The 57671-nt window shown below is 62.3% G+C and carries 47 protein-coding genes; 25 read left to right on the forward strand and 22 right to left on the reverse strand.

Annotation, left to right across the window (positions count from 1 at the left end; all coding sequences use genetic code 11):
- From R3F00_RS03430 to map, 6 genes are all read right to left on the reverse strand, one after another.
- Positions 1-1183 (reverse strand): hypothetical protein (locus R3F00_RS03430; RefSeq protein WP_371280310.1); only part of this gene is annotated, 1183 nt, incomplete at its 3' end.
- 284 nt (positions 1184-1467) lie between these two features.
- The gene (gene dapE / locus R3F00_RS03435; protein ID WP_371280311.1) at positions 1468-2652 is read right to left on the reverse strand and encodes a succinyl-diaminopimelate desuccinylase; all 1185 of its coding nucleotides are present in this window, start codon (positions 2650-2652) and stop codon (positions 1468-1470) included.
- Positions 2653-2656: 4 nt separating this feature from the next.
- Complete coding sequence (locus tag R3F00_RS03440; RefSeq protein WP_371280312.1) at positions 2657-3019, reverse strand: arsenate reductase; 363 nt, start codon at positions 3017-3019, stop codon at positions 2657-2659.
- A gap of 2 nt (positions 3020-3021) precedes the next feature.
- Positions 3022-3843, reverse strand: coding sequence for a 2,3,4,5-tetrahydropyridine-2,6-dicarboxylate N-succinyltransferase (dapD, locus tag R3F00_RS03445; RefSeq protein WP_371280313.1), 822 nt, complete (start codon positions 3841-3843; stop codon positions 3022-3024).
- The gene (glnD, locus tag R3F00_RS03450; RefSeq protein WP_371280314.1) at positions 3830-6511 is read right to left on the reverse strand and encodes a [protein-PII] uridylyltransferase; all 2682 of its coding nucleotides are present in this window, start codon (positions 6509-6511) and stop codon (positions 3830-3832) included. Before glnD ends, dapD begins: the two co-directional genes overlap by 14 nt.
- A 202-nt stretch (positions 6512-6713) precedes the next feature.
- Complete coding sequence (gene map / locus R3F00_RS03455; RefSeq protein WP_371280315.1) at positions 6714-7484, reverse strand: type I methionyl aminopeptidase; 771 nt, start codon at positions 7482-7484, stop codon at positions 6714-6716.
- A gap of 311 nt (positions 7485-7795) precedes the next feature.
- Here map and rpsB point away from each other — a divergent pair, with 311 nt between their 5' ends.
- From rpsB to pyrH, 3 genes are all read left to right on the forward strand, one after another.
- On the forward strand, positions 7796-8728 hold the full coding sequence (gene rpsB / locus R3F00_RS03460) for a 30S ribosomal protein S2 (protein ID WP_371280316.1): 933 nt from the start codon (positions 7796-7798) through the stop codon (positions 8726-8728).
- 212 nt (positions 8729-8940) lie between these two features.
- Positions 8941-9813: a translation elongation factor Ts gene (tsf, locus tag R3F00_RS03465; protein ID WP_371280317.1), complete on the forward strand. Its 873-nt coding sequence runs from the start codon at positions 8941-8943 to the stop codon at positions 9811-9813.
- Between the two features lie 136 nt (positions 9814-9949).
- Positions 9950-10675, forward strand: coding sequence for a UMP kinase (pyrH, locus tag R3F00_RS03470; RefSeq protein ID WP_371280318.1), 726 nt, complete (start codon positions 9950-9952; stop codon positions 10673-10675).
- A gap of 38 nt (positions 10676-10713) precedes the next feature.
- Here pyrH and R3F00_RS03475 read toward each other — a convergent pair whose 3' ends face one another.
- Complete coding sequence (locus R3F00_RS03475; RefSeq protein ID WP_371280319.1) at positions 10714-11061, reverse strand: hypothetical protein; 348 nt, start codon at positions 11059-11061, stop codon at positions 10714-10716.
- Between the two features lie 336 nt (positions 11062-11397).
- On the opposite strand from R3F00_RS03475, the gene frr reads away from it, so the two are divergent.
- The 14 genes from frr to R3F00_RS03545 all read left to right on the forward strand — a co-directional run bounded on the left by frr (position 11398) and on the right by R3F00_RS03545 (position 28213).
- Entirely contained in the window at positions 11398-11955 is a 558-nt protein-coding gene (gene frr, locus R3F00_RS03480; protein ID WP_371280320.1) for a ribosome recycling factor, read from the forward strand.
- 26 nt (positions 11956-11981) lie between these two features.
- Positions 11982-12749, forward strand: a complete 768-nt coding sequence (gene uppS / locus R3F00_RS03485) for a polyprenyl diphosphate synthase (RefSeq protein WP_371280321.1) — start codon at positions 11982-11984, stop codon at positions 12747-12749.
- Positions 12746-13573, forward strand: coding sequence for a phosphatidate cytidylyltransferase (locus tag R3F00_RS03490; protein WP_371280322.1), 828 nt, complete (start codon positions 12746-12748; stop codon positions 13571-13573). Before uppS ends, R3F00_RS03490 begins: the two co-directional genes overlap by 4 nt.
- Positions 13570-14748, forward strand: coding sequence for a 1-deoxy-D-xylulose-5-phosphate reductoisomerase (locus R3F00_RS03495; protein ID WP_371280323.1), 1179 nt, complete (start codon positions 13570-13572; stop codon positions 14746-14748). Before R3F00_RS03490 ends, R3F00_RS03495 begins: the two co-directional genes overlap by 4 nt.
- A 16-nt stretch (positions 14749-14764) precedes the next feature.
- Positions 14765-16111, forward strand: a complete 1347-nt coding sequence (gene rseP / locus R3F00_RS03500) for an RIP metalloprotease RseP (protein ID WP_371280325.1) — start codon at positions 14765-14767, stop codon at positions 16109-16111.
- 73 nt (positions 16112-16184) lie between these two features.
- Positions 16185-18533: an outer membrane protein assembly factor BamA gene (gene bamA / locus R3F00_RS03505; protein ID WP_371280326.1), complete on the forward strand. Its 2349-nt coding sequence runs from the start codon at positions 16185-16187 to the stop codon at positions 18531-18533.
- A gap of 177 nt (positions 18534-18710) precedes the next feature.
- Positions 18711-19217, forward strand: a complete 507-nt coding sequence (locus tag R3F00_RS03510; protein WP_371280327.1) for an OmpH family outer membrane protein — start codon at positions 18711-18713, stop codon at positions 19215-19217.
- Positions 19214-20257 (forward strand): UDP-3-O-(3-hydroxymyristoyl)glucosamine N-acyltransferase, encoded by a 1044-nt coding sequence (gene lpxD / locus R3F00_RS03515; RefSeq protein ID WP_371280328.1) that lies wholly within the window; start codon positions 19214-19216, stop codon positions 20255-20257. The genes R3F00_RS03510 and lpxD overlap by 4 nt, the downstream gene beginning before the upstream one ends.
- Positions 20250-20723, forward strand: a complete 474-nt coding sequence (gene fabZ, locus R3F00_RS03520) for a 3-hydroxyacyl-ACP dehydratase FabZ (protein WP_371280329.1) — start codon at positions 20250-20252, stop codon at positions 20721-20723. Before lpxD ends, fabZ begins: the two co-directional genes overlap by 8 nt.
- Positions 20720-21490 carry an acyl-ACP--UDP-N-acetylglucosamine O-acyltransferase gene (gene lpxA / locus R3F00_RS03525; protein ID WP_371280330.1) on the forward strand — a complete coding sequence of 257 codons (771 nt, stop codon included), beginning with the start codon at positions 20720-20722 and terminating at the stop codon, positions 21488-21490. The genes fabZ and lpxA overlap by 4 nt, the downstream gene beginning before the upstream one ends.
- A 156-nt stretch (positions 21491-21646) precedes the next feature.
- Positions 21647-22897 carry a lipid-A-disaccharide synthase gene (gene lpxB / locus R3F00_RS03530; RefSeq protein ID WP_371280331.1) on the forward strand — a complete coding sequence of 417 codons (1251 nt, stop codon included), beginning with the start codon at positions 21647-21649 and terminating at the stop codon, positions 22895-22897.
- Entirely contained in the window at positions 22894-23568 is a 675-nt protein-coding gene (locus R3F00_RS03535; protein ID WP_371280540.1) for a ribonuclease HII, read from the forward strand. Before lpxB ends, R3F00_RS03535 begins: the two co-directional genes overlap by 4 nt.
- 92 nt (positions 23569-23660) lie before the next feature.
- Complete coding sequence (gene dnaE / locus R3F00_RS03540) at positions 23661-27182, forward strand: DNA polymerase III subunit alpha (protein WP_371280332.1); 3522 nt, start codon at positions 23661-23663, stop codon at positions 27180-27182.
- Positions 27183-27253: 71 nt separating this feature from the next.
- A complete protein-coding gene (locus tag R3F00_RS03545; RefSeq protein ID WP_371280333.1) occupies positions 27254-28213 on the forward strand; it encodes an acetyl-CoA carboxylase carboxyltransferase subunit alpha in 960 nt (319 codons plus the stop codon).
- 490 nt (positions 28214-28703) lie between these two features.
- On the opposite strand, the gene R3F00_RS03550 is transcribed toward R3F00_RS03545, so the two are convergent.
- Positions 28704-29528, reverse strand: a complete 825-nt coding sequence (locus R3F00_RS03550; RefSeq protein WP_371280334.1) for a DUF4097 family beta strand repeat-containing protein — start codon at positions 29526-29528, stop codon at positions 28704-28706.
- A gap of 438 nt (positions 29529-29966) precedes the next feature.
- On the opposite strand from R3F00_RS03550, the gene R3F00_RS03555 reads away from it, so the two are divergent.
- Complete coding sequence (locus tag R3F00_RS03555; RefSeq protein WP_371280335.1) at positions 29967-32387, forward strand: ABC transporter permease; 2421 nt, start codon at positions 29967-29969, stop codon at positions 32385-32387.
- On the opposite strand, the gene mazG is transcribed toward R3F00_RS03555, so the two are convergent.
- The gene (mazG, locus tag R3F00_RS03560; RefSeq protein ID WP_371280338.1) at positions 32384-33211 is read right to left on the reverse strand and encodes a nucleoside triphosphate pyrophosphohydrolase; all 828 of its coding nucleotides are present in this window, start codon (positions 33209-33211) and stop codon (positions 32384-32386) included. The genes R3F00_RS03555 and mazG overlap by 4 nt on opposite strands.
- Before the next feature lie 108 nt (positions 33212-33319).
- Here mazG and R3F00_RS03565 point away from each other — a divergent pair, with 108 nt between their 5' ends.
- Positions 33320-34663 (forward strand): hypothetical protein, encoded by a 1344-nt coding sequence (locus R3F00_RS03565; protein ID WP_371280339.1) that lies wholly within the window; start codon positions 33320-33322, stop codon positions 34661-34663.
- Between the two features lie 167 nt (positions 34664-34830).
- Here the strand turns inward: R3F00_RS03565 and R3F00_RS03570 are convergent, their stop codons facing one another.
- The 4 genes from R3F00_RS03570 to nudE form a co-directional block, all read right to left on the reverse strand.
- The gene (locus tag R3F00_RS03570) at positions 34831-37275 is read right to left on the reverse strand and encodes an arylsulfatase (protein ID WP_371280340.1); all 2445 of its coding nucleotides are present in this window, start codon (positions 37273-37275) and stop codon (positions 34831-34833) included.
- 824 nt (positions 37276-38099) lie between these two features.
- On the reverse strand, positions 38100-40442 hold the full coding sequence (locus R3F00_RS03575) for a tetratricopeptide repeat protein (protein WP_371280341.1): 2343 nt from the start codon (positions 40440-40442) through the stop codon (positions 38100-38102).
- 104 nt (positions 40443-40546) lie between these two features.
- A complete protein-coding gene (cysQ, locus tag R3F00_RS03580) occupies positions 40547-41347 on the reverse strand; it encodes a 3'(2'),5'-bisphosphate nucleotidase CysQ (protein WP_371280342.1) in 801 nt (266 codons plus the stop codon).
- Positions 41344-41901, reverse strand: a complete 558-nt coding sequence (nudE, locus tag R3F00_RS03585; protein WP_371280343.1) for an ADP compounds hydrolase NudE — start codon at positions 41899-41901, stop codon at positions 41344-41346. Before nudE ends, cysQ begins: the two co-directional genes overlap by 4 nt.
- Positions 41902-42363: 462 nt before the next feature.
- Here nudE and R3F00_RS03590 point away from each other — a divergent pair, with 462 nt between their 5' ends.
- From R3F00_RS03590 to uraH, 3 genes are all read left to right on the forward strand, one after another.
- Positions 42364-43818: an ATP-binding protein gene (locus tag R3F00_RS03590; RefSeq protein WP_371280344.1), complete on the forward strand. Its 1455-nt coding sequence runs from the start codon at positions 42364-42366 to the stop codon at positions 43816-43818.
- Positions 43815-44471: a response regulator gene (locus R3F00_RS03595; RefSeq protein WP_371280345.1), complete on the forward strand. Its 657-nt coding sequence runs from the start codon at positions 43815-43817 to the stop codon at positions 44469-44471. Before R3F00_RS03590 ends, R3F00_RS03595 begins: the two co-directional genes overlap by 4 nt.
- Before the next feature lie 66 nt (positions 44472-44537).
- Entirely contained in the window at positions 44538-44891 is a 354-nt protein-coding gene (gene uraH, locus R3F00_RS03600) for a hydroxyisourate hydrolase (protein ID WP_371280346.1), read from the forward strand.
- Positions 44892-44952: 61 nt separating this feature from the next.
- Here the strand turns inward: uraH and R3F00_RS03605 are convergent, their stop codons facing one another.
- The 4 genes from R3F00_RS03605 to gspL all read right to left on the reverse strand — a co-directional run bounded on the left by R3F00_RS03605 (position 44953) and on the right by gspL (position 48276).
- On the reverse strand, positions 44953-45756 hold the full coding sequence (locus tag R3F00_RS03605) for an inositol monophosphatase (protein WP_371280347.1): 804 nt from the start codon (positions 45754-45756) through the stop codon (positions 44953-44955).
- A 3-nt stretch (positions 45757-45759) separates the two neighbouring features.
- A complete protein-coding gene (locus R3F00_RS03610) occupies positions 45760-46527 on the reverse strand; it encodes a type II secretion system protein N (RefSeq protein WP_371280348.1) in 768 nt (255 codons plus the stop codon).
- A 61-nt stretch (positions 46528-46588) separates the two neighbouring features.
- Positions 46589-47077 (reverse strand): type II secretion system protein GspM, encoded by a 489-nt coding sequence (gspM, locus tag R3F00_RS03615; protein ID WP_371280349.1) that lies wholly within the window; start codon positions 47075-47077, stop codon positions 46589-46591.
- Positions 47077-48276, reverse strand: a complete 1200-nt coding sequence (gene gspL, locus R3F00_RS03620; RefSeq protein WP_371280350.1) for a type II secretion system protein GspL — start codon at positions 48274-48276, stop codon at positions 47077-47079. Before gspL ends, gspM begins: the two co-directional genes overlap by 1 nt.
- 192 nt (positions 48277-48468) lie before the next feature.
- Here gspL and R3F00_RS03625 point away from each other — a divergent pair, with 192 nt between their 5' ends.
- The 3 genes from R3F00_RS03625 to R3F00_RS03635 are packed head-to-tail and all read left to right on the forward strand — an operon-like array spanning position 48469 to position 51820.
- Positions 48469-49662: a substrate-binding domain-containing protein gene (locus R3F00_RS03625; RefSeq protein WP_371280351.1), complete on the forward strand. Its 1194-nt coding sequence runs from the start codon at positions 48469-48471 to the stop codon at positions 49660-49662.
- A gap of 56 nt (positions 49663-49718) precedes the next feature.
- Positions 49719-50429, forward strand: coding sequence for an HAD family hydrolase (locus R3F00_RS03630; RefSeq protein WP_371280352.1), 711 nt, complete (start codon positions 49719-49721; stop codon positions 50427-50429).
- Positions 50426-51820, forward strand: coding sequence for a M17 family metallopeptidase (locus R3F00_RS03635; protein ID WP_371280353.1), 1395 nt, complete (start codon positions 50426-50428; stop codon positions 51818-51820). The genes R3F00_RS03630 and R3F00_RS03635 overlap by 4 nt, the downstream gene beginning before the upstream one ends.
- Positions 51821-52038: 218 nt before the next feature.
- On the opposite strand, the gene R3F00_RS03640 is transcribed toward R3F00_RS03635, so the two are convergent.
- From R3F00_RS03640 to R3F00_RS03660, 5 genes are all read right to left on the reverse strand, one after another.
- Positions 52039-54306, reverse strand: a complete 2268-nt coding sequence (locus R3F00_RS03640) for a carboxy terminal-processing peptidase (RefSeq protein ID WP_371280354.1) — start codon at positions 54304-54306, stop codon at positions 52039-52041.
- A gap of 38 nt (positions 54307-54344) precedes the next feature.
- Positions 54345-55325: a lipoyl synthase gene (lipA, locus tag R3F00_RS03645; protein WP_371280355.1), complete on the reverse strand. Its 981-nt coding sequence runs from the start codon at positions 55323-55325 to the stop codon at positions 54345-54347.
- The gene (gene lipB / locus R3F00_RS03650; protein WP_371280356.1) at positions 55322-56002 is read right to left on the reverse strand and encodes a lipoyl(octanoyl) transferase LipB; all 681 of its coding nucleotides are present in this window, start codon (positions 56000-56002) and stop codon (positions 55322-55324) included. The genes lipA and lipB overlap by 4 nt, the downstream gene beginning before the upstream one ends.
- Before the next feature lie 118 nt (positions 56003-56120).
- Positions 56121-56411: a DUF493 family protein gene (locus tag R3F00_RS03655; RefSeq protein ID WP_371280357.1), complete on the reverse strand. Its 291-nt coding sequence runs from the start codon at positions 56409-56411 to the stop codon at positions 56121-56123.
- A gap of 2 nt (positions 56412-56413) precedes the next feature.
- The gene (locus R3F00_RS03660) at positions 56414-57652 is read right to left on the reverse strand and encodes a D-alanyl-D-alanine carboxypeptidase family protein (protein ID WP_371280358.1); all 1239 of its coding nucleotides are present in this window, start codon (positions 57650-57652) and stop codon (positions 56414-56416) included.
- Positions 57653-57671 lie beyond the last annotated feature (19 nt).

Here is a 57671-nt window from a genome sequence, read left to right on the forward strand (position 1 = left end):
CTGGCGTCATGGCAGTTGGCGCCGCATAGGCGAGGATGCTGGTCTCCACCTGGGCGCTGGATTCCAGCATGGCGATGGCGCTTGCCGTTGTGCGGTCGTAGTCGTCCTCACGATCGATACTCGCGTATTCGGCCTTGATGATGCCGGGCACCCAGGTATTGGCTCCAACGAATTCGTGCACGGGCAGATTGCCGGTCCTGGATCCCGCCGGATTCTGGTTGCAGGCTCTTGCAGCCGGGTCTTCACTGGCGCGCATGTGGCAGGTCTGGCATTGCTGCGCTCTGGCCACCGCCGGAATGCCGGGAGGCGCTTCACCGAGTCCGTCGCGATAGATCACGTCGGAAAACAGACTGTTGTTCCATTCCGAATAGGTGCGCTCGATCGGCATGGGTCGGGTAGTGGCGACACCGCCCTCGAGCACCAGTGTCTTCAACGGACCTTCATCGGTATCCGGCGTCGAAACGTCATGACAGGTACCGCACAGATCAGAGCTCTCGTGGTATGCCGACTGAACCCAGCCATGCGGCGGATCCAGCATGCCATCGCTGTAGCTGTAAGGTCCGCGCCGGCAGGGGCCACCGTAGCTGGATCCGTCCGGATTCGTGCATTCGGTGGCGTTGTCGATCCAGATATTCGCGTTGCCGATCATGCCGGCCTCACCACCTGGCCCGGTTGGCATCATGCGGTGGCAGAAATGGCAGGTGATCCCTGCGTAGTCATTACCCTTGGTGTCGTTGTCGTCATAGTCGCCGGTCAGCAGGCAGCCACTGGCGCCTCCAGGCCCATTCAGGCCGCCGGAAGTGTCCTTGACCACGCGTCCGTTCAACCAGCCCGGCGGTGTATGGCAGCGCAGGCAAAAGTCGCCGACGCCGGGATAATCCTTGTTGGCGACATCCAGTGCAGCCCAGAACAGGGGATCGCGCAGCGCATTGGCCATCATCGAGCCGCTCCAGGTGCTGTGCGGCATGAAGGTGCGATCGGTTGCATTGAATCCGCGATGGCAGGAAGAACAGGCTTCAGGTTCTTCCAGCGCCCACAGCAACCCGGGCTGGGTGCCATGCGGCGTGAAATCCAGGGCGTGGGCCGCAATCGGAAACAGCGCCACACCAAGCAGGAGTGTCAGCGTGCAAAGCAGTCCACCGGAGAATCGTCGCGCTGGGAAATCAGATAGCAAAGCCGTCACCTCGATGAAATCCTGCCATTGGCAAGGACCGACGATTCGTGTCGATCCAGATACAGAGCTGGGCATCCACGGACTTCACACAATCCATGAATCGGGGGCAGAGCTGCCTCAACTGGATCCATCCGGACTCGCACTGGCGAGCACCCCGCGTCCGTTCAAATCCGGCATGAACGGCAAAACATCCTGATTATTACCACGATTGGCTCCGCAGATCACCTGTTCAGCGGTTCTGGGCCCCGCTTTTGTGGCCTCCGACACACTCCATCCCGGCATACCGCTTTGGCTCAGGAGTCAGCATCGGCACACAACAGGCGCTCGGCGACATCCAGGTACAGACCGGGCAATCGCTCAAGCTCTTTCACACTGACACACTCGTCGATCTTGTGGATACTCGCATTGACCGGCCCCAGCTCGACCACTTCGGCACCGAGTGGCGCAATGAACCGGCCATCCGACGTTCCGCCCGCCGTGCTTGCGATGGGTGTGATGCCGCATCGAGCCTGCACGGCAGCGTTGACCGCGTTGCGCAGGGGTCCTTCGGCGGTCAGGAATGGCTCACCGGACAAGTCCCAGAGGATCGAATAGTCCAGGCCGTGCCGCTTGAGGCACTTCTCTACACGTTCTCGCAATCCCTCTGCCGTACTGGCAGTGCCAAACCGGAAGTTGAAAGAAACCTCCAGACTGCCCGGAATGATGTTGTTGGCCCCTGTTCCCGAGTGGACATTCGAAATCTGGAAGCCGCTCGGTGGAAAGCCTTCGTTGCCGGCATCCCACTCGGTGGCCGCGAGCTCGGCGAGGGCCGGCGCCGCGGTGTGGATCGGATTGGAGGCCTTGTCCGGATAGGCTACGTGTCCCTGCACTCCGCGGACCCTGAGATGCCCATGCAGGGATCCGCGCCGTCCAACCCGTATCAGGTCGCCGAGCTTCGCCTGCGATGACGGCTCGCCGACAAGGCACCAGTCGAGTCGCTGCCTGCGGCGGCGAAATTCCTCGGCGACCCGACGAATGCCGTCGACCGAAGGGCCCTCTTCGTCGCTGGTCAGGAGCAATGCGACAACGCCCTGGTGTCGCGGATGGCGACGCACGAATTCTTCCAGTGCGAGAACCATGGCGGCAACGCCCGATTTCATGTCGGCCGATCCGCGGCCGTACAACATGCCCTCGCGCAGCTCCGGCTCGAACGGCGGACTCGTCCAGTCGTCGACGGGTCCGCTCGGAACGACATCGGTGTGCCCGAGGAAAACCAGCACAGGACCCTCGCTGCCATGCGTTGCCCAGAGGTTGCGCACTTCGCCGTAGCGCAGGTTCTCGATGGCGAATCCTGCCTTGCCCAGACGCTCGCCGATGAGATTCTGGCAGCCGGCATCTTCGGGCGTGACCGAAGCGCGTCGAATCAGCTCGCAGGTGAGATCGAGCGCTGCGGTTTCGGGATTCGCATGCAGGGAACCGGAAATGGGACTGATCTCCACGTACTTACGCGTTGGCGGCAAAAAGGCCGGCGTACAGCTTGTCGCTGAAACCCAGGTGCACTGTGCCATTCGCCAGGACAAGGACCGGCCGCCTGACCAGAGCCGGATATTCCCTGATCAGCAAATTCCACTCGGCCGCTGAACCCGGGGATTTGCGACTCGGCGAAAGCTTGCGCCAGGTGGTGCCGCTGCGATTGACCAGCGACTCGAATCCACCGACGGCATCGGCCCAGTGCTTCAATGTAGCTGGCGCCGCCGGTTCGTCGCGGTAGTCGATGAAACGGTAGGCGATGCCGTGGCGATCGAGCCACTTGCGCGCCTTCCTGCAGGTGTCGCACTTGTTCAAGCCATGGATTTCCACTGGCATGCTCAGGCCCTCAACAATTCGTTGATGCCTGTCTTCGAACGCGTCTTTTCGTCCACATGCTTGACGATGATCGCTGCATACAGACTGTGGCTGCCATCCGCAGCGGGCAACGACCCCGCGACGACCACACTGCCGGCAGGCACACGGCCATAGCTGACCAGACCTGTCGCCCGATCATAGATCTTTGTCGATTGACCGAGGAATACACCCATGCCGATCACGCTGCCACGCTCGACAACCACGCCCTCGACCACTTCCGATCGAGCGCCAATGAAACAGTCGTCCTCGATGATGGTCGGTCCGGCCTGAAGCGGCTCAAGCACCCCTCCGATGCCGACACCTCCCGACAGATGCACGCGGGCACCAATCTGGGCGCAGGATCCCACGGTGGCCCAGGTATCGACCATCGAACCGGGACCGACATGCGCCCCAATGTTGACGTAGCTTGGCATCAGCACGGCATCGGCCGCGATGTGCGCGCCACGCCGCACCAGGGCGCCCGGCACAACGCGCGCGCCGAGGCCGACAAACGTATCGGTGTCGGCACCGAGGAAGCGCAAGGGGACCTTGTCCCATGCATTCATCGGCCCACCGTCCATCACCGCATTCGAGTTGATCCTGAAGTACAGCAGGACTGCCTTCTTGAGCCATTGATGCACGACCCAGCTGCCATCCTCCTGCGGCTGGGCCACGCGCGCCTTTCCGCTTTCGAGCAGATCAAGTGCGGATTCGACAGCCGGTCGGACGATGCGCTCGACTTCCTTGGTAGCCAGATCGGCGCGGCGCTCCCAGGCCGACTCAATGACGTTTTCAATGCTTGGCATGAATCTCCTTCCGGTTGACCTGTTGGTTGATGTCGAGCTGCTGAAGCAGGGCCGCACGCAGGCTTTCCTGAGCCGCTTCGTCCAGCTGCTCGTCGTTCTCGTCGCTGATGCGGAAGAAATCCTCGACCCTCTCGCCGAATGTGGCGATACGCGCATCATGCACGCGCACGCTCAAGCTGCGAAAGGTCTGCGCGACCGAGGCGAGCAGTCCGGGGCGGTCCGTGCAGACCAGACCCAGGCGCGTGCGACCCGCCACGATACTGAAGACGATGCGCGGAATGATATGAAAGTGCCGCAAGGTCCGCGGCAAGGCCCGTCGCACCGGTTGCTCACTGAGCGTGCCCATGCCCAGGGCTTCGCGCAAGGCGGATTCGACACTTGCCACGTGCTTCGCATCCAGCAGCGGCTTGCCGGCCTGATCAAGCACGAAGAATGTGTCGAGTACCATGTCCGAATGGGCGGATATGACGCGTGCCTCGACCACATTCAGGTGTGCACGATCAAGCACGGCGGTAATGGTCGCAAACAATCCATCCCGATCTGGCGAGTAGACGAAGACTTCTGTCGTGCCGCGCACGCCAAGCGGATTCAGGCGCACCAGTGGCCGGCCCGGGTCCTGGTGCTCGGCGATGGCCTCGGTCTGCCAGGCAATCTGTTCAGGCCGATAGCGCAGGAAACTCTCTTCGGGAAAATCCGCCCATATCTTCGAGATCCTTGCTGCATCGATGCCCTTGGGCAGCAGCAGCGCCTCGGCCTTGCTGCGCGTCTCCGCTACGCGTTCTTCGGCCTTGGGCAGTTCTCCGGACTCCTCGCGCAGCACATAGCGCGTCGCCGAGTACAAATCCGACAACAGGCGGTCGCGCCAGGTGTTCCAGAGCTTCGGGCTGGTGCCGTTGATGTCGGCAACGGTCAGCAGGTACAGATAATCCAGACGCTCCCAATCATCGACCTGTTCGGCGAACCGGTGCACGACTGCAGGATCGGTGATGTCCTGGCGCTGCGCAGTAACGCTCATGAGCAGGTGCCAGCGCACCAGCCAGGCGACCCGGTTGGTGGCCGCAGCGCTCAGCCCGAGTCGGGAGCAGAAATCACGCGCATCTTCTTCGCCAAGCACGGAATGATCGCCGCCGCGGCCCTTGGCAATGTCATGAAACAGCCCGGCAAGAAGCAATAGCGCGGGCTGCGGAATGCGCTTGTAAAGGGTATGCGCGAGCGGAAAATCGCGCGCGCCCTCCTCGCTCGCGAAGCGTGCCATGAAGCGGAGCACACGCATGGTGTGCTCATCCACCGTGTAGACATGGAACAGGTCGTATTGCATGCGCCCGGTGACTTTGGAGAATCCTGGAATGAGTCGGGCCAGGACGCCATGTCGAGCCATCGCGGCAAGCGCCTCGACTGCAGCCGCCCCACGCTCAAAAAGTTCACGCAGGGAGCTGAAAACTTCGGGATGGTCGAAATCAAGATCCGGATTGGCCAGTGCCAGGCGCACCTGACGCAGCGCATGCGCACGCAACCCGCGCACGCCCGGCTCGCTTGCCAGGTACGCATACAACTCGATCAGCGCAGCCGGCTCTTCGTGCAGACGATGGCTCTCATCTACATCGAGGCGGTCGCCGATGCGCAGGAATCCGCGCCCCAACGGGACCGCACTGACCGCAGAAGACGAGAGCATCTCATTGCAGCGCGCCAGCAATTCTTCATTGGTCCCGGCGATGCGTCGCGCTGCACGGTAGAAGTCCTGCATGCATTGTTCGACGCCCAGATTGTCGGAGTGTTCGTCGCGATAGCCGAGCGTGCGAGCAACCTCGCGCTGGTAATCGAACAACAATCGATCTTCGGCGCGGTTTGCCAGCAGGTGCAGCGCAAATCGAATGCGAAACAGGGTCGATCTCGCGGATGCCAGCGCTTCCGCTTCGGTCGCATCGAGCAGACCGGCATCGACCATCATGGGCAAGCTGGCCGAGCCGGCGGTTTCGTACCCCAGCCAACTGATCATCTGCAGGTCGCGCAGGCCACCCGGGCCTTCCTTCAGATGCGGCTCCAGGTTGTACGCCGTATCGCCGAAGCGCAGGTGACGCGCTGCCTGCTCAGCCTGCTTGGCGGCCAGAAAGGCGGCCGGCGTCCACAGCGGCGTGGACTTGCCGAACCGGGCCAGCGCGGCAGCCAGCTCCTTCGACCCGTCCAGGTGGCGGGATTCGATGAGATTGGTGTAGACACTGATGTCCTGTCTGGCCAATTCCTCGCAGCATTCGAGATCGCGCACGGCCATGCCAGGCTTGATGCCCAGATCCCAGAGACACGCGCTGAACGCTTCGATGGCGCGGACCACGCGCGCCTCGGGTGATGCCACGGTCAGGATCAGCAGATCCACATCCGAGCCGGGAAACAGCTCCGCGCGACCAAAACCGCCGACCGCGATCAGCGCGGCATCGCTGGTCTCGCCAAGCCAGGACTGCCAGGCGTAGACCAGTACGCGCTCCACTGCGGCGCTGCGCGAAGCAACGATTTCCTCGGCATCGGCGTGATCACGAAATGCACCTGCGAGATCGCGGTCGTAGTCAACCAGGTACTGGCGCAAGGCCAGTCGTGCAGGCCCGACCACGCCAACTCGCGGGACCGGTTTCGCCAGTCGCGGCAGGGTCGGCACGCGCACGGTTGATGCGGCCATGCCGGTCATTGTTCATGTCTCCCGAAAATGACCCGCCCTGCTCGGCTCGACCCCCTCTCCCCTCGGCAGAGGGTTGGGGTGAGAGTACGTGCGGAGCGGGATTTCCGGCGTGCGCGTACCCTCATCCGCCCTGGCGGGCACCTTCTCCCGGGGGGAGAAGGATCGGCAACTGCTTGTGGGTGCTGAAGCTGCAAGCGCCCTCTCAGGCTACGGCGGCAGGCCAAGGTGTCAATATTTCAAAACCATCGTCGGTTACCGCAATGGTGTGCTCCCACTGCGCAGACAGGGAGTGATCCCGCGTGACAACAGTCCAGCCGTCGGGCAACAGCCGGGTCTGCGGCTTGCCGGCATTGATCATCGGCTCGATCGTGAATGTCATGCCCTTCTTCAACTTCAGGCCGGTTCCGGCCGTGCCGTAGTGAAGAACCTGCGGATCCTCGTGATAGACCCGACCAATACCGTGCCCGCAATACTCGCGGACAACCGAGAAGTTGCGTGACTCGGCGTATTTCTGGATCGTTGCGCCGATGTCGCCAAGGGTAGTCCCCGGGCGCACGATCGAAATGGCCTCAAGCATGGCGTCACGGGTCGTTTCCACCAGTCTGCGTGCCAGCACCGACGGTTCACCGACGTAATACATGCGACTGGTGTCGCCGTGCCAGCCGTCCTTGATGACGGTGACATCGATATTGATGATGTCGCCGTCCTTGAGCACCTTGGAATGGCTCGGAATACCGTGGCAGATCACATGGTTGACCGAGGTGCAGACGGTTTTCGGGAAGCCCTTGTAGCCGACATTGGCGGGCACCGCGCTCTGTACCTCGACGATGTGGTCGTGGCAGAGCTTGTCGAGCGCCTCGGTGGTCACTCCGGGCTTGACGTGCGGGGCGATCATCTCGAGCACTTCGGCAGCGAGACGACCCGCAACACGCATTTTCTCGATCTCGTCGGGAGTCTTGATCGTTACGGACATGGGTTCTCTGGATGTTGGGTGCTTGTGGCAAGCACCGGGGACAGGCTACAATTCTACGGCTAAGCTGGCTCACTTGCCCAAGTGACTGTCGGCAAACGCAAAAAAGTCCTGCGAGACACCTGCAGGACCTTCAATGGCCGACTAGGGTAGTCAAATACCTGCGTCAGGCCAAATCCGCACACGTATCGTCACCGTTTTCGGGGTGCCTCTCCGGAGGTCGCAGACGGCGGATACGTGGAGGTCTCAACCCCGGGCATTACCGTACACCACACATTGAAACGTGCGGCTGCCCAAGATTTGGAGTTTCAACCATGCCTCAAGTCACCATGCGCCAGATGCTCGAAGCGGGCGTCCATTTCGGCCATCAGACACGCTACTGGAATCCCCGCATGGCGCCGTACATCTTCGGCGCGCGCGGACGCATTCACATCATCAACCTTGAAAAGACTCTGCCGCTGTTCAACGACGCGATGAATTTCGTGTCCGGACTGGCGCAGAAGCGCGGCACCCTGCTCTTCGTCGGCACCAAGCGTTCGGCCCGCGAAGCGATCAAGGAAGACGCCGCCCGTTGCGGAATGCCCTACGTCGCGGCTCGCTGGCTCGGCGGCATGCTGACCAACTTCCGCACGGTCAAGCAGTCGATCGCCCGCCTCAAGGAAATCGAAGCCATGTCGACCGACGGCCGCTTCGAGAAGCTGGTCAAGCACGAAGTGCTGCAGCTGAACCGCGAGCGCGAGAAGCTTGAACGCTCGCTGGGCGGAATCAAGGACATGGGCCGCCTGCCTGACGCGATTTTCGTTGTCGACATCGGCCACGAGAACATCGCCATCCTCGAAGCCAAGAAGCTCGGTATTCCGGTCATTGCCGTGGTCGATACCAACTACGATCCGAGCCTGGTCGACTACGCGATTCCGGGCAATGATGACGCGATTCGCGCCGTCCAGCTCTACACCAGTGCCGTCGCCGACGCCGTACTCGAAGGCAAGGCTGCCGCTCCGGCTGTGGCCGTCAATGCGGACGAATTTGTCGAGATGGATGCCGAAGGCAACCCGGTCGCAAAGGACAACGATCGCCGCAAGCAGGCTCCACGCGGCAAGCCGCCGGCAAAGCGTGGCGCACCGTCCGGCGCACGTCGCACCGGCCCGGCCAAGCCGCGTGGCGATGCCAAGCCGGCTGAGGCCGAGGGCGCACCTGCTGCTGAAGCAAAGTCCGCCGACGCAGCAGCAACACCGACCGCCGAGTAAGTAACAAGGCTGCCTTTTCGATTTGAGAAGGTAGCGCCCAGGTCGCTCCGGACCCTTCCCGGTTCGGGGCGAACCCGTCCAGCGACGCAGCGGTCCTTGAATCGCCGGATCCTGGCCGATCCTGTCGGCCGTACTCCGCTCGAACAGGCATTGCCTGCGCCCGTCCCCTTTCGCGCGACATGTTGCTCGCGCCAAGTTGTGAGGTTTTACTGATGGATATCACCGCCCAGATGGTCAAGGAACTGCGCGAGCGTTCCGGCGCCGGCATGATGGAGTGCAAGAAGGCACTCACCCAGAACAATGGCGACATCGAAGCCGCGATCGAGTGGCTGCGCAAGTCGGGCCTGGCCAAGGCCGACAAGAAATCCGATCGCGTGGCCGCAGAGGGCCGGATCGTGCTCGCCCAGGCCGGCAGCAAGGCCGCCCTTGTCGAAGTCAACAGCGAGACCGACTTTGTCGCCAAGGACGAGAACTTCCTCGCCTTCGCCGATCAGGTCGCCACCGCCGCTCTCGAAGTCTCCGATATCGATGCACTGAAGGCGGCTCCGTTCGCTGGCGGCGGCACGGTCGAGGAAGCGCGCGCCGCCGTGATCGCCAAGGTTGGCGAGAACGTCCAGCTGCGTCGCATGGTCAGTATCGACAGCACGCATACCGTCGCGGGCTACCTGCACGGTGGACGCATCGGCGTGCTCGTCGAGGTCAAGGGTGGTTCGCCCGAGCTCGCGCGCGGCCTTGCCATGCACATCGCGGCGATGAATCCCCCGCACATTTCCGAAAAGGACGTGCCGGCAGACTTTATCGCCAAGGAAAAGGAAATCGAACTGGCCAAGATGTCCGAGAAGGACAAGTCCAAGCCACCGGAAATCCTCGAGAAGATCATCAGCGGCAAGATCAACAAGATCGTCAATGACGTCACCCTGACCGGCCAGCCCTACGTGCTCGACACCAACGAGACGGTCGGCAACGTGCTCAAGAAGGAAGGCGCCGAGGTGCTGAGCTTCCACCGCCTGGTGGTTGGCGAAGGCATCGAGAAGGTCGTCGAGGACTACGCCGCCGAAGTCATGAAGCAGGCCGGACTGGCCTGACCCGGATTCGACAGCCGTGAACCATGTGAGCCGCGAGAAATCGCGGCTCTTTTTTTGCCTGGAACGGACAGCACCAGTGGCAGATATGCCGGAGTCCCCTACAATGTGTCCGTTTTGCCATCCCCCGGAGTGCCTCATGCCTGCGATCAAGTACAACCGCATCCTCCTGAAGCTCTCCGGAGAAGCGCTGATGGGCGATGCCGACTACGGCATCGATCCGAAGGTCATTGGCCGATTGGCCCGTGAAATCATCGATGTGCGCAATGCCGGGGTCCAGGTCGGGGTCGTCATCGGCGGCGGCAACATCTTCCGCGGCGCCGGTCTGGCTGCTTCCGGCATGGACCGGATCACCGGCGATCACATGGGCATGCTGGCCACCGTCATGAATGCGCTGGCCATGCAGGATGCGATCGAACGCGCAGGCGGCAATGCACGCACGATGAGCGCGATCAAGATCAACGAGGTCTGCGAGGACTTCATCCGGCGCCGGGCCATACGCCATCTTGAAAAGAACCGCGTCGTCCTGTTCGCGGCAGGCACCGGCAATCCGTTTTTCACGACCGACTCGGCGGCCGCCTTGCGCGCGATCGAGATTGGTGCAGACCTGCTGCTCAAGGCGACCAAGGTCGACGGCGTGTATTCGGCCGATCCTTCAAAGGACCCGACCGCCACGCGCTATGAGACCCTCAGCTATGACGAGGTGATCCAGCGCAACCTGCAAGTCATGGACACCAGTGCGATTGCCTTGAGCAGGGACCATCGCATTCCACTGCGCATCTACAACATGTCGCGTGAAGGCGATCTCATGCGCATCATGCAGGGCGAGCAGATCGGCACCCTGGTCGGCGGCGCGCCAGACTAGGCACACCGCCGGATCAGGTTTGCCTCAACAGCCCGCGCTCACTCGATTGATGCGGTGGACTGGGCAGCGCCGTAAAGGTCAATCTCGCGAAGAAATTCCTCATAGCGGGCCTGGGTGGCCGCATGGGAGGTCCGGTATTCCGGCAGTGCCGAGCCGGCGCCAAACAGCAACACGATTTCGCGCTTGCTGAAGCGATTGCGTATTTGCGCATGCAGGGATTCGCATTCGGCCGCATAGGCGGGAGGCTTGCAGGCATTGCGCAGCAGATCCGAATCCTGCATGACGGTAATGCCGGGCAAGGTACCGCCCTGGGTCGACTCGGCTGCCTGCGCAGCGCCACTTGAAGCGATCAATACTGCAATCAGTGTCAACGGACATGCGTTCATGATGAACTCCTTGAGTGAACCGCCAGCAGGCCGTCCATGGTTGGCTTGCGATAGGTAACGGCGCCCGGATCCATCGGGCCGGCGAAGGCGATGGCCTTCAATGAGAAGGACTCCTCGACGCGGCAATCCGTTGCCATGACTGATGACACAGGGGAGCGCGAAACGGCTGCCGCACGGACCCGGCCGGCCGAACCGGCGGGCGTATCCGAAGCGGACTCGAAGATCGGGATCGAATGGCGCGGCCAGGCAGGATGCGGCCATTCCAGCCGAAACCGGCGGCGGAGAACGAAGTACGACTGGTATACTCCTCGCGCTCAAGAACCAGCCGGAGTCAGCATGCTCGAACCCATCAAGAAAGACGCTCAGACACGCATGACGAAAAGCGTGGAATCGTTGCGCCAGGATCTCACCCATCTGCGTACAGGCCGTGCCAGCGTGGCCCTGGTCGACCAGCTGGTCGTGCCCTACTACGGCTCCGACGTGCCGCTGACCCAGGTCGCCAACGTGGCTGTTGCAGACGCCCGTTCGCTGACGATCACCCCCTTCGAGAAAACCATGGTGGCGGTCGTCGAAAAGGCGATTCTTGGCTCCAACCTTGGCCTCACTCCGACCACGGTCGGCCAGGTCATTCGCATCAATCTGCCGGCACTGACCGAGCAGCGACGCAAGGAATTGTCCAAGCAGGTCGCAGGCGAGGGCGAGAATGCCAAAGTCGCCATCCGCAACATCCGCCGCGATGCGATCCATCACATCAAGGAATTGCTCAAGGAAAAGCAGATCAGCGAGGACGAGGAGCGCCGCGCCGAGGACGACATCCAGAAACTGACCGACCGCTTCGTCAAGGAAGTCGATGGCGTGGTCAAGAACAAGGAAGACGAATTGATGGCGATCTGAGCCGTCGATCCGTCATCACTCCAGCCATGAAATCCGCCACCGCAAGCGCAGTGCAAGCGCGCGCGCCGCGTCATGTTGCCATCGTCATGGATGGCAACGGGCGCTGGGCGGAGCGCCGCCATCGGCCACGCAGTTTCGGTCACCGCGAAGGGCAAAAAGCCCTGCGCGCGACGGTCGAGTACTGTCTGCGCAAGGAAATCCGGGCACTGACCCTGTTTGCCTTTTCCAGCGAGAACTGGAAGCGTCCGGCCGGTGAAGTGGGTGCCCTGATGCAGTTGTTCCTCAAGGCGCTGGACCGCGAGGTCGACGAATTGCATGGATACGGCGTACGCATCGAATTCATAGGCGATCTGTCGGCCTTCTCGACGGAATTGCGCGAACGCATGCACAAGGCCATGGACAAGACCCGCGAAAACCGCGCGCTGTATGCGAATGTTGCGGTCAACTATGGCGGGCGCTGGGACATTGCACAGGCGGCGCGGCGCGCTGCCGAGGCGGTGAGCCGCGGTGAATTGAGCGCCGATGCGATCAACGAAGATTCGCTGGCGGCCTACTTCTCGCTGGCCGGACAACCGCCCGTGGATCTGTTCATCCGAACCGGTGGCGAGCAGCGCATCAGCAATTTTCTGCTCTGGCAGCTGGCCTACGCCGAACTGGTTTTCGTCGATACGCTGTGGCCGGATGTCGATGCGTCCATACTCGACAGCGCCATCGGCGAATTTGCCAGCCGTGAGCGCCGCTTCGGGAAAACCTCGGCGCAGGTAACCGGCAGTCCGGAACAGGGAGCGGCATGAAACAGCGAATTCTGACCGGCCTGGTTCTCGCGCCGCTTGCGGTCGCCGTCATCCTGCTGTCCTCGGCGTCGCTGTTCGCCGGCATCCTGGCCGGCGTATGGATCCTGACCCTGTGGGAATGGACGCGTCTCGTGGGCATGCAACAGGTTGCCGCTCGCGCTCTGGTTCTGGTCGCCGGCGGAATGCTCATGGCGGGCCTGTGGATTTTCCAGGGCGGCTGGGTCTGGTGGCTGAGCATGGGCCTGGGCCTGCTCTGGTGGCTGTTCAGCCTGCTCTGGATGCGGCATTTTTCGTTCGCGGCGTCACCGACGCCACGCAGCATCGCGATCAAGCTGTTTGCCGGCATGCTGGCCCTGATTCCGGCCTGGGTTGCCCTGGTCGAGCTGCACGGCCAGACCGACCTCGGCCCCGCCTGGACCCTGTTTGCCCTGGTTCTCGTATGGGCAGCAGACTCCTTTGCCTACTTCGTCGGCAGCCGCTTCGGGCGCACCAAGCTCGCTCCGCGAATCAGCCCGGGCAAGACTCGCGAGGGTGTCTGGGGAGCATTGGCCGGCACGAGCATCATCGCCTTGGCCGGCGGCTGGTGGCTCGGAGAGCGTGGCATGCCGCTGGCATTGCTGGTCGCCCTGGCGCTGCTGTGCGTGACCTGGTCGGTCATCGGCGATCTGTTCGAGAGCCTCATGAAGCGCCAGGCCAACGTGAAGGACTCCGGTGCACTGTTTCCCGGCCACGGTGGCCTGCTCGATCGCCTTGATGGCGTATTTGCAGCAATGCCGATGTTCGCTGTCGGCAAGACCCTGATCGACCTGCTCTACCCCGCATGATGCGCATCGCGCTACTCGGCGCGACCGGTTCGATCGGCGCCAGCACCCTCGACGTCGTCGCCCGGCACCCGCAGATGTTTCGCGCCAGCGTGCTGTCCGCGCATCGGAATGTCGACGCCCTGGTTGCCCTGTGTCGCACCTTCCGTCCGGATCTGGCCGTCATTTCGGACCCTGCCCTCGAGGGCGAACTGGTCCGGAAGTTGCGCGCAGCGAATCTGGATGCACGTGTCCTGGCCGGTCCTGCAGGCCTTGTCGAGGCTGCCGCAGGGGACCACGCCGACTGCGTTGTCGCGGCCATCGTCGGCGCAGCCGGGCTGGAGTCCACCCTGGCGGCAGCCCGCGCAGGCAAACGTCTGCTGCTGGCCAACAAGGAATCCGTGGTCATGGCCGGCAATCTGCTCAAGGCCGCGCTCGACGAGGGCGGCGGAGCGTTGTTGCCGGTCGATTCCGAGCACAATGCCGTCTTCCAGTGCCTGCCTGGCGGTCGTCCCGATCTGACTGAGGCAGGGGTCCGTCGCATCGTCCTGACCGCTTCCGGAGGGCCGTTCAGGGGTCTGCGCCGCGAACAGCTGGCCAAGGTCACGCCGGACATGGCCTGCGCCCACCCGAACTGGACCATGGGACGCAAGATTTCGGTGGATTCGGCAACCCTGATGAACAAGGGCCTGGAAGTGATCGAGGCGCATTTCCTGTTCGGCGCGGCGGCCACGGAAATTGACGTGGTCGTGCATCGCCAGAGCATCGTGCATTCGCTGGTCGAATATCGGGATGGCTCGGTGCTGGCCCAGCTCGGCAATCCGGACATGCGCACGGCGATCGCCTACGCCCTGGCCTGGCCGGCGCGCATTGACGCAGGCGTCTCCGCCCTGGACCTGATTGCGACGGCCCGTCTGGACTTTGAAGCCGCCGACCGGGATACCTTTCGCTGCCTGGATCTCGCCTACCAGGCGCTTGCCGCCGGTGGCCTGGCACCGGCGGTGCTGAATGCAGCCAACGAGGAGGCGGTAGCCGCGTTTCTGGACGGCCGCCTGCCGTTTCTCTCCATCGAAGCGGTCATCGAGGAATGTCTGGACCACATGCCGGACGCGTCGATCAGTGACCTTGCCAGCCTGCTTGACAGTGATTTAACCGCGCGACGCGACGCACGACGTATCATTGCAGGCTTGGCGTCATGATCATCGAGATGTGTGAATGAATGAGTTTTTCGGATCAGCATGGTGGCTGATCGTCACTTTGGGCCTGCTGGTTACCTTCCACGAATTCGGCCATTTCATCGTGGCCCGCTGGTGCGGGGTCAAGGTGTTGCGCTTTTCAGTCGGTTTCGGAAAACCCTTGTGGATGCGCCGCGACCGCCGAGGCACCGAATTCGCGGTTGCGGCGATTCCATTGGGCGGCTACGTCAAGATGCTGGACGAGCGTGAAGCCGAGGTGGCCCCGGAAGAACTCGATCAGGCCCACAATCGCAAGCCGGTCGGGCAGCGCATGGCCATTGCCGCCGCCGGACCTGCGTTCAACCTGATTTTCACCGTAGCCGCGTTCTGGCTCATGTTCGTGGTCGGCAAGCCGGACTTCATCCCTATCGTCGACGCCCCGAACGGCGTGGCCGCTGAGGCGGGCATGCAGGCTGGCGACCGCATCAACCTGATCAACGGTGATGCCGTCGATTCCTGGAGCACCGCCCTGCAGAAGCTCGGCGAGAATGCCGTAGGGCGAATCGATACGCGCGTCGAGGTAACCACCGCCAGCGGTAGCGAAGCCTCACGCACCTTGAAGTTCAGCGGCCTGCCGGCTGATGTCGGCGAAGACCAGCTGTTTGATGAGATCGGCCTGCGCCTGCAGCCGCGCGAACGCGAGGCGGTGATCGGAAGGATCAGCGACGGCATGCCCGCGGCCGCGGCCGGCCTCGAAGTCGGCGACCGGATCCTGAGCATCAACGGCAAGGAAGTATCGGGCTTCTCCGATATCGAGACCCTGATTCCCGAACAGGCTGCAAGGGATCCGCGCCTGACCATCAGGATTCAGCGCGGCAACGAGCAGCTGGACAAGACCCTGACCGCGACCGAAATCACCGAAGCCGATGGCAGCCGACGCTACCTGATCGGCATCGGCAGCCGCTCCGGACACGATGCCACCCTCAAGTACGGCCCGCTTGAGGCCATTCCACGGGCTTTCGAGAAAACCTGGGATGTCACCAAGAGTTCGCTGGGCATGTTGAAGATGCTCCTGGTCGGCCAGGCCGGCCTGGAAAACCTTTCCGGACCGATCACGATCGCCCGATTTGCCAACGGATCGGCACAAATGGGCCTTGCCTGGTTCCTCAATTTTCTCGCCATCATTTCGCTGTCACTGGCGATAATCAACCTTTTGCCGATTCCGATCTTGGACGGCGGCCACTTGCTGTATTACCTTATCGAACTGATAAAAGGCAGTCCGGTGAGTGAACGCACCCAAATCGCGGGCCAGTACGTGGGCCTGATGATGCTGGTGGCCTTGATGGGGCTGGCGTTCTACAACGATATTCTTCGGCTCGTACACTGAGCCGGTTCTGCCTCAAAACAACGGAAGCGGTGCGCCCTCACCGCAAGCCGACCCTGCCTCAATGGAAGTGACGATGAAGCGTATCGCCGCCCTGCTCTTGCTTGCCTGGCTCAGCACCCAGGATGCCCTCGCCTTCGACACGTTTACCGTGTCGGACATTCGCATCGACGGTCTCTCGCGCATCGCGCCTGGCACCGTGTTTACCTATCTGCCGGTCGAGAAGGGTGACACCCTGACCCCGGACCGGGCAGAACAGGCCATTCGCGCACTGTACGGAACCGGCTTCTTCAACGACGTCAGCCTGACCCGCCAGGGCAATATCCTGGTCGTCACGATTGTGGAGCGCCCGTCGATATCGAAGGTTTCGCTGCGCGGAAACAAGGATCTGAAGGACGAGGACCTGCGCAACGGCCTCAAGGGCATCGGGCTGTCAGAGGGTGAGACATTCGATCGCCTCAAGCTCGATTCCGTACAGCAGGAATTGACTCGTCAGTACTACAACCGCGGCAAGTACAACGTTACGGTAAACACCTCGGTGGTCAATCTTGATCGCAATCGCGTCGAGATCGCCATCAATATCACCGAAGGCAAGCCGGCCAAGATCAAGCACCTGAACATCGTCGGCAACGAATCCTTCAAGGAAAAGAAGATCACCGAGGATTTCCAGTCGGATACGACCAACTGGACGTCGTGGTACTCCAAGGACGACCAGTACTCGCGCGAAAAGATGTCCGGCGATCTTGAGCGCCTTTCGTCGTTCTACCTCGATCGCGGCTACGTGGACTTCACCGTCGATTCCACCCAGGTTTCGATGAGTCCCGACAAGCGCAAGATGTATGTCGTCGCCAACATCAAGGAAGGCGATGTCTATACGGTCACCGACATCAAGCTGACCGGCGACCTGATCCTGACCGATGAAGACCTGCGCAAGCAGCTCAGCATCCAGTCAGGGGAGATCTTCTCGCGCAAGAAGGTCGAGCAGTCTGCCGACGCGATCACCTCGGTGTTGTCGAACATTGGCTATGCCTTTGCCGAGGTCAATCCGATTCCCGAGATCGATCGCGAGAATCGCGAAGTCGGCCTCAATTTCCAGGTCATCCCCGGCAAGCGCGTGTATGTACGCCGCATCACCTTCAAGGGCAATCTGCATACCGAGGACCAGGTCCTTCGCCGTGAGATGCGTCAGCTCGAAGGCGCCTGGTATTCACAGGCTGCCATCGACCGTTCCAAGATCCGTCTGCAGCGATTGGGCTATTTCAGCTCGGTCAATATCGAAACGCCGCGCGTGCCCGGCCAGGAAGATCAGGTCGACCTGCTGGTCGAAGTCGCAGAACAGCCATCGGGCAACTTCACCTTCGGCGTGGGCTATTCCCAGGTTCAGGGCCTGATCACCAGTATCGCCGTGCAGCAGAACAACTTCTTCGGCACTGGCGACCGCGTCGGTCTCACCTGGCAGCAAAGCTCGTACCTGAAAACGTATGTGCTGTCCTACTTCGAGCCCTACCTGACCGACGATGGAATCGGCCTCGGTTACGACATCAGTCACCGCGAGCTGGATTCAGGACAGGCCAATATCGCCAACTACCTGACCAACTCCGACAATTTCAGCACCAATATTGGCCTGCCACTGACCGAAAGCGATTCGCTGCTTGCGCGAATCGGTGTCAGCCAGACCGAGATCACGACCTTCTCATCGACGCCGCAGGCATTCATCGATTACCTGACTGCGCTGGACCATCGCACGTTCCACACCTGGGGACTCGAGTTTTCCTGGGCGCATGACACGCGCAACAAGTACTACAACCCGACCCGCGGCTCGCTGCAGACGGTCTCGGCCGAATTCTCGTTGCCGGGTTCGACCGTCGAGTACTTCAAGTTCCGCTATCTCTATTCGCAGTACATTCCGATCACGCAGAAACTGACCTTCTTCGGCAGTGCATCGCTCGGCTACGGCGGCAGCTACAGCGGCAACTACCGGACTTCCATCGACAACAGCCAGGACCCTGCCGTGGTCACGGAATATGGCGCACGCGGCCTGCCATTCTTCGAGAACTTCTTCGCCGGCGGCAGCTCGGGCGTTCGCGGATTCCGCGACAATACGCTGGGACCGAAGGACTTTGCAGCGGGGTTCCTGCAGCCCACCGGTGGTGCGCTGAAAACCGTAGCAACGGCTGAACTCATCTTCCCGACGCCATTCGTCAAGGAAAGCGACAACACCACGCGCCTGTCCTGGTTCGTGGACGTGGGCAACGTGTTCCAGGATTTTGACGCCTTCGATGTCAATGAATTGCGCGCATCAACCGGCTTGTCGTTCCAGTGGCGCGCGCCCATCGGCCCGATCACCATCAGTATCTCGACGCCGCTGAACAAGAAGCCAGGAGACGAAACCGAAACGATCCAGTTCAGCTTCGGCCAGTACTAGACCAGGGCCAGAGGTCAGAACTGGCGGCACTCTGTCGTATCGTGAATCGGGAGAACGGGTTTGACTGGCGAACCGCTGAACCATTCGACACAGTCGTCACGGCGCGCTGGAAGCTCGTCGTCCGGGCTGTGCGGGTGGTCAGTCCATTCGGCGCGTTCGCTTTCTCGGGTTCTGCTGATGGCGCTCGCCCTCGGCCTCTCCCATCCGGTCGCGGCCCAGACTTCGGCCATGCGCATTGGCTACGTCGACATGAAGCGGTTGCTCGACAATGCCCCGCAGGTTGTTGCAGGGCGCCAGAAACTCGAACGCGAATTCGCGCCGCGTGACACAGCCCTGAACGCCGACGAGATGAAGCTGGTCGCCATGCGCTCCCGCTACGAGCGCGACAGCGCCAGCATGGATCGCACCGAAGCCGAGGCGCTGAGGCGGGAAATCGATGCGCTCGACCGTTCGATCAGGCGCAACCGCGACAATCTGCGCAGCGAATTGAAGACGCGCAGCGACCAGGAGCTCGACCGCAGCTGGCGTGAAATCAACAACGCCGTCATCGAGTTTGCGCGTGAACAGGGTATTGATCTGATCGTGCCCAGTCCGGTCATCTATGCCAGCCCGCAAATAGATGTCACCGACCAGGTGCTTGAGCGGCTGAAGCGCAAGCACGCCAACAAGGCAGGCTCGCCATGAGCACGGCGCCGACCCGGTTCACGGTAGCGGAAATCGCCAATCGCTTCGGACTGGAAGTTCGGGGAGATCCCTCCCTGGTCATCAGCGGCGTCGGCACCCTGGCCGCCGCGCAGCCCGATCAGATCAGTTTCCTGGCCAACGCCCGCTATCGCTCCCAGCTGGCCACATCGACCGCCGGCGCCGTCGTCGTGCGCAAGGGTGAAACAGCAACAGGCAGCGGCAGTGCGCCCACCTGGCTGGTGGCCGCGGACCCCTATGTCGCCTTCGCCAGGATTGCTGCGCTGTTCGACCGCGGTTCGGCGCCGAGCCCCGGTGTTCATCCGAGCGCGATCATCGCAGCGACTGCCCGGATTGCCGATTCGGCGTCGATCGGGCCGTTTTGCGTCATCGAGGAGCGGGCCATCGTCGAGGACGGCGCGGAGTTGGGCGCGCACTGCCATATCGGCCCGGATTGCCGCGTGGGAGCCCAGTCGCGCCTCTACCCACGAGCGACCCTGGTCACCCGTGTATGCCTGGGCAAACGGGTCCTGGTTCACTCGGGCGCCGTGCTCGGCGCGGATGGGTTTGGCCTCGCCTTCGACTCCGACCACTGGATCAAGGTACCTCAGCTGGGCGGTGTGCGGATCGGCGATGATTGCGAAATTGGCGCCAACACCACGATCGACCGCGGCGCGCTTGAAGACACCGTGCTGGAAGAGGACGTGCGCCTGGACAACCAGATTCAGGTGGCCCACAACGTGATGATCGGGGCGCATACGGCGATCGCCGGTTGCGCTGCGATCGCAGGCAGCACGCGAATTGGCCGAAACTGCCTGATCGGCGGCGGGGCTGGCATAATTGGCCATTTGACGATAGCCGATCGCGTCACCATCACCGCGATGAGCCTGGTCACCCATTCCATTCGTGAGGCCGGCGAGTACTCGTCGGGTACGCCGATTCAGGAGAGCCGACTCTGGAGACGCAACGCAGCGCGCTTCAAGCATCTCGACGAACTGGCACGAAACGTCGCAGACAATAAGAAGGGACACCGCAATGACTGAACCGAAATCGTCGACAGAGCAAGGGCCGATCGACGTCCGGCGCATCACCCAGCTCCTGCCTCATCGATTCCCGTTTCTGCTGATCGACCGCGTCGTCGAATACGAAGCCGGCAAGCGCCTGACCGCGCTCAAGAACGTGACGTTCAACGAACCGTTCTTCCAGGGGCATTTCCCAGGCCATCCTGTCATGCCTGGCGTACTTGTCATCGAAGCCCTCGCCCAGGCCTCCGGCGCCCTGGTGCAGCTATCGGCCAGTCAGGACCCGAACCAGCCGGCACTCTTCTATCTGGTCAAGATCGACAAGGCGCGATTCAGCCGGATCGTGGTGCCGGGCGACCAGCTCATGCTCGAAGTCGAGCAGAAACGGACTCTGCGCCGCATGGGACTGTTCTGGGGGCAGGCCAAGGTGGACGGCGAGGTTGTTGCGGAAGCCGAACTGCTGTGCGCCGAACGGAGGGAAGGATGATCCATCCGACAGCCCTGGTCGACCCGAGCGCACGCATTGGCGAAAACGTCAGCATCGGTGCCTTCAGCATCGTGGGTCCTGACGTCGAGATCGGTGACGGCACAACGATAGGTTCGCATGTTGTCATCGAAAGCCAGACCCGGATCGGAAAGGACAATCGCATCTGGCAATTTGCCTCGCTCGGATCCGCCCCGCAGGACAAGAAGTTCCACGGTGAGGAGTCCCGCCTGGAGATCGGTGACCGCAACGTGATCCGCGAGTTTGTCTCGTTCAACCGGGGGACGGGTGACGGCGGCGGGCTGACCCGGATCGGCAATGACAACTGGCTGATGGCCTATGTGCATATCGCGCATGACAGCACGGTTGGCAACAACACCATTTTCTCCAATGCCTCTTCCCTCGCCGGGCACGTGACCGTGGATGACTGGGTCATCCTCGGGGGATTCACCCTGGTCCATCAGTTCTGCCAGGTCGGTGCGCATGCCTTTACCGCCATGGGCGCGATCATCAATCGCGACGTTCCGCCGTATGTCACGGTTGCCGGCAGCTTTGCCGAGCCGAAGGGCATCAACTCCGAGGGATTGCGCCGCCGCGGCTATTCCCCGGACCGCATCATGGCCATCAAGCGCGCCTATCGCACACTCTACAATTCGGGGCTGCCGCTTGCCGAAGCCCGCTCCGAACTGGCTCGTGCCGCCGAAACAGCGCCCGATGTGAAGCTCATGCTCGAATTCATCGAGCGCTCGCAACGCTCGTTGGTGCGTTGAACGAAGGGAATAGGGAATGGAGAATCGGGAATAGTATTGGCTTCCCGCGGCTGACCGAGCGAAAACCGAATACCCGATGTCGAGTAAGCATCTTGCAGGCTGCGCATGGGCTCCGCCCCATAACGTTGCCGTAATCTCCCGGAATCGCACGAACCCATGACCGATTCCCCAATCCCCATTCCCGATTCCCGGTCCTTTGTCCTTGTCGCCGGCGAATCATCGGGCGACTTGCTTGGTGCCGGGCTGATTCAATCGCTGCGCATGCGATTTCCCGATGCGCGTTTCGCAGGTATTGGTGGACCGCGCATGATTGCCGCCGGGCTGGACGCCTGGTTTCCGGCAGAGCGCCTTGCCGTGATGGGACTTGCCGAGGTCTTGCGCCATCTTCCCGGCCTGCTCAGGATCCGGCGCGCAGTGCGCAGGCGCACGCTGGCGCTGCACCCCGATGCCTTCATCGGCATTGATGCTCCCGATTTCAATCTGGGACTGGAGCGCAAGCTCAAGCAGGCGGGCATTCGCACCATCCACTACGTCAGCCCTTCAATCTGGGCCTGGCGCGAGAATCGGGCATCGAGGATCGGACGGAGCGCCGATCGCGTCTTGTGCCTTTTTCCGATGGAACCCTCCGTTTATGCGCGACACGGTGTCGACGCCCGCTTTGTTGGCCATCCGCTCGCGGATTCGTTCGATCTCGAACCGGACCAGGACGCGGCGCGCGCCAGCCTGGGCCTGCCGGCCAACGTCCCGGTACTGGCGATGTTGCCCGGCAGCCGCCTCGGTGAAATCAGGCGTCTGGGTGCGGATTTCATCGCGGCAGCCGCATTGCTGGCGAAGGAAATACCCGACTTGCACGTCGTGGCGCCGATGGCGAATGATGCCTGTCGGGATGCATTCGCCAATGAACTGGCGCGCGCGGGATTCGGGATTGGAGAGTCGGGATTCGCAGCGCGAACGGCAAGTCCGGACGTAGTCGAGCTTCATCCCGGATCCCCCATCCCGAATCACCCATCCCTGCCCTCGATAATCGTCCTCAACGGCCACTCGCATGCTGCGATGATTGCCGCCGACGCCGTGCTGCTGGCCTCGGGGACGGCTGCACTGGAAGCCATGCTGGCCAAGAAGCCCATGGTCGTCGCCTACCGTCTGGCCGCGCTGACCCATCGCATCGTCAAGGGTCTCGGCATCCTGAAGGTCGATCGCTATTCCCTGCCGAATCACCTTGCCGGTACCGATCTGGTGCCGGAGTTGATGCAGGATCAATGCACTCCCGCAGCACTGGCCGATGCCCTGCGCAACAGCCTGCGCACCCGATCCATTGCGCCGGACGTGCTGGCCGAGTACACGCGCCTGCATCGCGAGTTGCGCGGCGACGCCAGCCGCGACGCTGCGGCAGCCGTCATCGACTGATGGCCCGGCGCAAGTCACCGGATTCCCTGGCTGCGGGCGACGATCTGTTCGCCATTCCGCCAGGGCCTGTCGACCGCATCGCCGGTGTGGACGAGGCAGGCCGCGGGCCTCTGGCCGGTCCCGTCGTGGTTGCCGCCGTGGTGCTCGATCCGGAACGGCCCATCAGCGGACTCGCCGACTCCAAGGTTCTGGGCGCGCATCAGCGGGAGCAGCTTGCGCTGGAAATCCGCCATTCGGCCATGGCGTGGTCGCTGTGCGTGGTCGAGGCCGATGAAATCGACAGGCTCAATATTCTCGCCGCGACCATGGCTGGCATGTCGCGTGCGCTTTGCGCACTACCGTTTGTGCCAGGCCTGGCCTTGATCGACGGCAACCGCCTTCCCGGGAACCTGCCGTGCCCGGCCAGGACGATCATCGGTGGCGATGCGACCGAACCCGCGATCAGTGCGGCATCGATCCTTGCCAAGACCGAACGCGACCGCATCATGGTCGAGATGGATCATGTCCATCCCGGCTATGGCTTTGCCCGGCACAAGGGCTATCCGACCGCCGCCCACCGGGATGCGCTTGTCCTGCTGGGACCCTGCGTTCAGCACCGGCGCAGCTTCGCGCCGGTGCGCAACGCGCTTCAGGCCCGGAACAAACCCGACAGCGAACGCTGTGGCGGCTAGTTAGCCGTCAACCCACAACGCGCTCTGCGGCGCAAGCTTGTCCGACCAGCACGTCGCCGCTACTCTGTCGTCTCCTCACGTTTGTTGCCGCCATGCCCGCGGATTTTGTCCACCTGCACGTCCACAGCGAGTATTCGCTGGTCGACTCGACGATTCGCATCGACTCGCTGGTCGCGGGCTGTGCGGCGTCCGGCATGCCAGCGGTCGCGCTGACCGATCAGGTCAACCTGTTCGCCCTGGTCAAGTTCTACGCTGCCGCCGAGAAAGCGGGCATCAAGCCCATAGCCGGCTGCGACGTCTGGATCGAGGATCCTGCGGATCGTGCCAAGCCGCATCGAGTGACCCTGCTTTGCCAGGATCTGGAGGGCTACCGAAATCTCTCGCGTCTGGTCTCGCGTGCCTGGTCGCAAGGTCGGCATGGCGATCTTGCCCTGATCGAGAGCAGTTGGCTGATCGAAGCCAACCGGGGACTCATCGTTCTTGCCGGTCGCGAGAGTGAACCGGGCAAACTGCTCGTGAACGGTCGCGAAGAAGCTGCCCGGGAGTGCGTGCGCGAGTGGCAGCGACACTTCCCCGACCGACTTTATCTTGAACTGGTCAGGACGCAGCGCGCTGACGAAGATGTCCACGTAGCCGCAGCGGTCAAGCTTGCCGTCGAACTGGCTATCCCGGTCGTGGCCAGCAACGACGTGCGCTTTCTGAGGCAGGATGACTTCGAGGCCCACGAGGCACGTGTCTGCATTCACGATGGCCGCGTGCTGGCGGATCCGAAGCGGCCGCGTTTGTATTCGGCCGAGCAGTATCTGAAATCCCCGCAGCAGATGATCGACTTGTTCGCCGACCTGCCGCAGGCGATCGAGAACACCGTCGAACTGGCCAAGCGCTGCAATCTCGAACTGAGTTTCGGCACCTACTATCTGCCCGATTTTCCGATTCCCGACGGGCACACCCTGGATTCGTGGATCCGCAGCCAGTCCCGCGAAGGCCTGGCCATGCGCCTGGAAAAACAGTCGCCCGCAGCAGGTTTCACGACAGACGACTACCAGCGACGCCTGGAAACCGAAGTCGACGTGATCGTAGAAATGGGATTCCCCGGCTACTTCCTGATCGTTGCCGACTTCATCAACTGGGCCAAGAACCACGACATCCCGGTCGGACCCGGACGCGGCTCGGGTGCCGGTTCGGTCGTCGCCTGGGCACTCGGCATCACCGATATCGATCCGCTGCGCTACGGCCTGCTGTTCGAGCGCTTCCTCAACCCCGAACGCGTTTCCATGCCCGATTTCGATATCGATTTCTGCATGGACAAGCGCGATCGCGTGATCGACTACGTGGCGGAGAAGTACGGCCGCGATCATGTCAGCCAGATCATCACGTTTGGCACCATGGCAGCCAAGGCCGTCTTGCGCGACAGCGGACGTGTCCTTGGCATGCCCTACGGCCAGGTCGATCGAATCGCCAAACTGATTCCGATGCGCCCGCTCGATCTGAGCCTGGAGGATGCGCTGGGCCGCAGCGAAAAATCAAAAAGGGAACCCGACCGGGTCGTCAGCGATTTCTGCAGCGAGTACGAGAACGACGATGAAGTACGCGACCTGGTTGATCTCGCCCTCAAGCTCGAAGACCTGACCCGCAATGCCGGCAAGCATGCCGGCGGTGTCGTCATCGCGCCGGGGCCACTGACCGACTACGTGCCGGTCTACAGCGAGGCCGGCGGCGGTGGCGCTGTCACCCAATACGACAAGGACGATGTTGAAAAGGTAGGCCTGGTCAAATTCGACTTCCTCGGCCTGCGCACGCTGACCATCATCGACTGGGCGGTCAAGGCGATCAATGCAAGACGCGCGAAAACGGGCGAAGCGGCGCTCGATATCAGCCAGTTGCCGCTTGACGATGCGGCCGTGTACACCCTGTTCAAGCGCGCCCAGACGATTGCGGTCTTCCAGTTCGAGTCACGCGGCATGCAAGGCATGCTCAAGGACGCCAGGCCTGACCGGTTCGAGGATCTGATCGCGCTCGGCGCGCTCTATCGCCCTGGCCCGATGGACCTCATTCCCAGCTACTGCAAGCGCAAGCATGGTACCGAGACGATCGAGTATCCCGACCAGCGTGTCGAACCGGTGCTGCGCGAGACCTACGGCATCATGGTCTACCAGGAGCAGGTCATGCAGATGGCCCAGATCGTGGGCGGATACTCGCTCGGCGGCGCCGACCTGCTGCGTCGCGCGATGGGCAAGAAGAAAGTCGAGGAAATGGCCCGGCACCGCGCGATTTTCCGCGATGGCGCAGCGAAGAACGGTGTCGACGAACGCATGGCCGATGCGGTGTTCGACACCATGGAAAAGTTCGCCGGCTACGGATTCAACAAGTCGCACGCGGCCGCCTACGCGCTGGTGTCCTATCAGACAGCGTGGCTGAAGACGCACTACCCGGCCGAGTTCATGGCTGCCGTGCTCTCGGCCGACATGGACAATACGGACAAGGTCGTCAATCTGCTCGGCGAGGCGCGTGCGATCGGACTTGAGGTATTGCCTCCCGACATCAACGCATCCGGCTACAAGTTCCACGCGCTCGATGCGGATGCTGCAGGCCACGCGTCGAAAACCATTCGCTACGGCCTCGGCGCGCTCAAGGGCGTTGGCGAAGGTGCCATCGAGAATGTGGTGAACGCTCGCGCCAGCGGCGGAGCGTTCAGGGATCTCGGCGATTTCTGCCTGCGCGTGGACTCGCAGAAAATCAACAAGCGCACGCTCGAAGCGCTGATCCTGTCAGGTTCGATGGATGCGCTGGCTGGCAATCGCGCCAGCCTGATGACGCAGTTGCCCGAGGCCATGCGCGCTGCCGAACAGCAAGCCCGCAACCTGCAGGCCGGACAGAACGACATGTTTGGCGCGGCCAGTCCGGCGGCCGTGTCGATCGAGTTGGCCGAAGTCGAAGACTGGCCTGCGGAAAGGCGTCTGGCCGGCGAGCGCGATACGCTGGGACACTATCTTTCCGGCCACCCGACCGATGCCTGGCGGGAATTGCTCGCCAGAGTGGTGACCTGCCCGATCGGCGAACTCGACAAGCATCACAAGCCGCAGGAAGGGCGCAGCCGATTCGGCGGAGGCCAGTCGTTTACCCTGGCTGGATCGGTACTGGGCATGCGCAAGCAGGGTGAATCGCGCGCCTTTGTCCAGGTGGAGGACTATTCCGGTCGTTTCGAAGCCGTGCTCTATCGCGAAGCCTGGTCCGAATTCGGCCCCCTGCTGAGCCGCGATGCCATTCTCGTTTTCGAGGGAACCCTGTCGATCGATGATTTTTCGGGCAACTATCAGCTGCGCACGCAGCGGATCAGCACGATCGAATCGGCCTGCGAACGGCAGGCCCGCCTGCTGCGATTGCGCGTGAACGGGATCGGTGACGACTTTGCCACGCGCCTCTATGCGGCTCTCGAAACCAGCCGCGGTGGCAGCACCCCCGTGCGAATCGCCTTCAGCAATGAAAGTGGGCGTGGCGAGATCGAACTCGGACCGGAATGGCGCGTCCGCGCCAGCCCGGCTCTGGCTCGGGCAGTCGCCGGGCTGGACGGCGTCATCGAGGCGGAATTCCTTTACGGGCAGCCGACAGGCTGAAAGACTTGCGACTGGCTCACGCCGCCACGCGAACCGCTATACTCTCGCTCTTGTGATTCAAACAGCGCCGAATGAACCCTAACTTCCTCGAATTTGAAGCGCCGATAGGCGAACTCGAAGCCAAGATCCAGGAGCTGCGTCACGCCAGCCATGGTCAGGCATTCAATATCGAGGACGAAATCGGCAAGCTGCAGGACAAGCTGAAGACCCGCACGGCGGAAATCTTCCGCAACCTGAGCCCGTGGCAAATCGCCCAACTGGCCCGGCATCCCGCGCGTCCCTACACACTGGACTACATCAAGGTCATGTGTGAAGAGTTCCACGAACTCGCCGGTGACCGCGCCTATGCGGATGACGCCGCCATCGTCGGTGGAATCGGTCGTATCGACGGCCGCAGTGTCATCCTCATCGGCCACCAGAAGGGGCGCGACACCAAGACCAAGATCCGCCGCAATTTTGGCATGCCACGCCCGGAAGGCTATCGCAAGGCACTGCGCCTGATGAAACTGGCCGAGCGCTTCAAGCTGCCCGTTCTGACCTTCATCGACACCCCCGGCGCGTATCCGGGCGTCGGTGCCGAAGAACGAGGCCAATCCGAAGCGATCGCGCGCAACCTGATCGAGATGGCCGAACTGAAGGTTCCGATTGTTTGTACCGTGATTGGCGAGGGCGGCTCCGGCGGCGCATTGGCCATCGGCGTGGGCGACCGCACGCTCATGCTGCAGTACTCGACCTACTCGGTCATTTCCCCCGAAGGCTGTGCCTCGATTCTCTGGAAGACTGCAGAGAAGGCCAAGGACGCCGCCGCAGAACTCGGCATCACGGCGCACAGGCTGCTCGAGCTCGGGCTGATCGACAAGGTCGTGCGCGAACCGCTGGGCGGTGCACACCGAAACCCGCGTTCGATGGCTGTCCGCCTCAAAGCCGTCCTGCTCGGCCAGCTTGCCGAGCTTGAAACGCTTGATACGGCTGCCCTGCTCGATCAGCGCTATCTGCGCATGCGTCGACTCGGCGCCTACAAGGATGGCTAGGGACGGTAAAGGCAACGCTGATCAAGTGGCGCAGCCGTCACGATACCTGTCTGCGTGCAGATCGCGGCGCGCTGGCGCAGATGGACTGGCCGTCCTTCAAGGCAGCGCAACAATGAGCTACGCGCAGACAGGTGTTGCCCAACCGATTGTTTTGTATTGCTACTGGTGGCTTTCAGAAGGCCCGCCAGCAGCACCGCAAGTCTTGCCAAGGCAACCAGCCTTCACTGCACCTCGCAGCACTGCTGGCAGACCTTCTGAATGCCATGACGGTTGTGCCACTTGATCAGCGTTGCCTTAACGTGCTCGACTTGCCGCGCTGGCGAGTTCCCGTCCTTCTGCATGCATCGCGCAGGTCCAGGGGCCAGGCGCGGAGATGGTCGAAAAAGCTTGAGCAATTCGATCACTGGCCTCTCGTCGCCGCTACGTCGTCGGCATATTTGCCGACACCTGCCTCGGACTCGTTCGAGCAGGGAATCCCGAGCAAGCTCGCTCAGTCGGAATCGGGCACGTCGACCCTGCCTCCGATATTTCGGTGAGACACGTCGCCGCTTCCGGACGAGCGGACGGTCAGGTCGCCACGCACGCTGATAGCGCGCAGGTCGCCAGAGCCGATCCTTCCGACCGTGACGCTGCCCTGCACGTCGTCGATGTTGACATCGCCGGAACCGATGCGATCGACTTCGACGCTGCCGCTGACGTCACGCAGATCCAGATCACCGGAACCCACCCGGCCGACCGTGACGTCTCCACCAATCCTGCGCAGGTCCACGTCACCTGACGAGACCGATCTCAGATTGACCGGCCCGACGTTGGCGCCGGTAATGTCGCCCGAACCCACCTCGATATCGAGGCCGCCGCTCACGTTGTCGATGTCCAGATCGCCGGAGCCGCCGTCGTAGCGCAGTCTTGCCACATCGCGTACATCGATATCACCGGATCCGTTGTCGATCTCGATGGCCAGATCGAGCGGCACGCGAATCTCGATATCGAGGTAGGCATAGTGGGAGCCGAACAACGAATAGGTCATCCCCGTATCGCGGCCGATTTCCAGCACGAGCCTGTCGCCATCCCTGCGCTGTTCGACGCGAAGCCGGTCGAGATCCTCGGGGCTGGATGCGCAGGCACGCCCACGCACTTCGATCCGTCCGATGTCGGCTACGCCGCGCACGCGCACATCGCTGGACCCGTTCTTTGCGACCAGACTCATCAGGCCCGCGCGATCGACATCAAAGGAACGATCGGCCTCATGCGTGCACAGGGTTGCCGAGGCTTGGGCCGAAAACAGCAGGAAGGATGCAATCAGTGGCAAACGCATGGGTGTCTCCGGAGGAATGATTGCTACTTGGATACCTCGAGTGGCGAAATGGTTTAGACGTTCAGTTCGCCGGGTCGTGCTTCCGGCGCAGGCCAGTCCAGGGCCATGCGGCACGATGTCCGGATTGGGGCATCCGATGCGCGAATGCGGACACCTCGGTCGGCGTCGCGAACACGGACATCCGGTTGAGGCAACTCGGAACAAATCTCTTCTCGTCATTCCAGCGAAGGCCGGAATCCAGTTCTGCCCTTGATCTACCAGCAGAAAACAGGAACTGGATTCCGGCCTTCGCTGGAATGACGGCTTGTTCGAACACTGCCTTGGCCCTCCGCTCGACGCCACCCTCGCCTCTGGCACGATTCCTGCCGCATGCCATGGCAACAGCGCCCCGATACCGGGGTATCCAACGCGAGAATCCGCTGCTCACGGACCCCCACAATGAACTCATTCTTCAACGATCTGATTGCAAGTGCCCGATCGGTCTGGCGGCGCCCTGGCGCGAATGCACTTCTGATCGGCGTGCTCGCACTTGGCATCGGTAGCGCGACAGCCATGTTCAGCGTAATACGCCCGGTCCTCCTGCAAGGCCTGCCGTACGCAAATCCCGAGCAGCTTGTCTACGTCTGGGAGACCGATCTGGCCAATGGCGAATTGACCGGCGGCGCATCGTTTCCTGACCTCGCCGACTGGCGACAACGGGCGCGTTCCCTGGCCCGATTCGCAGCCTACGCCCGTGGCAATGCCAGCATCAGCACTCCCGGTGGCGCTCCGCGCCGCATTCTCGCCCTCAACGCATCCCACAACCTGGCCGAGGTGCTTGGGCTGGAACCGCTGCTGGGCAGGAACCTGGTCGCCGAAGACGATGTTCCCGGCGCCGCGCCGGTCGCACTGCTCAGCGAGGCGCTTTGGAATGGCTCCTTCGGCAAGGATCCCGCAATAGTCGGTCGCTCCCTCGAAATTGACGGCAAGCCGGTTCGCATCGTTGGGGTCATGCCTTCCGGCGGGCCCTGGGCGATGCGCGGCGATATCTGGCGGCCAGTCGTACCGACCCAGCTCAACTTCCTCGAAGAGCGCGGCGTCCACAGCCTGAGCGTGGTGGCGAGACTGGCTGCCGGTGCAACGATCGAGCAGGCCGACGAGGAAATGAGCGCGATCGCGACGGCACTGGAGCAGGAACACCCCGAAGAAAACGTGGGTCGCAATGCGCGCGTTGTCGGCATGCACGCCTTTCTGCTCCGCGACCTGAATCGACCGATGAGCCTGCTCGCCGCCGCTGTGGCCGTGCTGCTGCTCCTGACCTGCTGCAACGCGGCGATCCTGCTGCTCGCCCGGACCGGGGCCAGGGAGGCGGAATTGGGCTTGCGCTGCAGTCTCGGTGCAGGCCGCCTGCGCCTGATGGCCCAGTTGGGCGCGGAGAGTCTGATTCTGGCCCTGCCTGGCGCCCTGCTCGGGATAGCCCTGGCCTATGCGGCACTGCAACTCGTGGCCGGGCTGAGTCCGATTCCCGCGCTGAGTCCCGAGCAGTGGCGGCTGGATCGCCATGCCATCGCGTTCACCGTGCTGGCCGCGCTGCTGGCCGCCGTGCTGGCCGGGACTGTTCCGGCATGGCTGTATTCGCGTGTGGACCCGGCCCGGGCCCTGGGCGGTTCACGCGGGTCTGCCGCCGTTGGTGGAGAGCGGGTTCGCAACTTTCTGGTGGGTGCCCAGATCGCGGTCGCCCTGACCCTTCTGCTCGGCGTCGGCGTGCTCCTGCGCAGCTATCTGAACATCTCCAGGATCGATCCCGGATTGCGCGCTGAAGGCGTTGCCAGCGTCTCCCTGGCACTGCCCGCCTCACGCTATCCGATGCCGCCGCTGACCGAGTATCCATCCTGGCCCGCGGTGACGCAGGTGATCGACGCCCTGCTCGAGCGAGCCAGAGCCATCCCTGGCGCGGAATCCGTCAGCATCACCCAGCATGCTGCGCTGGCACCCGCGTGGACAACCAGCATCGAAGTTGAAGGGCGTGAGGTGCCTGAACAGACCCATGAAGAAATCCAGCTCAGCGCAATCAGTCCGGGTACCTTGCAGACACTGGGCATCCCGTTGTTGGCCGGTCGCGATATCGAAGCGACCGATCGGGCGGATTCGACGCCGGTGATCCTGATCAACGAAGCCACTGCAAGCCGGTTTTTCCCCGGCGCGAATCCGGTCGGAAAACGCATCCGTTTCTGGCGCACCTGGCGTGAAGTCATTGGCGTGGTCGGCAATGTCCGCAGCGATGGCCTGACCCGGCCCGCCGAACCGGCCATGCACGCCCCGCTGGCGCAAACGCCCATGTCATCGATGACGCTGAACGTCAGGACATCGACCGATCCGGCATTGCTGCTGCAGCCGATGCGCGAGGCGATCCGGGCCGTGGAACCAGGCGCGGTTCCCTACGATGAAGGCAGCGTTGCGCAGCGTCTGGCCGACCTGCTCGCACCGCAGCGCTTCGCATTCGGGCTGGGCAGTCTGCTCGCCTTGCTCGCCGGCGCACTGGCACTCTCGGGCCAGGTCGGACTGATCGCAGTCGAGGTACAGCGCCGGCAAGGCGAAATAGGCGTGCGGGTCGCCCTGGGTGCACGACCGATCGATGTCCTGCGCAGTGTCCTCGGACGCTCCTTGCGCGCAACCGCTATCGGCATGCTGGCCGGATTGATCGCCTACTTGCTGGCTGCACCGCTGGTTGAACATTTTGCCTACGGCATCGCTGCACGCGACGGCGTGGCAATCACGCTGGTGATCCTGGCATTCATCGCAAGCGCAGGCCTGGCCAGCGCATGGCCGGCCTGGCGGGCGTTGCGCATGGATCCGATGCAGGCATTGCGCTCGGACTAGCTGCTGCCACCGCTGGCAACGATATCGGCGGCAACGGGTTTTTCCTCGGCCTTTGCGCGGGCCCAAAGGCTCTCCTGTTGGACCAGCGAATGGTCTTGCAATCGCATGCCCGACTCGGCAGAAAGCGATTCCATGCGACGGAAACGACGCTCGAACTTCGCGTTGGCATGCCGCAGCGCTGTCGACACGTCGACCCGGGCGTGGCGCGCGAGGTTGGCGCACACAAACAGCACGTCGCCGATCTCATCCGTCAATCGGGCCGGGTCGGCGCCTGCGCTGAACTCTTCGCGAACCTCCTCGAGCTCTTCGTGCAGCTTGTCTAAAACCGGGTTGACATCGGGCCAGTCGAAACCGACCGTCGCAGCGCGCTTCTGCAGCTTGATCGCCCGTTGCCATTCGGGCAGGCCGCGCGCGATGCCGGCAAGCGCACTGCGATCCATGTCACCACCGGCTTCGCGCTCACGCTGCTTGATCGCCTCCCAATTCACCAGCACCTCTTCGGCAGTGTCTGCCTCGGCCCCGGCAAACACGTGCGGATGCCGGGCGACCATCTTGTCGCAAATCGATGCCACCACATCGTCAAAGCGGAAGTGCCCGGCCTCTTCGGCCATGCGCGCATGGAATACTACCTGCAGCAGCAAGTCGCCCAGTTCATCGCGTAGATCGTCGTAGTCGCGGCGATCGACGGCATCGGCGACTTCATAGGCCTCCTCGATCGTGTAGGGCACGATGGTTTCGAAACTCTGCTTGATGTCCCAGGGACACCCGTCTTTCGGGTCGCGCAGGCGCGCCATGATCGCCAGCAAGTCGTCTATCGTTCGCATCGGGTGTTCCTCGGGTGCAGGTCATTTGGCGACGGGACACGGCAAAACCTGAATACCCGGTCGCAGGCCATGCTGCCGAGCCTGATCGCTTCTGGCAAGGCAACCCGCATGGATCGTTCTTGCCTGCCGTGGCTCGGCTGGCTGCTGCGCGGCAAACTGGAGCAGGCGAATCCCTGCAAGACAGCCTATTATTCGGGCTTTCCCCGCATTCCTGATCTCAGGGAGAGTATCGCCATGATCCTTCACCGCAATCTTTGCATGCTGGCCATGTTCGCGCTGGTCCCGGCCGCACCCCTGCTCGCTGCCGCAGAACAGGCAACGACGCTGGACTACTCCGATTTCGCCAACGTTCCGAAGCAGGCCGGAACGGGCTACAGCATCGATTCGAAAGTCCCGATTGTCGGACTGAACGGGCAGTTCACGATCGAGGTTTATGGAGAGAGCATCGCGGCCGACGGCTCCGATCTGCTGAGGGTGCGCGTCCATGAAGTGCCTGCGGTCAAGGCGCTGGAGGATATTTCGACGAGCAGCACCTTTGCCAAGGCGATTGGCACTTCGGCCACCAATACGGTCGAGTCGTTGGGCAAGGTCGTCACCGATCCGGTCGATACGCTGAAGGCCGCACCCGCAGGCGTGGGCCGCTTCTTCAAGTCGATCGGCAACAGCGTCAGGAACGTGGCCACCGGCAGCGATGGCAGCAGCGCCACGGATGCCACCAAGGAAGCGCTGGGGATCAACAAGGCGCGCCGCGGTATCGCCAGGAAGGTCGGCATCGATCCCTACACGCGCAATGCGATCGCCGCCAAACGCCTCGGCACGCTGGCCAATGCGGCATTCGCTGGCGGTGTCTCGCTGGACGTGATCGTGGCGGTCGGCACCGGCGGCCTGAGTACGGCCATTTCGGTCACCAGGACGGTCAGCGACCTGGCCTGGAGCCTGCCGCCCGAGGACATCCGCGCGCGCAATGAGGCCGCCCTGCATGCCCTGGGCGTCAGCGATGCCAATACCAGGGCATTGCTGGGCAACACCTGGTATACGCCTACCCTGGCGCTGGCCCTGGTCGAACGGCTCAAGGCACTCAAGGTTGGCTCCGGGCACGACACGTTCGTTGCGCTGGCCGCCACGTCGGAATCGGAAACCGAAGCACGCTTCTTCATCGAGCAGCTGCGCATGGCGCATGACTACAGCATGGATGGACACGCTTTGGCTGCCATCGAGACGCCTGCTCAAATGGCAGTTTTCCGCACCGCCAATGGCGGCGTGTTCGCGCCTGCCGCGCTCGACTACGTTCCCTGGTCAGAACAGGTGCAGGCATTCGCCGATCGTCACACCGCGAGCAAGGGCGAGCATGTGCTGTGGCTGACCGGGCAATTGTCACCGGATGCGCGCAAGGGATTGAAGGAGCATGGCTGGAGCATCCGCGAACACGTTGTCGCTTCGGGTGGCAGCTGAGCGTCGTCGTGGTGTTGCCGGATTGTCGAATGCGATTCGCGCTGCAAGGCCAGGAAGCCAGGTGACGCGATCAGGAAGACCTGGCTCCGAGGTTCTCGCCTCACCCGAGCAACAAAAAAAAGGGCCAGCCTGCACGCGTGCAGGCTGGCCCGTTGCATTCCGGCGAACTATTCGCTGGACTTGTTGTTCCGCATCGCCGTCTCGAGCTTCTTGACGTCCGCTGGCGAAAGCTGCGGTCGATCCACCTTGAGCGTCAACTTGTTCAGCTTGGCTGTCAACGGGAATGGTGGCGTGTAGTCGGCATCATTGACGCCGGTCAGCGTGTCCGAACCGATATCGAAGCTTTCATCCCACTGCAGGATCATCGGCAGCGTCTTTTCCATCTTCCTGGTCGCAACGACCTTGCCGTCGACGCTGAGTGTGCCCGTACCGGGGCGGCCGAGTCCGCTCATGTTGTTGTAGGCCAATGTGCCCGCACCGAGTCCGTCGTACTTGAAATCGAACGTGACCGTGTGCTGACCCGGTGTCAGCGCGTCCTGCCCTTCCCACTTGATCCGTTCAAGGTCAACCATGTTCCAGAGGAATACCGGCTTGCCCTTGAGCAGGTAAAAACCATAGCCGGCGAAACGTCCGCCCGAAGTGAGAATCATGCCTTCGGCGCCGCCCTGAGGTACGGTGATGTCGGCGGTTATGGTGTACGAGCTGTTGAGCAGAGCCGGCGAATCGCCCTGTGGCAGCCCGACCATGGGATGCGTGTAGCTGAACTCCGTACGTCCGGCCGTGATGTTCGGGCGCGGCGCCACGATGCGCGCGGCCACCGAGGCATCCATCGGGAACACCTGATACTTCTTCGCTTCCTCGATGAAGACCTTTTTCAGTTCCTTGACCTTCTCCGGATTCGCGTCAGCAATGTTGTTCGACTGGCTGAAATCCTCGTTCAGGTTGTACAGCTCGAGCACCTGGTTATTGAGGGGATCCGGATTCGCGGGACCAAAGGCTTCCCACGGCGCACGATTGACCTTGGTGCTGAGCAGCCAGCCCTTGTCGTAGAGCGCCCACTGACCCATCATTTCGAAGTACTGGACTTCGTGACGTGAAGCGACCTTGGCATTTTGCGCATCGAAGGTATAGACAAAACTCGTGCCTTCGATCGGCGCCTGCTTGATGCCATCCACGGTTTCCGGTGCGGGGATGCCGGCAGCTTCGAGGATAGTCGGCACGACATCGATGACGTGCATGAACTGTTCGCGCAGGCCGCCCTTGTCCTTGATCCGGTTCGGCCAGGAGACCACCATGTTCTGGCGGATGCCGCCGAGCTTGGACGCGTTCTGCTTGAACCAGGTGAACGGCGTATCAAAGGCCCATGACCAGCCCGCCGACATGTGGTTGTAGGTCTGTTCGGTACCCCAGACGTCATACCACTTCATCTGCGTTTCCACCGGCAGCATGTTGAGGCCATTGAAGAACGCCACCTCGTTCGGCGTGCCGAGCGGACCACCTTCGGCGCTGGTGCCGTTGTCGCCGTTGATATAGATGATCAGGGTATCGTCGAGCTTGCCCATGTCCTCGATGGTCTGGATCACGCGACCGATTTCATGGTCACTGTAGGCCGCATAGGCGGCGAACACTTCGACCTGGCGAATGAAGAGCTTCTGTGCTTCCGGAGTCAATTCGTCCCAGGGCTTGAGCACGTCCTTCGGCCAGGGCTCCAGCTGGGTATCCTGCGGAATCACGCCGAGCCGCTTCTGGTTCGCGAAGATGCGTTCGCGCAGCTTTTCGTAGCCGTCATCGAACAGATGCATGTCTTGGATCTTCTGAACCCATTCCTTGGTCGGGTGATGCGGTGCATGCGTGGCACCCGGTGCGTACTTGACGAAGAACGGCTTGTCGGGCTGGGTCTGGTTGATCATGTTCAGATGTTCGATGGCGTCGTCTGCCATGCCGGTGACGAGGTTCCAGCCCGGCTTGCCTTCGAACGGGTAGATCTGGGTCGTGTTGCGGAACAGGTTGGGCTGCCACTGATTGGCGTCGCCACCGACGAAGCCATAGAAATACTCGAAGCCCATGCCGATCGGCCACTGGTCGAATGGGCCGACCTGGCTGGCGGCGAAGGCGGGCACGTTGTGGTCCTTGCCGAACCAGGATGTGGCGTAGCCATTGTCGAGCAGGATGCGACCGATCGTGGCCTTGTCCTCGGCGATGATGCTGTTGTAGCCAGGGAATCCGGTCGACTGCTCGGAAATGACGCCGAAACCGGCGGAATGGTGATTGCGCCCGGTGATCAGCGCCGCACGTGTCGGCGAACACAAGGCGGTCGAATGGATATTGTTGTAACGCAGGCCGCTCTGAGCGAGCCGGTCCATCGTGGTGGTCGGAATCACGCCGCCAAAAGTGCTCGGCACGCCGAAGCCCGAGTCATCGGTGATGATCAGGAGCACATTGGGCGCCTTTTCGGGCGGCGTGATTCGCGGTGGCCACCAGATCTTCGAATTCAGCGCATCGTCCTTGATCACGCCGCCGAACTTCATGTCCGGTGCAGGCAGCTGCTTGCCGTCGATGACACGAGTGGCACTGGGCGATCCGGGCGTACCCTGGACCCTGTCTTCTGCCATCGCGCCAAGCGATAGCAGACTCAAGCTGCACAACAATGATACGAATACCCTAACTAAACATCGTTTCATGCAAATTCTCCCGTTCGCGACAAATGCATCCAACCAACACCCGTTGGTCAATTCGAAACCGATCAATCTGCCAGTCGTCTTCAGAGTCCGTTTCAGCCAGCTCGCAAGCATTGCTCGACAGCAAAGGATCTTCGCGCACACCTGCTGTATTCCGAGTACACGGAATCGCCCCCCATTGCACTGGAAGCCGAACCATCGGCAGCATCAGGATAGCGCATCGAACCGTGATATTGGCTAACTCCAGCTTGAAAACTACTACCCAATCTCCACTGGTCCGTTGACGCAGATCAAGAACCCCCCAGCAACTCGCTTTCGACCCTCGTCGCCTTGGGGATCCGTGGTCCGGTCGCCACTCTGCGTCGACTTCCACGAGCCTGATCAAGCCCCGGGCAGGCCACTCCGCCATGCCAGGAAAGCGTCGTTATCGACTGCAGAGACAATCAACGCCGTCTCACTCGGAAATCCGGTTTCCAGTGCCCCCCTCCCCGACTGCATTCAAGGTTGGGTTCCCCAATTGCGACAGCCCCCCGGCCGGAGTGCGGCTGATCACCGACGGCGCAGCCGACCTCGATCCTGGCAATCAGATGCGGCGAAGCTCTGAATCACGGCCTCCACCGCTCTTGAGCGGCAACTGGCCAGTACAAATCTCTCGCTCGAATTCGAGTTAGCTGCCGCCGCTCCCGGCGTGCTGCATCCCGACAAGACATCCGATTGAATTGAAACTGCGGAACACCGACCTGCTCTGGGCACTGCCCTTACTCGGATTCACGCAATGCATCAAGACGCTTCGAGTATTCGGCGGCCTTCTTCTCGTGACCGGACCGCAACTGGTAGGTCGCCATCAGGCTCAGCAGGCCGGGATCATTCGGATTGCTCAGCAGCGCTTTTTCCAACGCTTCGATGGCCTTCCCCGGTACGCCACCATCGTTCAATGCAATCGCATTGACATAGGCGAAGTAGGCATCTTCGGGAGCCTGGCGCACGGCCTCGGCGAAGTACTTCAAGGCTTCCTCGGCGCGCTTCTGGCGAATCAGGGTGAGGCCCAGGGAAAAATTGACGGCTGCATCTTCGGCGTTCGCCGTCAGTGCATCGCGCAGCGTCTGCTCGGCGCGCGCGTCGTTGCCTTGCGCCCGGTAGAGATCGGCAAGGTTTATGCTCGCAGTCGAAAATGTCGGATCAATGTCAAAAGCCGTGCGCAATGCCGTTTCGGCCTGCTGGAATTTGCCCTGGGCCAGATACAGGGTGCCAAGGTTGCTTTGCGCATGGGCGCGGTCGGCTTCGAATTGCTGCGCAGCAATATATTCCTTCAAGGCGGAATCGAAGGCAGCTCGATCAGAGGGCGACAATTGTGCTTCGGCTTCACCGACCAGCGCCCTTGCCGCGTCCATGCGAACGATCTTCGATGAATCGCGAAGCATGCGCGGCAACGTGCCCAGGCGTGTTGGCGCATCGGCTTCGGCCAGCACGCCGACTGCAGCCATGCGAACATCGGCATCGGGATCGGACAGGCCCTTGGCTGCAGCGCCCAGAGACAGCGGCGTAGGCGCATTCGCCATGCGGCGGAAGGCGCTGGCCCGGATGATGGCGGGTTGCGCGGGATCGCCTGCGATGTTGGCAAGCCTGGATCGCGAGCCCGGCTCGCCACGCCCGGCCGACGCAAACGCCTCGGCAAAGCTCTGGAACCCGGGCTTCGCATCGGGATACCAGTCGGCAAGCGCCGCCTGCGCCCACTCCGGCGACTTGTCCGAGTGGCAGGCATTGCAGGCGTTTGGCGTGCCCATGCTGATCGTGCGATCGGGGCGAGGAATCCTGAAGCTGTGGTCGGCGCGCGCGTCATTGACCATGTATACGGTGTCGGGCATGTGGCAGGCCGCGCATCGCGCGCCCTCGCTGCCGACCGCATGGTGACTGTGCGCTGGCGTATCAAACTTGCCAGGCAAGTGGCAGGTGGAGCATACGGCATTGCCGACAGCTCGCAATTCGCCGGAATGCGGTTCATGACAATCCGAGCAGGTCACCCCGCGCGAGTACATTTTGCTCTGAAGAAACGAACCGTGGATGAAGACCTCGTCGCGCTGCTGGCCGTCGTCGTAGTACAGCCCGGGTTCGATCAGGGCGGGACGGAAGGCCTCGTGGAAATCCTGGCCGGCCACGAAGTCATCGGAGTTCTGACCCCGGCGTGCATGGCAGCGCGCGCACACTTGAATCTCCCTGTCGTGCTTGCGTGGCTTCGAGCGAACCGCATTGCCGGTCTCGGCGTTCAATATCCAGCTTGCACCGTGGCGTTCGTCCAGGTCGACCGTCAGACCCATGGATGGGCCTGCCTCCTGTTCGCCCTCGCCCTTTTCCGCCCATTCGATGTGACGCGACCCCGGTCCGTGGCACGCCTCGCAGGAGACATTGATCTCGCTCCAGTCTGTCGCGAATGAGCGCGTATCGGCATCGTAGTTCTTGCGCAAGTTGGTGCTGTGGCAGTCGGCGCACTGGTAGTTCCAGTTCTGATCGACGCCAGTCCAGTGCAGCGGATCGCCCGGCTTCAGCACCTGGTCCGGGTACAAATGGAACCATTTCTGGCCACCTTCTGCCCCGCTGCGCGTGTCCCAGGCAATGCCGAGAGCCTGGATGCGGCCTCCGGGCAACTCGATCAGGTATTGCTGCAACGGCTCCAGCCCGAACGTGTACTTGACCGGATACTCCGCGAGTTTTCCATCAGGGCCATCGGTGCGGACGAAGTAGTGGCCATCGCGCTGGAAGAATGTCGACCGGACACCATCCTTTTCGAAACTTGCACCGGAGAAATCGCCAAGCACGCTGTCTGAATCTGCAACCTGCATGGCCTTCGCGTGCTGCGATCCCGTCCAGGCCTCGTGCTCGGACGCATGGCAACCCGCGCATGCCTGGTTACCGACAAAGGCCGGTTTCGGCTGATCGGGCGGCGAGTCCGGCGTTATCCGTTCGATGGCTTCAGGGCGACGGTCAACTGCTTTCTGTTCCTCCAGAAACAACCACCCGACTGCAGCAGCAACGATGATCAGCACAGCCAGCAACCCGATTGTCGGCAATCGCTTGTTCGCTGCTTGAGGCTCGGATTTCTTCATGTCACGGCTGCGATTGCTGGCTGTCGGTCAGAGGGGCTGGATAGTGAACAGTGCAGTGATCGGGAAATGTCGACACACTGGGGTCATGTCGCCGGGGACACGGGTCATTCGGCCAGAATGCGGGCCCAGTCCTGCGTCTTGTCGCCGCAGGCAATGAATTCCGGGTTGAGCAGCGACTCCTTGCAGTTGTAGCGCAACGGATTTCCCTCGAGATCGATGACCGCACCACCGGCTTCTTCAAGTATGCAGTGGGCGGCGGCCGTATCCCACTCAGAGGTGGGCCCCAGCCTCACATAGAGATCGGCATCGGCCGCTGCAATGCGCAGGAACTTGAGCGATGAACCGAGCGCGGTCATTTCGTGCGGACCGACGCGTTGCATCATCTCGGCCAGCCGCGGGTTGCCGTGCGAACGACTGCCGGCGACGACTAGCGGGTCGGCGCGAGGGCGCGTTCTGCAGCGGCGCGCTTCATCCTCGCCGATCGCCATCCAGGCACCCATGCCACGACTGGCCCAGGCGATTTCTCCGGTAACTGGAGTCTGCACGACGCCCAGCACGGGGCTGTCCGCCTCGATCAGGGCGATGTTGACCGTGAACTCTCCGTTGCGCTTGATGAACTCGCGCGTGCCGTCGAGCGGATCGACCAGCCAGTAGCGCGTCCATTGCCGACGTTGGCTCCAGGCAATCGTCGCCGATTCCTCGGACAGGATCGGCCAGTCCGGCGTCAGCCTGCGCAAGCCGTCCACGATGATGTGATGGGCCGCCATGTCCGCCTCGGTCAAGGGCGAGCGATCTTCCTTGCTCTCGACTTCGAAGTCTCTGACGTAGACCTTGAGGATGGCTGAAGCGGCCTCGCGCGCGAGCTCGCACACATCGGCAACCAGCATGCCGGGATCCAGGCTCATGGTGCGTAGCGCCCGGCCAGATACTCTCGCGCAATGAACAGGGCAGCGATCGAGCGGCCCTCGCTGACTTCCGGCTCCTTCAACAGGAGATTCAGCTCACTGAGTTTCCATGGCACGACTTCAAGTTCTTCGGGCTCGTCCCCCTGCAGGCGTTCGGGATACAGATCCTGCGCCAGCACGACGTGAGTCATCGCGCTCATGTAGGTGGGCGACATCGACAAGGTGGCTAGAATCTTCAGGCTGCGCGCGCCGTAACCGATCTCTTCCTTGAGTTCGCGGTTGGCGCCCTGCTCCACGGTCTCGTCGCGATCAAGGCGTCCCTTGGAAAGACCCAGCTCGTAGCTTTCGATTCCGGTGGCGTACTCGCGCACCAGCAGTACGGTGTCTTCATCCAGCATCGGTACCATGATGACGGCGCCAAATCCCGAGGTCCGCAAGCGCTCGTGGGTGCGCCTCTCGCCGTTGGAGAATTCCAGATCGATCTGTTCCGCGCGCAGGAACCGGCTCTGTTCTATCGGGCGCCGGTCAAGAATGATGGGAGGCTTCCTGTGCATGCAGCGATTGTAACCGCACGAATGCGCTCGCGCGCTGCGATGGGTGAGTCTCCGACGCGCAAGCCGCCATCGCGATATGTCGGAGGAATCGAGTTGGGCCTCTCCTTCACTCTGCATGGCACTGCTCCTGCCGAACTCGTCGCTCCCGGAATGGACAGGTTCGAGGGCAGGCGGTCACTTCGACCCATTGGCGGGTGATGGCCGCGTCGACAGGGCCGATATACAGGCCCGAAGCACCTGTGCGGTTGGCATTGGGGGCAGAAAGTCGCTCGCTTGCGCGGACATGGCCGGGCCTGCAGCCGAGAGCGCGTGCGCACCGGAAGCGTCGACTGGCGCACGCACGTGTCCCGCCGGAAGTGGGCCCGGTGCACTCCGCGCCTGGCGCAACGCCGACTCTCGCAAGTCCGCATAATCCGGCCGGGGCGGTATGCTTGACCGATCTTCCCGACCTCCTGACAGCCCATGAACGAAATTCGTCCGCGCTTCCGCGGCCTGGTTTCAAAGCTCGCGCTGTTCTATGCCCTGCTCTCGCTCCCGACCCTGATCATCGTGGAAGGCACGATTCTCTTCTACGAGTTCCAGCGATTCACCAATGGCGTCCAGCGCGGAAGTCTCGACCGCGTGGCAGAGCGTGGAGCATCCGACCTGTCGATCCAATGGAGCCATCTGCGCGGCGCGCAGGGAACCGACACCGTTGCCCTCAAGCTCTGGCTGGATGCCTGGATTCTCCGGTTGCAGCAGCCGCGCGGCGGGTTGACACCGGATGAGTCCTACATCCTTCTCGAACTCGGCGATGTACCGCTCGGAGCCGCCATCTATGACCAGCGCAACGAATTGCTCGCGCGCACCGAGGATGGCGGGCACTGGCAACTCGATCTGCCCACGCCCGAGGAGCTTGCGCAAGCGTCGGCGACGGTCGGGCAGAGATCGCTGGAACTCGCGGGTGCCGAATCGGACTACACCATCAAGCGCATTCTGGTACCGCTGCGCGGAGACCGGGACTCGCGATTTGCAACGCTGTTTGTCGAACTGCGAATTCCGGTGCCCTGGCGACACGTCCTTTTTGATTCGAGTTTCGAGTCGCCTACCGTACTGGTGTTCCTTGTCGTGTTCGGCCTGGCTTCCTCGTTCTTCCTTGCGGCCTGGGTAACGCGCCGACTGAGCCGTATCGCGCGTGCGGCCCGGGCCTGGAGTCGCGGTGATTTTTCCGACCGGATCGATGATCGATCCAGCGACGAAATCGGCGGCCTTTCGAGCACGCTTGACCGCATGGCTGTTGATCTGAAGAGCCTGCTCCGCTCGCGCGCTCAGTTGGCCATCCTGGCGGAACGCCAGCGCCTCGCCCGCGACTTGCATGATACGGTCAAGCAGAAAGCGTTCGCGCTGAACCTGCAGCTGGCAACCATGCGCCGCGTGCTGGGCGATTCTGTGGCGTCGGAACGACTCGAGCTGGCCCAGCGGCTTACCCAGCAGATCCAGCAGGAGCTTGCCCAGATCCTCGACGAAATGCGCGCGTCGGATGCCGAGCTGCCGTTTGCCGAACGCTTGCGCATGCGCGCAAACGACTGGGCCCATACCAGCGGGGCCAGCCTCGGATTTGCCATCGAGGACGTGCCAGCACTTGCCCAGCCGCTGGAGGACTCGCTGTTGCGGATCGTCGACGAGGCGCTCTCCAATGTCCTGCGCCATAGCGGCGCCGAGCATGTCGACATCAGCCTCCGTCGCGAGGCGGATCGCGTCAGCCTTTCGATCGCCGATAATGGCCGCGGCGCCGCCGAGGGATTCGGCAATGGCATGGGCCTGCGCAACATGCGGGAACGCAGCGAGAGTCTGCCGGGCGGCAGCTTTTCATTCGACAGCGTGGCCGGACGTGGCACAGTACTGACCATCGGCTTCCAGGTAGAGGTATCAAGATGAGCACACCGATACGCATCGTCATCGCCGACGACCATGATCTGGTGCGCCAGGGAATCCGCGCCTTCCTCGAGACCCATGCCGATCTCGCCATCGTCGGCGAGGCAGGCGACGCCACTTCCGCAATCGAACTGTGCAAGGCGGAGAAACCCGATGTCGCCCTGGTGGATCTGGTCATGCCCGGCGGAGGCATCGAGGCGACTCGCGCCATTCGCTCGGCTAGCCCGCAGACCCAGGTTGTATTGCTCACCTCATTCGAAGACGTGCAACAGATTGTCGCTGCCGTTCAGGCGGGCGCCCTTTCATGCCTGCTCAAGGATGTCGATGCAGATGCCCTGGCCGAGGCATTGCGCAAAGCCGCACAAGGTGAAGCAGTGCTGCACCAGCGCATCGCTGCACGCCTGATGGATGCGCTGCGTCGTGGTGTCGAACCTGGCAGCGGAATGCTTGAAACACTGAGCCAGCGCGAGCGGGAAACCCTGGCCCTTGTCGCCGAGGGGCTGAGCAACCAGCTGATTGCCGAACGTCTCGGCATCGGCGAAAAGACGGTCAAGACCCATGTCAGCAACCTGCTCGGTAAGCTGAATGTCAGTGACCGAACCCAGGCAGCCGTGTACGCATGGAAAAGCGGCATGAAACAGCGGCCACAGGGCTGATCGCGACTGCAGCGAGTCGGTGGCGGTATATTGCAGGAATCCCCCTCACTGCATGTCCTCCGTCCAATGGCCAAGCTGACCATCCAGGTACTCGACACGTCCCGGGGCAAGCCGGCAGCTGGTGTCGCCGTGGAGCTCTATCGCCTCCATGAAGATCGCCGCGAGTTGCTCATTCGCGGCCTGACCAGCCATGAAGGGCGCAATCATTCACCGTTGCTGGCCGAAGGCACGATGCTGGCCGGTCTCTACGAGCTGGATTGCCATGTCGGCGACTACTTCGCGACCTTGGGCGTAACCCTGCCGGAACCGCGTTTCCTGGATGTCATCAGCGTGCGTTTCGGAATCGCCGACAACTCGAGGGATCTGCATGTTCCGATGCTGATTTCCCCGTATGGCTATAGCGTGGCAAGCGCCCGCTGATCCACGAGCGGACCGGAACCCGGCTGGCTGGAACAGGCTGATGCCTGGCTCTGTTTCGTTTTCACGAATTGAACAATGCCAGCGCTTCAGCGTGCAGGGAGGTATTTCCGGCCAGCGCATCGCTGATCTCCAGACCGACCGGCCCGCCATCCAGCGTCGTGAAGACGCCACCGGCTTCGCGCACGATGACGACCAGGGCTGCAATATCGAGAATATTGAGATCCGACTCGATGACCAGATCGATCGATCCTCTAGCCAGCAGGTGGTAATGCAGAAAATCCCCGTAGCCGCGAATGCGACCAACACGCTTCACCAGGCCACCCAGGGCTTCCCAGCGCCTTGGCTGCGCCGCCATCGATTTGAGATTTCCAGTGGAAACCGCCGCCCTCGGCCCGAATTCGACCTCGCCAGAAACTCGCACCGACTTGCCCTCGTGCGCATTCCGGCCCACGAAGGCGCCGCCGCCGCGAACCGCCCAGGCTCTTTCACCGAACTCACCTGCAGCAGACACGCCGAGCACGAGTTCGCCCTCGTGCATCAGCGCAATTTGCGTTGAGAACATCGGATAGCCGCGGACGAATGCCTTGGTGCCATCGATCGGATCGATCAGCCAGAGAAATTCGCCATCTCCCTCACGACCATGTTCCTCTCCGAGGAAGGCGTGCGTCGGGAACGCTGCGCGCAAGACATCCTTGATGGCAGTCTCGGCTTCCCGGTCCGCCTCGGTCACCGGCGTGGCATCGGCCTTGGCATCCACGGAAAAATCGCGCGCCTGGTAGCGCGCATGGATGACACGCTCGGCCGAATCGGACGCCGCATGCGCAACGCCAAGAGCGCGGCCGAGAAATTCCGACGACAATGGCATCGTTCAGAATACCCGGAACAGCTGGCCTTTGATGACCAGATGCGAGGAACCGTCGGCCTGCTGTTCGCCGATATAACGCAGAGATTCCTGCACGCGCGGATCATTGTTGCGCGCCGACAGAAAGGCTTCGGCGCTGAATCCGGTCGCAGTCACTTCGAATGAGCCATCGACGGCGAGATTGCCCTTGCCATCATCCGCAACCGTGCCGCTGATGCGGCCATCGGGCGCCGACGAAAACTCGGCGAGGATGTCGGAGAAGCGGGCTTCTGCGCTGCCGCTGACCCCGGCGTCCGACCAGCGCGCATTGCCGCGCGCCGTGGCGATCAGGCCATCGACCATGGCGACTTCCGTGAAAGTGCCCGATACCGTGCCCAGCAGGCGCAGCGAAGGCAAGTCCAGCGCAGGCGAAAACAGGCTGGCAGGCACGCGAAACCGAACATCACTGGCCCTGACATTCCCGTCCGCATCGCGCTTGAGCAGTCCGGAAGTGTCGATATCCGCACCCCTGATCCGAAGATCGGCGTGCACGTTTCGCCAGAGCAGGGGCGCCTTTTCGATCCGCCAGTCGAGCTCGCCAAGGTCGCGCCCGAACACACTGACCCCATCAGCATGACCATCCCAGACCGTGCCGCGCACACCCACGAGCGAGACGGGTCCCAGCCGGGAAGCCACGTAACGATAGGCGACGTCGGCTGGCATCGTCCACGCAACGACGACGGCCACGACCAGAGAAAGGACAAGCAAGACAAGCAACCACTTGAATATTTTCATTGTTGGATCGTGTTGGAGGCGAAGGGAATGGCACAGTCCGGATGGAACCGGCGATCGAGCGTCACGGTACGTCTTCCAGGGTGACGCGTGCATTGACCAGTCCGGTTGCATCCACGCGATCTGCCGAGAAGTCCGTGATCTGGACACCGTAGTCGCGAGCGAGCTGTTCAATCCACGCGATCAGCGAATCAAAAGACACAAATTCGAAACTCGCGCGCACGTTGTTCGAACCAATGGGTTCGAGGCGCTTGAGCACGCCATCCAGATTGGCCGCGCGCGCGCTGACATCGACCAGGGCAAGCAGGGACTTGCCCTGCCGGTCGGCCCGTGACTGCACGCCGGCGCTGCGCAGGCGTTCGACTTCTGCTTCTGCCACGCGCACATAGGCAAGGTCGCGCCGCGCATTGTCGAGTTGCTCGACCAGCAACGCCCGCTTCAGGGCAAGCGGATGCCAGACAAACGACCAGATCAGAAACACGGCCACCACGGCACCGCCGATGACGAGAATGCGCCTGTCCCGTTCGGCCAGCTGATTCCACCACGCAGCCATCACGGCTCCACCCCGCGAATGCGGATGCGGCCGTCTACACCGGTTTCCGCCGGTACGGACGCGGTCACTTCGGCAACCAGGCCCGGGATTGCCGAAAACTGCTCGCGCAAATTGTCCAGGGTCGCTACGTCAGGCGAGCGCAGGCCGAGCTCGAGGATGCCGTTCCTGAACTCAAGTCCGCGCATCTGTGTTCGTGTCGTCCGACCGAGCACGGGCGCGACCTGTCCCAGTACCCGGAGCAGCCCGCTGCTCTCGTCGCCACCGCGCAGTCGTTCCAGCCGGTCGCGCATGACACTTTGCGGCGCGCGCGTGCGCTCGGCGGCGCCAAGATCCGGAAACGTGCGCAGCAGGCTGTCCGACATGGCGGTGTCAATGCGTTCGATGCTTCGGGACAATTGGCTGACTTCGAGCGCACGGTGCGCGAAAGCCAGCACGGCAATCAGCGCGGCAATGGCAGCAGCCCGGCGCCACCATCGGGCCGCGCGCGCATGACGGTGAGCCGAAGCGAACTCGCCGCCCAGCAAGTTGATCCCGGGCTCACGAAACTGCCTGGCAAGAAACGCGAGCGGATCTTTGAGCCCTGCGTGATGCGCACCTTCGGGAATCTGCAGCCCGAGGTCGGTGGCCTCCCCAAACTGAAAAATTTCGATCTCGCGCTCGGAGTCCGCCTCGTCGGTCATGTCCAGCCAGGCTGGCAGATCCGCGGTTGCGCAGGCCATGGCCGACCAATCCGTCAGGCGTGCGATGGCGCGATCGCCATCAACCAGAATGCTGGCACCCGTCGGCCGGGCTGCCAGAGCGAGCGACTCGGGAATCACCACGTCTGCGCGAATGCCAGCCGCGGCCAGCTGATCCGTCCATTCGCGCAAGCGCTGCCTGGAGACCACGGCGACACCCACCTTGTCGGCGCTGCTTTCCTGGATCGCAAAGTGCTGGTCTTCCACCACCCCGAGCAACTGGTCCTCCACCGCGAACGGGATGGCCTGTGCTCGCTGGGCGCTGCTGCGGGCATGAACCCGTGCGCTGGTGACCAGCACATCCTCGGCTGGCACCAGAACAACGATCTCCGCGGCCCCGCTGGTCACCGATGTCGGCGGAACCCCATTCTGACTCGAGGACAGCATGCGACCGTCTGGCGACTGGCGCAGCCAGGTCAGGCCGCCATTGCGGTCGAGGCGAATCAGGAGGCGATCGGGCATGCGGAAATCCTTGAAATCCGGTCGATTGTACGAGAAGCACGGGCTCTGCCGGAAATCCCGGACATCAGCCCTGCGAACCATTGACCCAGCTACCGGATTGCGAAGCCCGCCCAGGCCCTGCGTCCGTCAGGCCGGAAGCCCCTGATTCGACTACTCTCGACTGGTTCACACACGGGTCGGAGCGTCAATCGCATGCTAAAGTTCGGCCCCGATTTCCCGACTGCGCCCGAACGCCAACCTCCTATGCTCCTGATCAGCCCCAGGCTCCGTCTCTTTGCCCTTGCAATCATTCTCGCTATTGCAACGATTCCGTTGGCACAAGCACGGCCAGCCGACGCCGCAGCCTCGGCGAACCGGACTGCCAGTGGTGCCAACACGGTCATTGTCTGGCGCGGAGACATCGTTTCCGCCCGGGGATTCGCCAGGGAACTGGTGACTGCCTATCGAAAGGAACACAAGACCGAGCTCAAGGTAGAAGCCTTCAGCACGATTTCCGGTATCGATGCCGTCATTGACGGCAGTGCCGATATCGCCGGAAGTGCTCGAGGCATGCACCGCAAGCGTGAAACGGAACTGGCACTCGTGTTCCAGCCCGCGGCGCTGGACGCCATCGTACCGGTGACCCACCCCAGCAACCCGGTCAACAACATCACGCTTGCGCAGTTGCGCCAGATTTTCCTCGGTCGGATCACCAACTGGAAGGATCTAGGCGGTGCTGACGCGGAGATCAACCTGTATTCCATTGCCGCACCACTCGATGGCCTCGAGTACAGCTTCCGTCATCTGTTGTACCGCCACGGTGACCAGAAGATCGCTGCTCCCCGCCTGTACCTCAATACGAGCAAGCTGGAGGAAGGCATCGCCATCGATCCGAGTGGACTCGGACTCAGCTCACTCTCCAACAGCTACGCCAACAAGGGCATGAAAATGCTGTCGGTCGAGGGCATTTCCGCTTCGACGCAAAGCGTCACCAACGGAAGCTACCCGCTCTTCATTACGCTCTATGTGGTGAGCCGCCACGATTCGCCCAAGGCCGAGGCGATCAATGATTTCGTCTCGTTCCTGGATTCGCCCACTGCAAAGCAGTTGATGCGCAAGCACCAGCTCGTCCCGTACTCGGAGGCCGGCGATGTCTATGCGCTGGACGGAGCCAGGCTTGACTTCATCGACGCCGCCATTGTCGACGTGATACCGGCCGATCTCGCCGCATTTCCGCGCACGCGCGAACCGCCGCCGCTTTCGGCACCGAGGGCCACTCTCGAGTCCCGGCTTCGAATCGCACCGACTGCCGAGTCCACCCAGAAGGCTCGCGAAAACCTCGACCGCGCCGAGCAGCAAAAGGCTCAAGCTGCCGACGCCGAACCCGTCCCTGCCAAGTCCGACTGAGCGCCTGGCGCCCGCGAATCCCGAGAAGACGCAACAAGGTGCAATCAAGGACCGGAATGGATATTCGCGCCATATCCCTTGATCTCGACGATACGCTGTGGCCAATCGCTCCGGTTATCGACCGCGTCGAAACCAGTGTGGATCAGTGGCTGCGTACGAATTGCCCGGAAGTGGCCTCCGCCTGGCCCATTCCTGCCATGCGCGCCTTGCGCGATCAGGTAGCCAGGCAACACCCCGAGTTGTCTCACGATTTCGCCGCACAGCGTCGCTTGACCCTGCGCAGGGCCTTTGCGCCCTTCAACCTCGGCGAAGACTGGGTCGAACGGACGTACGAAATCTATGTTCGTGTGCGCAACGAGGTGGATTGCTATGCTGATACCGCGCCGGCACTGGCGAGCATGGCGGCACAGGTGCCCCTGATCAGCATTTCCAACGGTACTGCGGATCTTGCCCTGATCGGCCTCCACGAACACTTCCGTTTCAGCGTAAGCGCGGGCGAGATGGGCGTTGCCAAACCGGATGCGGGTATTTTCGTGCACGCCTGCGAACGCCTGGGCATCGCGCCCGAGCATGTTCTCCATGTCGGCGATGATCCAACCGCCGACGTAGCCGGGGCACGCGCAGCTGGAATGCGCACGGCCTGGATCAATCGCAATGCTGCAGCATGGACTGACACGGCAACGCCCGATCTCGAGGTCAGCGACCTCGATGCCCTGGCCAACTGGCTGCTGCAACACAAGAACACGACACGGATCCAACCGACATGACTACGCCAATGACCAATGCCTGGGCCAGTCCGAACTCGTCCAGGTCGCCAACGCCGTTGATCGCGGTTGACGAGAAGACTTGTGCTGAACTGCTCGAACAACTGGGTGAGCAGGCCGCACGAATATGCGCGGACAACGATTTCAAGGGCCAGAATGGCCGATTCCTGGTCGTCCCGGACCCTGCCGGAAAAGGCTCGATCCTGCTGGCCGGCTGCAATTCGCGCGACGGCATCTATGCGCTGTCTTCACTGCCCCAGCGCCTGCCCGAGGGTGACTACGAGATGGATCCGCGCGGGCTGCCGCTGGACCCGGACCAGACTGCGCTGGGCTGGGCGCTCGGTGCCTACAGGTTCACGCGCTACCGCCGTGCATTGCGCGAACCGGCGCGCCTGCGGGTCGATGACGAGACACGCGCCAGGGTCGCGCCCTTCGTCGATGCCGCCACTCTGACCCGCGATCTGATCAATACGCCGACACAGGACATGGGACCTGCCAATCTGGTGGAAGTCATCAGGGATCTCGCAAGAAAGCACGACGCCGAATTTCGCGAATGGATCGGCGATGATCTGCTGGCTGACAATTTCCCGACCATCCATGCGGTTGGACGGGCTGCCGCGGAGGACCGGGCGCCACGACTTGGCATGCTCTCGCATGGACCGGCAGATGCGCCACACGTCGTTCTGGTTGGCAAGGGCGTCTGTTTCGATACCGGTGGTCTCGACCTGAAGACTGCCGATGGCATGCGCTGGATGAAGAAGGACATGGGCGGTGCCGCGCACGCGATCGCTCTGGCCGGGCTGATCCTTGAAGCGGAGCTCCCGGTGCGCCTGACCCTGCTCGTTCCCGCGGTGGAAAATGCCGTGGCCGGCAATGCGTTCCGGCCCGGCGAAGTGATCCAGACACGCGGCAATCTCAGTGTTGAAATCGACAATACCGATGCCGAGGGTCGGCTCGTCCTGTGCGACGCACTGGCCTATGCCAGCGAACTCAAGCCCGACCTGATCCTCGACTTTGCGACCCTGACCGGTGCCGCGCGTGTCGCGCTCGGCGCCGACCTGCCGGCACTGTTCTGCAACCGGGACGATATTGCGGATTCCCTGCTCAACGCGGGCACCCAAACCCAGGATCCGCTGTGGCGCATGCCGCTATGGCGGCCCTACCTGACCCTGCTCGATTCCTACATGGCGGACCTCGCCAATTCCGGAACTTCACGTCACGCTGGCGCGATCAGCGCCGCCCTGTTTCTCGAACGTTTCGTCCCGGAATCCGTGGCCTGGTGCCACCTCGACGTCTACTCATGGAATGATGCGGATCGCCCTGGTCGGCCACGCGGCGGAGAGGCGCAGGGTCTGCGCGCGTTCCTTGAATTCCTCAGGAAGAGATATTCATAGGGCAACAACGGAGCGGCGACGCAAGGTCCGCTATCGAAATCCGAACCATGTGCAGGCTTGATCGTGGGGGTGGGTCCCAGACCCACCCGCTACGGTCCGGAATCTGACAAACATGCCGGGAAGCGGACGGATCTGGGACCCGCCCCTACAAAAACAGGCATGTCACGCGTCATCCTCGCAGGCCGCTTCCTGCAGTCCTTGGCATTTGAACCTGCCGACTACTCGACGCTGGTTTCCGATGTGGTCGCGTCATGCGGCAGGAACAGGGCGGCGAGCTTGACGTTGCCGCGGATCAGGTCGATCTCGTCGGCAAGAATCTGCGCAGCTTCGTTGAGCACGATGTCCGGACGCGCCTTGCGCTTTTCCTCGCGCGCGAGGTCATTGGCGATGCTGCGTTCGTCGGGTTGCAGGCCGTCATCCACGTAATCGCTACCTGCATTCTTCGGCGTGCTTGTCGCCAATGTTTCAGCTTCGACGCCTACGAGCTCCGGCTTGGAAATTTCCGGATCGTCAAGCGTGTCCTCACGGGCTTTCGCTGCCGGATCCTGTTCGGGAAATGCGCCGCCAGCCAGGGCTTCGCGCGCCTTGCGCTTGGCTTCCTGTTCGTCACGTTCCCTGATGCGGACCTGCTCGTTGAGCGAGATGGTCTTTTCGGCACGGATCCGGCGCGCGTCGGCGATCTCCTCCTCGAAACTCTTCCACTCCGCATTCTCGGCAGCGCGTGATTCGTGCCTGGCAACCAGCATCGGAATCATCGGGCTCAGGTCAGCGATGCGCTCGTAGTCGGCCTTGCCTATCGAGGTCCATGGCAAGGCGTTGTCGTAGCTGGATTCCCCGAATTCGTCGCTGGCAGCACTCATCGGGAAACTGATCTCGGGAACGACTCCGCGAAGCTGGGTCGAGCCTCCGTTGATGCGAAAGAACTGCTGCACGGTCATCTTGAGGTCGCCAAACGTCGGCTTCTCGTTGCGTGCCATGTCGTCCATGTTGAGCAGGTTCTGCACGGTGCCCTTGCCGAAAGTCGGCTCACCGATGATCACGCCACGACCGTAGTCCTGGATCGCAGCGGCGAAGATCTCCGACGCCGAGGCCGACCCGCGATTGACCAGAACGGCCAGGGGACCTGTCCAGGCTGCGCCTGCGCGACGGTCGCTCTTTTCCTCGACTCGACCGCTGGCATCGCGAATCTGCACGACCGGGCCCTTGTCGATGAACAGGCCGGTCAGGTCGGTCGCTTCATCCAGCGAGCCACCGCCATTGTTGCGCAGGTCGACGACGACACCGTCGACATTCTCGCCGCGCAACTCGCCGAGCAGCTTCTCGACATCACGGGTGGCGCTCTTGTAGTTGGCATCGCCGCGCCGGCGCGCCTCGAAATCCTGATAGAACGTCGGCAGCGTGATCACGCCGATACGGCGCGTCGTGTCGCCCTGGTCGACCTCGATGATGGACTGCTTGGCGGCCTGCTCCTCGACGCTGACCTTGTTGCGGGTCAGGGTGAGCAACTCGTGCTTGCCATCTGGACCGGCCGCATCAGGCAGGATCTCGAGACGCACGACCGTTCCCTTGGCGCCACGAATCTTGTCGACGACATCATCGAGCCGCCAACCGATGACATCGACGATGGGGCCGCTTTCGCCCTGGCCCACACCGACAATGCGATCGCCGGGATTGAGCTTGCCCGATATGGCAGCCGGACCACCCGGGATGATTTCGCGAATGGCGGTGTACTCGTCCAGGCGCTGCAGAACCGCGCCGATGCCCTCGAGCGAGAGCTTCATGGCGATATCGAAATTCTCCGATGCGCGCGGACTCAGGTAGTTCGTATGCGGCTCGATCGAGGTCGCATAGGCATTCATGAAGGTCTGGAATACATCTTCGCTGTTGAGTTGCTGGATGCGATCAAGATAGTTCGAATAGCGCTTGTCCAGCGTCTCCTTGATGTCCTTCGGTTCCTTCTTGGCCAGTTTCAGGCGCAGATAGTCGTTCTTGACCCGTTTGCGCCAGATTTCATCAAGTTCAGCGGCGTTTTTCGCCCAGGGGGCATCCTCGCGATCGTATTCGTAGCTTTCGTCCTTGCTGAAGTCGAAGGGCTGGGCAAGCAGTTCGCGGGAATAGGCCAGACGTTCGGCGACTCGCTGCTGGTACAAGTTGAAGATCACGAACGGCGCGGTCAGATCGCGCTCGAACACGGCATCGTCGAGCTTGTCGCGCGCCGAAGTGAACTGATCGACATCGGCCTGGGTGAAGAACAGATGGTCGCCATCCAGGCTGTCGAGGTAGCTGTCGAAAATCAGCTCCGACATCGTGTCGTCCAGCGGTACGGGCTTGTAGTGGAACCGGGACAGGAAGCGCATCGCCCAGATTGCTGCCTCCGCTTGCTCGGCCGTGGGCTTGAGCACCACCGGCGTATTGACGGTAGTCGGTTTTGCCACTGCAATGCCGCAGGCAGCCAGCAGTGCAAGGGTCAGGGAAATGCGACGCATGGAACTCTCCATCAAATTCGGTAACGCGGTATCAGGGGTCAAGCCACTTCGACGAAGCCGGCGGCATGCGCCATCTCGTCTGCATGATAGGACGAACGAACCATCGGTCCCGACGCAACATGCTCGAAACCTAGGGCCATGCCGTAGTCCTCGAGGGCCTTGAACTCGTCGGGAGTCCAGTAGCGCAGGACCGGGTGGTGATGCGCAGTCGGCTGCAGATACTGGCCAATCGTCACCATATCGACATCATGATCGCGCAAATCGTTCAACGTGCGATGAACCTGATTCAGGGTCTCGCCGAGCCCCAGCATGATCCCCGACTTGGTAGGGATATCCGGATGCTGCTGCTTGAACCGCTTGAGCAATTGCAGCGACCAGGCGTAGTCGGCACCCGGGCGCACTTCACGGTACAGGTCAGGCACGGTTTCGATATTGTGGTTGAACACGTCCGGCGGGTGGCTGGCAAGCAGCTCCAGAGCCCGGTCCATGCGACCCTTGCCACGGAAATCCGGGGTCAGGATCTCGATGCGTATGTCGGGATTCTCGAAGCGCACCGCGCGGATACAATCGGCAAAATGGCCTGCACCACCGTCGCGCAAGTCATCGCGGTCCACCGAAGTGATCACCACATAGCGCAGGCGCATGTCGCGAATGGTGCCGGCCAGCTTGGCCGGTTCCAGTGGATCAGGGGCCTTGGGCCGACCGTGGGCAACATCGCAGAACGAACAGCGCCGCGTGCAGACCTCGCCGAGAATCATGAACGTGGCCGTGCCCTTGCTGAAACACTCATGGATATTCGGGCAGGAAGCCTCTTCGCAGACGGTTACCAGCCTGTTTTGGCGCAGTTTGGCCTTCAGCTGTGAAACGGCGTTGCCCGGCGGAATACGGACCCGGATCCAGGCCGGCTTGCGCAGGGTGGGCGCATCGGCGAATCCGGCCCGATTGCGCGCGATCTTTTCGCCGCCGAGCTGCTTTTCGCCAACGACAGTGAGTGGAATGGTCTTGATCGGCTCGTTCATGCGATGGAGGTGGCCGCATCGGCGGCAACAGGGGTCGGGAGTTCCGCAGCACCGGGCTGCGGCGTGAATCCAAATTGACGAGCCAACTCCGCGACGAGGACATCCTCGACCTGCGAAATAGACCCGGGACCGCCCAAGTCTAGCACCTGAGTCACGCGCAAACCCTGAAATCCACAGGGATTTATGCGCAGGAACGGCTCCAGGTCCATGCCGACATTGAGAGCCAGGCCATGAAACGAGCAGCCCCTGCGCACGCGCAGGCCGAGGGCGCCGATCTTGGCATCTCCGACGTAAACGCCGGGGGCGCCCTTGCGGCGCTCGGCCATGATATTCCAGTGTTCCAGCGTGTCGATGATGGCCTGCTCGATGCGTTCGACCAGCTCGCGCACGCCAATTCCGAGGCGGCGCAGGTTGATCAGGGGGTATCCGACGATCTGACCGGGGCCGTGATAGGTCACCTGGCCACCGCGCTCGACCCTGATAACCGGTATCTCGCCCGCGGCCAGAACGTGCTCGGGCTTTCCGGCCTGGCCCAGGGTGAACACCGGATCGTGCTCAAGCACCCAGAACTCATCGGGCGTGCCCTCGTCGCGCGCGTTGGTGAACGCGCGCATCGCCTCCAGCACCGGCTCGTAGGGCTGGCGGCCAAGGCGACGGATGATCAGCGACTCAGACATGAGGGAATTTGCCGACGGGTGTAAACCTGATGACAGGACTGCCCTCGCTGTCATCTACGGCAATCAACATGGCGACCGTATGTCGAGCTTGCAAGGCTTTTCCCGGCCGACGACCGAATCAGAGGGTCCAGCGAATTGCGTCATCTGCTCGCAAGGCGGCATGCGCTGCATCGTAGGTCTCGCGATCGGGGCAGGTAAATGTCACCGAAACCGACACGTAGTTGCCCTCGCGAGAGGGCTTGGACCGCAGGCTTCCCTGGAGAACCGCCAGCCCGAGGCCCTTGAGCAATTCGGGAACGCGGTGCTCAAGATCGGCGTCGGCACGGCCAAGGGCCGTGATTTCGAATGCTCCCGGGAACTGGAAACCCTGATCGGGGCTCTCCGGTTTGATGTCGTCAAGATCGCGCATGGCTATTCCGCCTTGGCTGCCGTTTCCGCCTCGTCACTGCTGTTGAACCACAACATCACGCCATCAGAAAGACGCTTGAAGAACCCGCCCTCCGGCGCAGAGGCCATGACCACAATCGGTCGCTCCAGCAGCAGCTTCCCATCCAGCTCGACCTTCAACTTGCCCACTGCCTGGCCCTGCTCGAGCGGAGCGATCAGTTGCGCCGGAAGATCCATGCTCGCCTTGAGGTCCGCATAGCGACCGCGCGGCAGGGTCACCAGCACATTCTCGGCGACGCCGAGATCAACGGTATCGGACTCGCCCTTCCACAATTCGGGTGTTGCCAGCGGCTTGCCGACTTCGTAGAGCTTGTGCGTTTCAAAGAAGCGGAATCCGTAGTTCAGCAACTCCTGATTGGCATCGGCGCGCGCCTTTTCGCTGGCAGCACCCATGACGACGGCAATCAGCCGCTGGTCGCCACGCTGTGCCGAGGTTGCCAGGCAATAGCCTGCATTGTTGGTATGACCGGTCTTGATCCCGTCGACCGACGAATCGCGCCAGAGCAGGGTGTTCCTGTTGTGCTGCTTGATCCCGTTCCACTCGAAATCCTTGATCTTGTAGATCTCGTATTCGCTCGGATAGTCGCGGATCAGCGCGCGTGACAGGATGGCCACATCCAGCGCGGTGGTGTAGTGATTGTCATTGGGCAGGCCGCTGGCATCCACGTAGTGGGTGCCCGTCATGCCCAGCTGCGCCGCGTACTGGTTCATCAAGTCGGCAAACAGGGCTTCGGATCCGGCCGTGTGCTCGGCCAGGGCGATGGCCGCGTCATTGCCGGACTGGATGATCATGCCGTAGAGCAATTCCTTGAGCGGCACCTGGCTGTCCAGCGCCAGAAAACTGGTCGAGCCATCCGTTCCGGCGCCGCCGGAGCGCCAGGCGTTCTCGCTGATCGTGACCGGATCCTCGAGGTGAATCTTTCCGTGTTCGAGCTCGGCAGATACGACATACGAAGTCATGATCTTGGTAATCGACGCGGGCTCCACACGCTTGTCTGCATTGCCCTCCAGCAGAACCTGTCCAGTCGCGTAGTCCATCAGCACCCAGCTGCTGGCGGCCAAAGTGGGCGGCGGCGGTGTCGGCGCAGCTGTGGCTGTCGGGACAGCTGCCTTTGGCTGTGGTGCCGGCGCCGGCGTCTGCGCAACGGAGAGGGATGCGCAGCAGGCAGCAGCGAATAGGAGGGCGGCGAACGACAACTTCATGTGCAAAACAGACTCCCGG

Source organism: Dokdonella sp. (genome assembly GCF_041395345.1).
Lineage (GTDB): Bacteria > Pseudomonadota > Gammaproteobacteria > Xanthomonadales > Rhodanobacteraceae > Dokdonella.

Excerpts from the sequence above, each read along its gene's own strand:
- fabZ (WP_371280329.1), top strand. The coding sequence starts at position 20,250 with ATGACTGAACCGAAATCGTCGACAGAGCAAGGGCCGATCGACGTCCGG.
- lipB (WP_371280356.1), bottom strand. The coding sequence starts at position 56,002 with ATGTCTGAGTCGCTGATCATCCGTCGCCTTGGCCGCCAGCCCTACGAG.
- R3F00_RS03640 (WP_371280354.1), bottom strand. The coding sequence starts at position 54,306 with ATGCGTCGCATTTCCCTGACCCTTGCACTGCTGGCTGCCTGCGGCATT.
- dapD (WP_371280313.1), bottom strand. The coding sequence starts at position 3,843 with ATGCCAAGCATTGAAAACGTCATTGAGTCGGCCTGGGAGCGCCGCGCC.
- uppS (WP_371280321.1), top strand. The coding sequence starts at position 11,982 with ATGAAATCCGCCACCGCAAGCGCAGTGCAAGCGCGCGCGCCGCGTCAT.
- cysQ (WP_371280342.1), bottom strand. The coding sequence starts at position 41,347 with ATGAGCCTGGATCCCGGCATGCTGGTTGCCGATGTGTGCGAGCTCGCG.
- R3F00_RS03510 (WP_371280327.1), top strand. The coding sequence starts at position 18,711 with ATGGCGCTCGCCCTCGGCCTCTCCCATCCGGTCGCGGCCCAGACTTCG.
- R3F00_RS03570 (WP_371280340.1), bottom strand. The coding sequence starts at position 37,275 with ATGGCAGAAGACAGGGTCCAGGGTACGCCCGGATCGCCCAGTGCCACT.
- bamA (WP_371280326.1), top strand. The coding sequence starts at position 16,185 with ATGAAGCGTATCGCCGCCCTGCTCTTGCTTGCCTGGCTCAGCACCCAG.
- glnD (WP_371280314.1), bottom strand. The coding sequence starts at position 6,511 with ATGGCCGCATCAACCGTGCGCGTGCCGACCCTGCCGCGACTGGCGAAA.
- pyrH (WP_371280318.1), top strand. The coding sequence starts at position 9,950 with ATGCCTGCGATCAAGTACAACCGCATCCTCCTGAAGCTCTCCGGAGAA.
- dnaE (WP_371280332.1), top strand. The coding sequence starts at position 23,661 with ATGCCCGCGGATTTTGTCCACCTGCACGTCCACAGCGAGTATTCGCTG.
- map (WP_371280315.1), bottom strand. The coding sequence starts at position 7,484 with ATGTCCGTAACGATCAAGACTCCCGACGAGATCGAGAAAATGCGTGTT.
- R3F00_RS03590 (WP_371280344.1), top strand. The coding sequence starts at position 42,364 with ATGAACGAAATTCGTCCGCGCTTCCGCGGCCTGGTTTCAAAGCTCGCG.
- lipA (WP_371280355.1), bottom strand. The coding sequence starts at position 55,325 with ATGAACGAGCCGATCAAGACCATTCCACTCACTGTCGTTGGCGAAAAG.
- R3F00_RS03495 (WP_371280323.1), top strand. The coding sequence starts at position 13,570 with ATGATGCGCATCGCGCTACTCGGCGCGACCGGTTCGATCGGCGCCAGC.
- mazG (WP_371280338.1), bottom strand. The coding sequence starts at position 33,211 with ATGCGAACGATAGACGACTTGCTGGCGATCATGGCGCGCCTGCGCGAC.
- rpsB (WP_371280316.1), top strand. The coding sequence starts at position 7,796 with ATGCCTCAAGTCACCATGCGCCAGATGCTCGAAGCGGGCGTCCATTTC.
- nudE (WP_371280343.1), bottom strand. The coding sequence starts at position 41,901 with ATGCACAGGAAGCCTCCCATCATTCTTGACCGGCGCCCGATAGAACAG.
- uraH (WP_371280346.1), top strand. The coding sequence starts at position 44,538 with ATGGCCAAGCTGACCATCCAGGTACTCGACACGTCCCGGGGCAAGCCG.
- lpxB (WP_371280331.1), top strand. The coding sequence starts at position 21,647 with ATGACCGATTCCCCAATCCCCATTCCCGATTCCCGGTCCTTTGTCCTT.
- R3F00_RS03440 (WP_371280312.1), bottom strand. The coding sequence starts at position 3,019 with ATGCCAGTGGAAATCCATGGCTTGAACAAGTGCGACACCTGCAGGAAG.
- rseP (WP_371280325.1), top strand. The coding sequence starts at position 14,765 with ATGAATGAGTTTTTCGGATCAGCATGGTGGCTGATCGTCACTTTGGGC.
- R3F00_RS03575 (WP_371280341.1), bottom strand. The coding sequence starts at position 40,442 with ATGAAGAAATCCGAGCCTCAAGCAGCGAACAAGCGATTGCCGACAATC.
- R3F00_RS03550 (WP_371280334.1), bottom strand. The coding sequence starts at position 29,528 with ATGCGTTTGCCACTGATTGCATCCTTCCTGCTGTTTTCGGCCCAAGCC.
- tsf (WP_371280317.1), top strand. The coding sequence starts at position 8,941 with ATGGATATCACCGCCCAGATGGTCAAGGAACTGCGCGAGCGTTCCGGC.
- R3F00_RS03655 (WP_371280357.1), bottom strand. The coding sequence starts at position 56,411 with ATGCGCGATCTTGACGACATCAAACCGGAGAGCCCCGATCAGGGTTTC.
- R3F00_RS03605 (WP_371280347.1), bottom strand. The coding sequence starts at position 45,756 with ATGCCATTGTCGTCGGAATTTCTCGGCCGCGCTCTTGGCGTTGCGCAT.
- R3F00_RS03595 (WP_371280345.1), top strand. The coding sequence starts at position 43,815 with ATGAGCACACCGATACGCATCGTCATCGCCGACGACCATGATCTGGTG.
- R3F00_RS03565 (WP_371280339.1), top strand. The coding sequence starts at position 33,320 with ATGGATCGTTCTTGCCTGCCGTGGCTCGGCTGGCTGCTGCGCGGCAAA.
- gspM (WP_371280349.1), bottom strand. The coding sequence starts at position 47,077 with ATGGCTGCGTGGTGGAATCAGCTGGCCGAACGGGACAGGCGCATTCTC.
- R3F00_RS03610 (WP_371280348.1), bottom strand. The coding sequence starts at position 46,527 with ATGAAAATATTCAAGTGGTTGCTTGTCTTGCTTGTCCTTTCTCTGGTC.
- R3F00_RS03545 (WP_371280333.1), top strand. The coding sequence starts at position 27,254 with ATGAACCCTAACTTCCTCGAATTTGAAGCGCCGATAGGCGAACTCGAA.
- R3F00_RS03625 (WP_371280351.1), top strand. The coding sequence starts at position 48,469 with ATGCTAAAGTTCGGCCCCGATTTCCCGACTGCGCCCGAACGCCAACCT.
- R3F00_RS03635 (WP_371280353.1), top strand. The coding sequence starts at position 50,426 with ATGACTACGCCAATGACCAATGCCTGGGCCAGTCCGAACTCGTCCAGG.
- R3F00_RS03490 (WP_371280322.1), top strand. The coding sequence starts at position 12,746 with ATGAAACAGCGAATTCTGACCGGCCTGGTTCTCGCGCCGCTTGCGGTC.
- gspL (WP_371280350.1), bottom strand. The coding sequence starts at position 48,276 with ATGCCCGATCGCCTCCTGATTCGCCTCGACCGCAATGGCGGCCTGACC.
- frr (WP_371280320.1), top strand. The coding sequence starts at position 11,398 with ATGCTCGAACCCATCAAGAAAGACGCTCAGACACGCATGACGAAAAGC.
- lpxA (WP_371280330.1), top strand. The coding sequence starts at position 20,720 with ATGATCCATCCGACAGCCCTGGTCGACCCGAGCGCACGCATTGGCGAA.
- lpxD (WP_371280328.1), top strand. The coding sequence starts at position 19,214 with ATGAGCACGGCGCCGACCCGGTTCACGGTAGCGGAAATCGCCAATCGC.
- R3F00_RS03660 (WP_371280358.1), bottom strand. The coding sequence starts at position 57,652 with ATGAAGTTGTCGTTCGCCGCCCTCCTATTCGCTGCTGCCTGCTGCGCA.
- R3F00_RS03630 (WP_371280352.1), top strand. The coding sequence starts at position 49,719 with ATGGATATTCGCGCCATATCCCTTGATCTCGACGATACGCTGTGGCCA.
- R3F00_RS03555 (WP_371280335.1), top strand. The coding sequence starts at position 29,967 with ATGAACTCATTCTTCAACGATCTGATTGCAAGTGCCCGATCGGTCTGG.
- R3F00_RS03475 (WP_371280319.1), bottom strand. The coding sequence starts at position 11,061 with ATGAACGCATGTCCGTTGACACTGATTGCAGTATTGATCGCTTCAAGT.